Origin of the sequence: Pseudomonas nitroreducens NBRC 12694, assembly GCF_002091755.1 — a bacterium.
Classification (GTDB): domain Bacteria; phylum Pseudomonadota; class Gammaproteobacteria; order Pseudomonadales; family Pseudomonadaceae; genus Pseudomonas; species Pseudomonas nitroreducens.
Genome location: NZ_BDAI01000014.1, coordinates 1 through 55,554, shown reverse-complemented (window position 1 = coordinate 55,554; position 55,554 = coordinate 1). Strand labels below are relative to the sequence as shown.

52 protein-coding genes are annotated in these 55,554 nt (G+C 66.3%); 29 read left to right on the top strand and 23 right to left on the bottom strand.

Translation table 11 applies throughout. From position 1 onward, the window contains the following. The first annotated feature begins 133 nt into the window (after positions 1 to 133). The gene (locus tag PNI01S_RS24670; RefSeq protein ID WP_024766118.1) at positions 134 to 1,069 is read left to right on the top strand and encodes a LysR family transcriptional regulator; all 936 of its coding nucleotides are present in this window, start codon (positions 134 to 136) and stop codon (positions 1,067 to 1,069) included. On the opposite strand, the gene PNI01S_RS24665 is transcribed toward PNI01S_RS24670, so the two are convergent. Together PNI01S_RS24665 and hexR are read right to left on the bottom strand one after the other, a co-directional pair. Then, positions 1,023 to 1,238 (bottom strand): PA3496 family putative envelope integrity protein, encoded by a 216-nt coding sequence (locus tag PNI01S_RS24665; RefSeq protein WP_024766117.1) that lies wholly within the window; start codon positions 1,236 to 1,238, stop codon positions 1,023 to 1,025. The genes PNI01S_RS24670 and PNI01S_RS24665 overlap by 47 nt on opposite strands. 125 nt (positions 1,239 to 1,363) lie before the next feature. After that, positions 1,364 to 2,248 carry a transcriptional regulator HexR gene (gene hexR, locus PNI01S_RS24660; RefSeq protein WP_024766116.1) on the bottom strand — a complete coding sequence of 295 codons (885 nt, stop codon included), beginning with the start codon at positions 2,246 to 2,248 and terminating at the stop codon, positions 1,364 to 1,366. Between the two features lie 97 nt (positions 2,249 to 2,345). Between hexR and zwf the strand changes: the two genes are divergently transcribed. Then, positions 2,346 to 3,815, top strand: a complete 1,470-nt coding sequence (gene zwf, locus PNI01S_RS24655) for a glucose-6-phosphate dehydrogenase (RefSeq protein ID WP_413247438.1) — start codon at positions 2,346 to 2,348, stop codon at positions 3,813 to 3,815. A gap of 295 nt (positions 3,816 to 4,110) precedes the next feature. After that, positions 4,111 to 5,511, top strand: coding sequence for a prephenate-dependent tRNA uridine(34) hydroxylase TrhP (gene trhP, locus PNI01S_RS24650; RefSeq protein WP_084359572.1), 1,401 nt, complete (start codon positions 4,111 to 4,113; stop codon positions 5,509 to 5,511). A gap of 45 nt (positions 5,512 to 5,556) precedes the next feature. Here trhP and PNI01S_RS24645 read toward each other — a convergent pair whose 3' ends face one another. Continuing rightward, positions 5,557 to 6,264, bottom strand: coding sequence for a DUF3142 domain-containing protein (locus tag PNI01S_RS24645; protein ID WP_084359570.1), 708 nt, complete (start codon positions 6,262 to 6,264; stop codon positions 5,557 to 5,559). Positions 6,265 to 6,269: 5 nt separating this feature from the next. Continuing rightward, entirely contained in the window at positions 6,270 to 8,438 is a 2,169-nt protein-coding gene (locus PNI01S_RS24640) for a PA5441 family protein (protein WP_084359568.1), read from the bottom strand. A 243-nt stretch (positions 8,439 to 8,681) separates the two neighbouring features. Here PNI01S_RS24640 and nirK point away from each other — a divergent pair, with 243 nt between their 5' ends. From nirK to PNI01S_RS24610, 6 genes are all read left to right on the top strand, one after another. After that, positions 8,682 to 9,833 (top strand): copper-containing nitrite reductase, encoded by a 1,152-nt coding sequence (gene nirK, locus PNI01S_RS24635; protein WP_084359566.1) that lies wholly within the window; start codon positions 8,682 to 8,684, stop codon positions 9,831 to 9,833. A gap of 65 nt (positions 9,834 to 9,898) precedes the next feature. Next, positions 9,899 to 10,711 carry an SUMF1/EgtB/PvdO family nonheme iron enzyme gene (locus tag PNI01S_RS24630; protein WP_084359564.1) on the top strand — a complete coding sequence of 271 codons (813 nt, stop codon included), beginning with the start codon at positions 9,899 to 9,901 and terminating at the stop codon, positions 10,709 to 10,711. 65 nt (positions 10,712 to 10,776) lie between these two features. After that, positions 10,777 to 11,505 (top strand): Crp/Fnr family transcriptional regulator, encoded by a 729-nt coding sequence (locus tag PNI01S_RS24625; RefSeq protein ID WP_024766110.1) that lies wholly within the window; start codon positions 10,777 to 10,779, stop codon positions 11,503 to 11,505. Between the two features lie 111 nt (positions 11,506 to 11,616). Continuing rightward, a complete protein-coding gene (gene ytfE / locus PNI01S_RS24620; protein WP_084359562.1) occupies positions 11,617 to 12,288 on the top strand; it encodes an iron-sulfur cluster repair protein YtfE in 672 nt (223 codons plus the stop codon). Positions 12,289 to 12,396: 108 nt separating this feature from the next. Further along, positions 12,397 to 13,080, top strand: a complete 684-nt coding sequence (locus PNI01S_RS24615; RefSeq protein WP_024766109.1) for a Crp/Fnr family transcriptional regulator — start codon at positions 12,397 to 12,399, stop codon at positions 13,078 to 13,080. 4 nt (positions 13,081 to 13,084) lie between these two features. Continuing rightward, positions 13,085 to 13,267 carry a protein DnrP gene (locus PNI01S_RS24610; RefSeq protein ID WP_084359560.1) on the top strand — a complete coding sequence of 61 codons (183 nt, stop codon included), beginning with the start codon at positions 13,085 to 13,087 and terminating at the stop codon, positions 13,265 to 13,267. A gap of 76 nt (positions 13,268 to 13,343) precedes the next feature. Here the strand turns inward: PNI01S_RS24610 and PNI01S_RS24605 are convergent, their stop codons facing one another. The 6 genes from PNI01S_RS24605 to PNI01S_RS24580 form a co-directional block, all read right to left on the bottom strand. Beyond that, complete coding sequence (locus PNI01S_RS24605) at positions 13,344 to 15,191, bottom strand: nitric oxide reductase activation protein NorD (protein ID WP_084359558.1); 1,848 nt, start codon at positions 15,189 to 15,191, stop codon at positions 13,344 to 13,346. A gap of 183 nt (positions 15,192 to 15,374) precedes the next feature. Beyond that, complete coding sequence (locus tag PNI01S_RS24600) at positions 15,375 to 16,799, bottom strand: cbb3-type cytochrome c oxidase subunit I (protein ID WP_084359556.1); 1,425 nt, start codon at positions 16,797 to 16,799, stop codon at positions 15,375 to 15,377. Between the two features lie 2 nt (positions 16,800 to 16,801). Then, on the bottom strand, positions 16,802 to 17,242 hold the full coding sequence (locus tag PNI01S_RS24595) for a c-type cytochrome (protein ID WP_024766105.1): 441 nt from the start codon (positions 17,240 to 17,242) through the stop codon (positions 16,802 to 16,804). 113 nt (positions 17,243 to 17,355) lie between these two features. Next, on the bottom strand, positions 17,356 to 17,604 hold the full coding sequence (locus PNI01S_RS24590) for a cytochrome C oxidase subunit IV family protein (protein ID WP_243778767.1): 249 nt from the start codon (positions 17,602 to 17,604) through the stop codon (positions 17,356 to 17,358). After that, positions 17,601 to 18,194 (bottom strand): cytochrome c oxidase subunit 3, encoded by a 594-nt coding sequence (locus PNI01S_RS24585; RefSeq protein WP_065083741.1) that lies wholly within the window; start codon positions 18,192 to 18,194, stop codon positions 17,601 to 17,603. Before PNI01S_RS24585 ends, PNI01S_RS24590 begins: the two co-directional genes overlap by 4 nt. Beyond that, a complete protein-coding gene (locus PNI01S_RS24580) occupies positions 18,178 to 18,975 on the bottom strand; it encodes a CbbQ/NirQ/NorQ/GpvN family protein (RefSeq protein ID WP_024766102.1) in 798 nt (265 codons plus the stop codon). Before PNI01S_RS24580 ends, PNI01S_RS24585 begins: the two co-directional genes overlap by 17 nt. 200 nt (positions 18,976 to 19,175) lie before the next feature. On the opposite strand from PNI01S_RS24580, the gene PNI01S_RS24575 reads away from it, so the two are divergent. From PNI01S_RS24575 to PNI01S_RS24545, 7 genes are all read left to right on the top strand, one after another. Next, a complete protein-coding gene (locus PNI01S_RS24575; protein WP_024766101.1) occupies positions 19,176 to 19,487 on the top strand; it encodes a c-type cytochrome in 312 nt (103 codons plus the stop codon). A 75-nt stretch (positions 19,488 to 19,562) separates the two neighbouring features. After that, entirely contained in the window at positions 19,563 to 21,710 is a 2,148-nt protein-coding gene (gene nosR / locus PNI01S_RS24570) for a transcriptional regulator NosR (RefSeq protein ID WP_024766100.1), read from the top strand. Positions 21,711 to 21,737: 27 nt separating this feature from the next. Further along, complete coding sequence (gene nosZ / locus PNI01S_RS24565) at positions 21,738 to 23,645, top strand: TAT-dependent nitrous-oxide reductase (RefSeq protein WP_037007478.1); 1,908 nt, start codon at positions 21,738 to 21,740, stop codon at positions 23,643 to 23,645. A 59-nt stretch (positions 23,646 to 23,704) separates the two neighbouring features. Next, positions 23,705 to 24,970 (top strand): nitrous oxide reductase family maturation protein NosD, encoded by a 1,266-nt coding sequence (locus PNI01S_RS24560; RefSeq protein WP_024766098.1) that lies wholly within the window; start codon positions 23,705 to 23,707, stop codon positions 24,968 to 24,970. Then, positions 24,967 to 25,875 (top strand): ABC transporter ATP-binding protein, encoded by a 909-nt coding sequence (locus tag PNI01S_RS24555; protein WP_065083745.1) that lies wholly within the window; start codon positions 24,967 to 24,969, stop codon positions 25,873 to 25,875. Before PNI01S_RS24560 ends, PNI01S_RS24555 begins: the two co-directional genes overlap by 4 nt. After that, entirely contained in the window at positions 25,872 to 26,696 is an 825-nt protein-coding gene (locus PNI01S_RS24550; protein WP_024766096.1) for an ABC transporter permease, read from the top strand. The genes PNI01S_RS24555 and PNI01S_RS24550 overlap by 4 nt, the downstream gene beginning before the upstream one ends. 16 nt (positions 26,697 to 26,712) lie before the next feature. Next, positions 26,713 to 27,234, top strand: a complete 522-nt coding sequence (locus PNI01S_RS24545) for a nitrous oxide reductase accessory protein NosL (protein ID WP_065083746.1) — start codon at positions 26,713 to 26,715, stop codon at positions 27,232 to 27,234. Here PNI01S_RS24545 and PNI01S_RS24540 read toward each other — a convergent pair. Further along, entirely contained in the window at positions 27,228 to 30,077 is a 2,850-nt protein-coding gene (locus PNI01S_RS24540) for an EAL domain-containing protein (protein ID WP_084359554.1), read from the bottom strand. The two genes, PNI01S_RS24545 and PNI01S_RS24540, sit on opposite strands and share 7 nt — an antisense overlap. 175 nt (positions 30,078 to 30,252) lie before the next feature. On the opposite strand from PNI01S_RS24540, the gene uvrD reads away from it, so the two are divergent. Then, positions 30,253 to 32,433: a DNA helicase II gene (uvrD, locus tag PNI01S_RS24535; protein WP_065083748.1), complete on the top strand. Its 2,181-nt coding sequence runs from the start codon at positions 30,253 to 30,255 to the stop codon at positions 32,431 to 32,433. On the opposite strand, the gene PNI01S_RS28465 is transcribed toward uvrD, so the two are convergent. Together PNI01S_RS28465 and PNI01S_RS24530 are read right to left on the bottom strand one after the other, a co-directional pair. Then, positions 32,409 to 32,570, bottom strand: a complete 162-nt coding sequence (locus PNI01S_RS28465; protein WP_157837670.1) for a hypothetical protein — start codon at positions 32,568 to 32,570, stop codon at positions 32,409 to 32,411. The two genes, uvrD and PNI01S_RS28465, sit on opposite strands and share 25 nt — an antisense overlap. Before the next feature lie 40 nt (positions 32,571 to 32,610). Further along, a complete protein-coding gene (locus PNI01S_RS24530; protein WP_024766093.1) occupies positions 32,611 to 34,371 on the bottom strand; it encodes a cation:proton antiporter in 1,761 nt (586 codons plus the stop codon). A gap of 256 nt (positions 34,372 to 34,627) precedes the next feature. Between PNI01S_RS24530 and PNI01S_RS24525 the strand changes: the two genes are divergently transcribed. The 3 genes from PNI01S_RS24525 to PNI01S_RS24515 all read left to right on the top strand — a co-directional run bounded on the left by PNI01S_RS24525 (position 34,628) and on the right by PNI01S_RS24515 (position 36,409). Further along, positions 34,628 to 35,512: a Tim44 domain-containing protein gene (locus tag PNI01S_RS24525; RefSeq protein WP_038803436.1), complete on the top strand. Its 885-nt coding sequence runs from the start codon at positions 34,628 to 34,630 to the stop codon at positions 35,510 to 35,512. 179 nt (positions 35,513 to 35,691) lie between these two features. Further along, the gene (locus PNI01S_RS24520) at positions 35,692 to 36,093 is read left to right on the top strand and encodes an SMI1/KNR4 family protein (protein ID WP_024766840.1); all 402 of its coding nucleotides are present in this window, start codon (positions 35,692 to 35,694) and stop codon (positions 36,091 to 36,093) included. Positions 36,094 to 36,196: 103 nt separating this feature from the next. Next, positions 36,197 to 36,409, top strand: a complete 213-nt coding sequence (locus PNI01S_RS24515) for a YgdI/YgdR family lipoprotein (protein WP_017521498.1) — start codon at positions 36,197 to 36,199, stop codon at positions 36,407 to 36,409. Between the two features lie 8 nt (positions 36,410 to 36,417). Here the strand turns inward: PNI01S_RS24515 and PNI01S_RS24510 are convergent, their stop codons facing one another. Both PNI01S_RS24510 and PNI01S_RS24505 read right to left on the bottom strand, forming a co-directional pair. Next, positions 36,418 to 37,083 (bottom strand): GntR family transcriptional regulator, encoded by a 666-nt coding sequence (locus tag PNI01S_RS24510; RefSeq protein ID WP_024766839.1) that lies wholly within the window; start codon positions 37,081 to 37,083, stop codon positions 36,418 to 36,420. A gap of 72 nt (positions 37,084 to 37,155) precedes the next feature. Further along, complete coding sequence (locus PNI01S_RS24505) at positions 37,156 to 37,944, bottom strand: SDR family NAD(P)-dependent oxidoreductase (protein ID WP_065083751.1); 789 nt, start codon at positions 37,942 to 37,944, stop codon at positions 37,156 to 37,158. A 127-nt stretch (positions 37,945 to 38,071) separates the two neighbouring features. Here PNI01S_RS24505 and PNI01S_RS24500 point away from each other — a divergent pair, with 127 nt between their 5' ends. The 6 genes from PNI01S_RS24500 to PNI01S_RS24475 all read left to right on the top strand — a co-directional run bounded on the left by PNI01S_RS24500 (position 38,072) and on the right by PNI01S_RS24475 (position 45,267). Continuing rightward, complete coding sequence (locus tag PNI01S_RS24500) at positions 38,072 to 39,466, top strand: aspartate aminotransferase family protein (protein ID WP_084359552.1); 1,395 nt, start codon at positions 38,072 to 38,074, stop codon at positions 39,464 to 39,466. 195 nt (positions 39,467 to 39,661) lie between these two features. Further along, positions 39,662 to 41,029: a glutamine synthetase family protein gene (locus PNI01S_RS24495; protein WP_084359550.1), complete on the top strand. Its 1,368-nt coding sequence runs from the start codon at positions 39,662 to 39,664 to the stop codon at positions 41,027 to 41,029. Positions 41,030 to 41,325: 296 nt separating this feature from the next. Continuing rightward, the gene (locus tag PNI01S_RS24490) at positions 41,326 to 42,084 is read left to right on the top strand and encodes an SDR family NAD(P)-dependent oxidoreductase (RefSeq protein WP_024766837.1); all 759 of its coding nucleotides are present in this window, start codon (positions 41,326 to 41,328) and stop codon (positions 42,082 to 42,084) included. 201 nt (positions 42,085 to 42,285) lie between these two features. Further along, on the top strand, positions 42,286 to 42,765 hold the full coding sequence (locus PNI01S_RS24485; RefSeq protein WP_024766836.1) for an acyl-CoA thioesterase: 480 nt from the start codon (positions 42,286 to 42,288) through the stop codon (positions 42,763 to 42,765). Positions 42,766 to 42,974: 209 nt separating this feature from the next. Further along, entirely contained in the window at positions 42,975 to 44,678 is a 1,704-nt protein-coding gene (ybaL, locus tag PNI01S_RS24480; protein WP_024766835.1) for a YbaL family putative K(+) efflux transporter, read from the top strand. Between the two features lie 4 nt (positions 44,679 to 44,682). Then, positions 44,683 to 45,267, top strand: coding sequence for a YqaA family protein (locus PNI01S_RS24475; RefSeq protein WP_024766834.1), 585 nt, complete (start codon positions 44,683 to 44,685; stop codon positions 45,265 to 45,267). A gap of 217 nt (positions 45,268 to 45,484) precedes the next feature. On the opposite strand, the gene pdxY is transcribed toward PNI01S_RS24475, so the two are convergent. Continuing rightward, complete coding sequence (gene pdxY, locus PNI01S_RS24470; RefSeq protein WP_045213929.1) at positions 45,485 to 46,354, bottom strand: pyridoxal kinase PdxY; 870 nt, start codon at positions 46,352 to 46,354, stop codon at positions 45,485 to 45,487. A gap of 147 nt (positions 46,355 to 46,501) precedes the next feature. On the opposite strand from pdxY, the gene PNI01S_RS24465 reads away from it, so the two are divergent. Continuing rightward, positions 46,502 to 46,966 (top strand): DUF3301 domain-containing protein, encoded by a 465-nt coding sequence (locus PNI01S_RS24465; protein WP_223186936.1) that lies wholly within the window; start codon positions 46,502 to 46,504, stop codon positions 46,964 to 46,966. On the opposite strand, the gene PNI01S_RS24460 is transcribed toward PNI01S_RS24465, so the two are convergent. Both PNI01S_RS24460 and PNI01S_RS24455 read right to left on the bottom strand, forming a co-directional pair. Beyond that, entirely contained in the window at positions 46,963 to 47,316 is a 354-nt protein-coding gene (locus PNI01S_RS24460; protein WP_037012775.1) for a DUF7079 family protein, read from the bottom strand. The genes PNI01S_RS24465 and PNI01S_RS24460 overlap by 4 nt on opposite strands. Beyond that, the gene (locus tag PNI01S_RS24455; RefSeq protein WP_084359546.1) at positions 47,313 to 48,191 is read right to left on the bottom strand and encodes an alpha/beta fold hydrolase; all 879 of its coding nucleotides are present in this window, start codon (positions 48,189 to 48,191) and stop codon (positions 47,313 to 47,315) included. The genes PNI01S_RS24460 and PNI01S_RS24455 overlap by 4 nt, the downstream gene beginning before the upstream one ends. A gap of 103 nt (positions 48,192 to 48,294) precedes the next feature. Between PNI01S_RS24455 and PNI01S_RS24450 the strand changes: the two genes are divergently transcribed. Continuing rightward, entirely contained in the window at positions 48,295 to 50,058 is a 1,764-nt protein-coding gene (locus tag PNI01S_RS24450; protein WP_037012776.1) for a sensor histidine kinase, read from the top strand. Continuing rightward, positions 50,055 to 51,389 carry a sigma-54-dependent transcriptional regulator gene (mifR, locus tag PNI01S_RS24445; RefSeq protein ID WP_024766829.1) on the top strand — a complete coding sequence of 445 codons (1,335 nt, stop codon included), beginning with the start codon at positions 50,055 to 50,057 and terminating at the stop codon, positions 51,387 to 51,389. Before PNI01S_RS24450 ends, mifR begins: the two co-directional genes overlap by 4 nt. Here the strand turns inward: mifR and PNI01S_RS24440 are convergent. From PNI01S_RS24440 to PNI01S_RS24420, 5 genes are all read right to left on the bottom strand, one after another. After that, positions 51,371 to 52,375 (bottom strand): hypothetical protein, encoded by a 1,005-nt coding sequence (locus PNI01S_RS24440; RefSeq protein WP_084359544.1) that lies wholly within the window; start codon positions 52,373 to 52,375, stop codon positions 51,371 to 51,373. The genes mifR and PNI01S_RS24440 overlap by 19 nt on opposite strands. 388 nt (positions 52,376 to 52,763) lie before the next feature. Continuing rightward, positions 52,764 to 52,958, bottom strand: coding sequence for a hypothetical protein (locus PNI01S_RS24435; RefSeq protein WP_024766827.1), 195 nt, complete (start codon positions 52,956 to 52,958; stop codon positions 52,764 to 52,766). Between the two features lie 193 nt (positions 52,959 to 53,151). Next, positions 53,152 to 54,087 carry a LysR family transcriptional regulator gene (locus PNI01S_RS24430; protein ID WP_037007681.1) on the bottom strand — a complete coding sequence of 312 codons (936 nt, stop codon included), beginning with the start codon at positions 54,085 to 54,087 and terminating at the stop codon, positions 53,152 to 53,154. A 331-nt stretch (positions 54,088 to 54,418) separates the two neighbouring features. Further along, entirely contained in the window at positions 54,419 to 55,123 is a 705-nt protein-coding gene (locus tag PNI01S_RS24425; RefSeq protein WP_038803440.1) for an NAD(P)H-dependent oxidoreductase, read from the bottom strand. A 229-nt stretch (positions 55,124 to 55,352) separates the two neighbouring features. Beyond that, positions 55,353 to 55,554 (bottom strand): aldehyde dehydrogenase family protein (locus tag PNI01S_RS24420; RefSeq protein WP_143514270.1); only part of this gene is annotated, 202 nt, incomplete at its 5' end.

Sequence of the window (55,554 nt, the reverse complement as noted above, 5' to 3'; positions counted from 1 at the left end):
TTCCGGCGTGTTTTTACCCTAGCGCGGGAGGGAGGATTAACCAAAATCAATAATTATTGGGGTAGCCATAAAGAATGCTTTATAGTCGCTGAAAAATGTCGCCATCGAGCAGGCTTCTATGCGTAAGTCATTGATGCGTATGACCCTTCGCCAGCTGCAGGTTTTCCGCGCGGTGTGCGAAAGCCGTTCCTACAGCCGCGCCGCCGAAGAAATGGCCCTGACCCAGCCGGCGGTCAGCCTGCAGATCCGCCAGCTCGAAGAACTGGTCGGCCAGCCGCTGTTCGAGTACATCGGCAAGAAGCTCTACCAGACCGATGCCGCCGACGCCCTGCTGCGCGCCACCAACGACATCTTCCAGCGCCTGGAAGTGCTGGACATGAACCTCTCCGACCTCAAGGGCTCGCTGCAGGGCCAGTTGCGCCTGGCGGTGGAATCCAGCGCCAAATACATCACTCCGCACCTGTTCGCCGCGTTCCACGCCCAGCACCCGGATGTCAGCCTGAACCTCACGGTGGTCAACCGCGCCCAGGTGATCAAGCGCCTCTCGGATAACCGCGACGACCTGGTGATCATGTCCCTGGTGCCGCAGGACATGGCGCTGGAGTTCCTGCCCTTCCTGAACAACCCGATCGTTGCCGTGGCACCGCCGGACCACCCGCTGTGCAACGCCGCGAAGCTTTCGCTGAAGGACCTGGAACCCTATCCGCTGCTGATCCGCGAGCCCGGCTCGGGTACGCGCAAGGCCTGTGAGGAACACTTCCAGCAGAAACGCGCGCACTTCGCGCAGACACTGGAGTTCGCCTCGCTGGAGGGGTCACGGGAAGGGGTATTGGCGGGACTGGGACTGGCGCTGCTGCCACGCCATGCGGTGAGCCGCGAGCTGCAGTCCGGGCTGCTGCACGAACTGCCGGTGGAAGAGCTGCCGCTCTACCGCAGCTGGTGTCTGGTACATGCCCGCGGCAAGCGCCTGAGTCCGGTGGCCCAGGCGTTCGTCGCCTTCATCCGTGAAGAGCGGGCGCTGATCAGCCAGCTTGCCGAACGCTTCGCCGGCCCGCCTTCGCCGAAGTGAGGTAGGCGGCGGCGATCAGGTCAGGGTAATCGGAGGTTTCGAGGGCGAGGCGCTGGGCCTCCATGCGGTCCTCGATGGCGCGACGGAACTGCATGCGCCGCTGGTCTTCGAGCTTGCGGCGGGTCTTGCTGTCCACTTGGAGCTGGGTGTCGTCGATATGGCGGGGCATCTCGCATCTCCCAAGGCCTAAGGGCTGGAGACGCCAGCATGCTGGGGGCGGATGACGGTTTGACGACGCGGCAATGAAAGCGGCGGTGACGCCGACGAGCGGTCGGCGGCACCGTTACGGCCGAATCAGGACGCCTCTTCCGGCCGCTCTTCGTGGTTCTTCACCACCTTGGGCGACAGGCGCAGGCTGCGCAGGCTGCGCTTCACGCTCTTGAGGTGGTTCACCAGGTCCGGGCCGCGGGCCATGGCCACGCCCATCGCCAGCACGTCGATCACCACCAGGTGGGCAATGCGCGAGGTCAGCGGGGTGTAGATGTCGGTGTCTTCATGCACGTCCACCGCGAGGTTCACGGTCGCCAGGTCCGCCAGCGGAGTCTGGCTGGGGCACAGGGTGATCAGCGTCGCGCCGGCTTCGCGCACCAGGTTGGCGGTCACCAGCAGGTCCTTGGAGCGGCCGGACTGGGAGATGCAGATCGCCACGTCCGAAGGTTTCAGGGTCACCGCCGACATGGCCTGCATGTGCGGGTCGGAATACGCCGCCGCCGACAGCAGCAGGCGGAAGAACTTGTGCTGGGCATCCGCCGCCACCGCGCCCGACGCGCCGAAGCCGTAGAACTCGACACGCTGGGCGTGGGCGATGGCCGCGATGGCGCGCTCCAGGGCGTGAGTGTCGAGGTGCTCGCGCACTTCCATCAGCGAGTGCAGGGTGGTGTCGAAGATCTTCAGGCTGAAGTCCGCCACCGAGTCGCTCTCGTTGATCGAGAACTGGCCGAAACTGGCGCCGGCGGCCAGGCTCTGCGCCAGCTTGAGCTTGAGGTCCTGGAAACCGCTGCAGCCGATGGCGCGGCAAAAACGCACGATGGTCGGCTCGCTGACGCCGACACCATGGGCGAGGTCCGCCATGGAGCTGTGCATGACCGATGCAGGGTCCTGCATCACGTGATCGGCAACCTTGAGCTCCGACTTGCGGAGCAGATGACGCGACTGGGCAATGTGCTGCAAAAGGTTCACAGGGATGGGCTCGGTGATAGTTGTCTGAAATTTATGTAGTCTTGTTGTAGTTATACTACAAAACTACTCGCCAAGCCCAGGGAATAAGTCGTTGAATATGCCCGCCAGCCTTAGTCTTCCCAGTTCCTGCGACATCCTGGTATTCGGCGGCAGTGGTGACCTGGCCCTGCACAAGCTGCTTCCGGCGCTCTATCACCTGCACCGGGAGAATCGCCTGCCGGCCGACACGCGGATCTTCGCCCTCGCCCGCAGCAACCGCGACAATGCCTCCTACCTTGCCCTTGCCGAGCGCAACTGCCGGGTGCAGGTGGCGCGCAGCGACTTCTCCGCCGAAGCCTGGCGCAGCTTCGCCCAGCGCCTGCAATACGTCGCCATGGACGCCTCGCAGAGCGCCGACTTCGGTCGCCTGGCCAAGGCCCTCAAGCGCAGCGAAGGTCGCGTGCTGGTGCACTATCTGGCCACCACACCGAGCCTGTTCGCGCCCATTGCACAGAACCTGAAGATCGCCGGCCTGGCCGGGCCGCTGGCGCGCATCGTGCTGGAGAAGCCGCTGGGCCATTCGCTGGAATCGGCGGTGGCGATCAACCAGGCCATCGGCGAGGTGTTCGACGAATCCCGCGTGTTCCGCATTGACCACTACCTGGGCAAGGAAACTGTGCAGAACCTGATGGCCCTGCGCTTCGCCAACACCCTGTTCGAGCCGGTATGGCGCAACGGTTTCATCGATCACGTGCAGATCACCGTCAGCGAAACCCTGGGCGTGGAAAACCGCGGCGGCTATTACGACCATGCCGGGGCCATGCGCGACATGGTGCAGAACCACCTGTTGCAGTTGCTCTGCCTGGTGACCATGGAAGCGCCGGTGCGCTTCGATGCCGAGGCGGTACGCAACGAGAAGGTAAAGATCCTCCAGGCGCTCAAGCCGATCACCGGGCAGGACGTGCAGGACAAGACCGTGCGCGGCCAGTACACCGCCGGACACATTGGCGGACAGGATGTTCCGGCCTACTGGTTCGAGAAGAACGTCGACAACGACAGCGATACGGAGACCTTCGTCGCCGTTCAGGCGGAGATCGATAACTGGCGCTGGTCTGGCGTGCCGTTCTACCTGCGCACCGGCAAGCGCATGGCGAAGAAGTGCTCGGAGATCGTCATTCAGTTCAGGCCGGTCCCCAACAGCCTGATCGGCAACGGTGCCGGCGCGGCCAACCGTCTGTGGATAAGACTGCAGCCCGAAGAACGCATCAGCGTGCAACTGATGGCCAAGGCCCCCGGCAAGGGCATGCAGCTGGAACCAGTGGAGCTGGACCTCAACCTCGCCCAGGCTTTCAGCATCAACAAACGCCGCTGGGACGCCTACGAACGCCTGCTGCTGGACGTGATCGAGGGCGACTCGACGTTGTTCATGCGCCGCGACGAGGTGGAAGCGGCCTGGAGCTGGGTCGACCCGATCATCAAGGGCTGGCACGAGCACTACCAGAGCCCGCGCCCCTATCCGGCCGGCAGCAACGGGCCGGAGCAGGCGCAGACGCTGCTGGAGCTGCAGGGACGGCGCTGGCTGGAGTGATAGGGCTCCTACAGGATCAAAGGCCCCCTCACCCTAACCCTCTCCCGCAAGCGGGAGAGGGGACCGTTCGGTGGAGGATGAAGCCTTGGCGTCAGCCGGTACGGACGGCTCCCTCTCCTTGGGGAGAGGGCTGGAGCGAGGGGATGCGCTGGCACCGCGTGGCCGACAGAAGACCGTTACTCTTGCATACATCGGACGTACCGAATTCTGGCGCGATCCGTTGACCTCGCTCAGCACGCGCAGCCCGCGGACTTTCTAGAGTGGCAGCCTTTTTCCCACTACCCGCTGCATTGCCATGTCCCGCACTCCGTTTGCCCCCGAACTGCTCTGCCCCGCCGGCTCGCTGAAAAGCCTGCGCCACGCCTTCGCTTACGGCGCCGACGCCGTCTACGCCGGCCAACCGCGCTACAGCCTGCGGGTGCGCAACAACGAGTTCGACCACGCCAATCTCGCCACCGGCATCAACGAAGCCCATGCCCTGGGCAAGCGTTTGTACGTGGTGGTCAACATTGCCCCCCACAACGCCAAGCTGAAAACCTTCCTGCAGGACGTCGAGTCGGTGATCGCCCTGGGGCCGGATGCGCTGATCATGTCCGATCCCGGCCTGATCATGCTGGTTCGCCAGCATTTCCCCGAGGTTGATATACATCTCTCAGTGCAGGCCAACGCGGTGAACTGGGCCAGCGTGGAGTTCTGGCGCCAGCAGGGGCTCAAGCGGGTGATCCTCTCCCGCGAGCTGTCGCTCGAAGAGATCGGCGAGATTCGTGAGCGCGTGCCGGGCATGGAGCTGGAAGTCTTCGTCCATGGCGCGCTGTGCATGGCCTACTCCGGGCGCTGCCTGCTGTCGGGCTACATCAACCGCCGCGACCCCAACCAGGGCACCTGCACCAACGCCTGCCGCTGGGAATACCAGACCCACGCCGCCCACGAAGACGAACTGGGCCACGCCGTGCGCAACGTCGAACCGACCCTGGGCATCGGCGCACCGACCAAGGAGATCGTCCTGCTCGAAGAGGCCAACCGCCCCGGCGAGCTGATGGAAGCCTTTGAGGACGAGCACGGCACCTACATCATGAACTCCAAGGACCTGCGCGCCATCCAGCATGTGCAACGTTTGACGCAGATGGGCGTGCATTCGCTGAAAATCGAGGGCCGCACCAAGTCCCACTACTACGTCTCGCGCACGGCCCAGGCCTACCGCAAGGCCATCGACGACGCCGTCGCCGGGCGCGCCTTCGACCTCGGCCTGATGGACACCCTCGAATCCCTGGCCCATCGCGGCTATACCGAGGGCTTCCTGCGCCGCCACGTGCATGACGAGTACCAGAACTACCAGTACGGCCACTCCCTGTCCGAGCGCCAGCAGTTCGTCGGCGAGTTCACCGGCGAGCGCCGTCACGGGCTGGCCGAGGTGCGGGTGAAGAACCGCTTCGAAGTCGGCGACAGCGTCGAGCTGATGACCCCGGCCGGCAACCGCACCTTCCGCCTGAATGCCATGGAGAACGCCCGTGGCGAGTCAATCGGCGTCGCGCCGGGTGATGGCCATCTGGTGCATATCCCGGTGCCCGGGGAACTGGACCTGCAGTACGCCTTGCTGATGCGTAACCTGAATGGCGGAACCACACGGGATGCTCGCGAAGCGACGGCCGACGGATGCGCGAACGAGTGCGGCAAGTGTGGGTGTGGTGGCGGTTGATTTAGCTGCAGGAACCGCGAGCTTGGTTAGTCACCTGCACCACTCTCACGGGTTCTGCAGGAACACCACATACCCCCTGAACCACCGGCTCTGCGCCAGGTAATCCGGCGCCTGCCATTCCCCGTACTGCGCCAGCCCGATGCGGAAGGGCAGTTGCAGGCGCGCCACGCGCGGCAGGTAGGCCTGGTAGTTGGGAATGGTCGTGCGTCCCTGGTAGGTCTGCACCACCACCTCGTCCACTACGCCGGCCAGGCGATTGATGGTCTCCGGTGCGCCATTGCTGCCCCAGTCCATCAGCCCGGTGATGCTCAGCTTGCAGTCTTCCGGCAGACGTTTGCGCAGGTCCTGGAGGAAGTCGACGTACTCGTCCAGGTGACGCGTGCGGGCATCGAAATCGATCTGCACGCCCACCACCGGGTTGCCCGCCGCGCGCCAGCGGCGCAGCTGGGACAGCAGGGTGCGGTAGATGTCCTCGCTCCAGCGCAGGGTGTGGGCGCGGTAGACCACCCAGACCTCGCCCTGCTTCAGGCGCGGAATGGCGATGCCCTGGGCGATCAGGCGGGCCTGGCCTTCGCGCTGGCGCGGCGCGCTGACCTGCCCCTGCAGGACGTAGAGCGTGCGAGCCTGGGCCAGCACTGGCTGGGGCGCGACGCCGCTCCAGAGCCAGAAGGCATCGTGGTCCGCGGCGTCCACGCCGGCCGCCGAGGCGTTGCCAACGAGCAGCGCCAGCGCCAGCACCACGGCCCGGCGCACCAGGATTACCAGTAGTACTTCAGAGACTTCGCCCAGGGCGTGGCGGAGTACTGGCCCTTGAGCGTGCGGAACCACTGCTTGCGCTGCACCGGGGCAATGTCCTGGCTGCCGCAGCCATTGAAGCCGCTGGGCGCGAAGCAGTTGATGGCGCGGAACAGCGCGTACGCGCGGTCCTCTTCCACCGCCTGCTTGTCGGCGATGACCTTGAGGTAGCCGTCCATGCGCGAGTAGGGCGTGCCGGGGAACAGCGACTCGCCCCCGCCCAGTTCGCGCTCGCTGGGCTGGGTGTCGAGGGGGAAGCCGTCCAGGCCGTTGCGCAGGATGAATTCGCCCAGGCAGTTCAGCGCCTTGGGCGGCTGCGGAGATTGCAGCAGGTCGCGGGCGACGTCGACGATCGCCGGGCACTCGTAGCCGCTGTCGTTCTTGCCGCCGGGCCACTGGAACAGCGACAGCGGCATGCTGCCGTAGAGGTAGCCGATGCTGGCGCCCAGGGGCTTGCCACTGCCATCGGTGGGCAGCAGGGAGAGGTCGTCGATGTAGGCCTGGTACTGGCCATGCAGCAGGTCCTTGTAGAGCAGAGCGAACAGCGCGGTATCGCGCTCTTCCACGGAGACGCTGGTGGATTTCGCCTGCTGGCGCAGCAGTTCGGGCCCCGCGATGTGGCGCAGGAGGATTTCGCGGATGATCGGCGTGTGCACCGGCGAGCCTTCGGCGAACACCTTCACCAGGCGGTCGCTGCGCTCATAGTTGAAGGCCAGGGCCAGCTCCAGCTGGTCGCGCTGCAGCGGCTGTACCGCCAGCGGCAACAGGCGCAGCCAGAGTTTCTCGGCGGCGATCCAGTCGTTGCCGGCCTCGAGGGCGAAACCGCGCAGGACCTGCTGGCTGAAGGCAAGGTAGTCGAGCTTGGCGGGCGGATCTTCGGGCAGCGACTTCAGCGCCTCGACGGGCTTTTCCTCGACATAGAGCTGGTAGGCCGCCATCAAATAGTCATGCAGGCCGGGGGTCTTCGCGAAAAGGTCCTTCTGCGCGGCCAGTCCCGCAGCGTCCAGGGCGCGGGGCTCGCTGGGCTCGTGGTGGCGCATCTGCATCAGATCGAGCACCGCCAGCAGACGCGCATCGCGCACATCGGCCGGGTGCGCGGTGACCAGCAGCTTGTTGTCGACTTCCTGCACCAGTTGGGCGAGATCGTCGGCATCCTGGCGGGCGAACAGCTCGGCGTACTCGCCGGCCAGCCGGCCTTCATCGCTCATCAGCCAGTAGACACGCCGCGTCAGGCCCTTGGCCGAGGCGCCGTAGCGGCCTTGTGGATAAGCCTTGAGGTAGTCGCCCAGCGCGGATTCGGCCTGGACGAGGATCTTCTTGTCGACCTTGCGCAGATCCGGGTAGCCCATCTCGTCGAAGGCGTTCTGCTGCGCCTGGTTGAGCAGCGCACGGGCGACCATGTAGCGCGAGGTTTCCTTCAGCCAGGCCTGGTCGCTGTCCTGCAGGCTACGGAAGGATTTAAGCGCGTCAGCGAAGCGCCCGCTGTAGAAGTCCGCCGCACCCTTGAGGTAAGTACGGTAGGCCTTGGCCGGGGCGCTCTGCAGGTCGCCCGGCAGCAGCACGCTGAGCTGGGTTTCGTCCCACTGGCAGGCACCCAGCAGGGTCAGACGCGCCCGGGCCAGGCCCTGGCGCTCGCCAGCGGTGAGGCTGTCGGCCAGCAGCAGCTGGCTGAGGAAGTCCTGGGCGGTGAGCGGATTGTTGCTGCGGCAGCGGCTGCCTTCGCCGCTGGCGAAGCTGTCGGCGGAGGACTGCACGGTATCCGCCGGCAGGCCGATGCGCGCGGCAAGATCGGCCAGGGACGCGGTGCTGGTGCTGTCGGGCGCGTCTTCCGGGGCCGCGCCGTCGAGCCAGCGGGCCAGCGGGAAAGGCACCTGGCCGTAACCCAGCTGCTGCTCGTCGTCGGTCAGCGCGCGGTTGGGGATGCTGGCCTGGCCGGCATCGGCCAGCAGCAGTTGCAGATTGACCCGGCTGTCGTTGCCCGGACTCAGGAAAGGCAGGCTGTTGCACACGTCCAGCGTGTCGCGCTTGAGGTTCCAGCTCGGATAACAGGAGTCGTCGCTGCTCGCGCGCGCCTCCTGCACGCCGAGGCAGCCGGTGATCAGGGCCAGCAGGGTCAGTCCGTACAGACGCATGAATGATCCTTGTCCGTTGGAGCCCGCACGCCGGGCCGGAATTCAGAGCAGGAAGAATCTTACCTCGCCGCGCCTGGTCTTGCCCGCCTGCATGGGGGCAAGACTGTAAAAGCGATCTACCGCACAGCAGGGCCTGCGACACGTTGTCCAGCTGATTCCTTCTTTGTTCCGGCTCAAAGAAGGAATTTGCCGACCGGGTATTTCTTCTCCCAACGACAGATCGTCGAATACGGAGAGTTACCCATGCTTGATCAGGAAGAGATTTCGCTTTCCCGCCGCACGCTGCTGGCCGGCGCCGTGGTTCTGGGCGTCACCGGCAGCATGCTTGGCAGCGGCACGGCAATGGCCGACGGGGAGGCAGCGCCGAAGAACATGGGGCCGGCCGTGGACCTCTCGAAGCTGGAGCACGTCCAGGTCGAGCTGGTTGCGCCACCCTTCGTCCATGCCCACGAGCAGCGCGCCAAGGGCAAGCCCAAGGTCGTGCAGTTCCGCATGGTGATCGAGGAGAAGAAGCAGGTCATCGACGACGACGGCACCGAGATCCACGCCATGACCTTCAATGGCTCGGTGCCCGGGCCGATGATGGTGGTGCACCAGGACGACTACCTGGAACTCACCCTGGTCAACCCGGCGAGCAACACCCTGACCCACAACATCGACTTCCATGCCTCCACCGGCGCCCTGGGCGGCGGCGCGCTGACCATCATCCAGCCCGGCGAGGAAGTGAAACTGCGCTTTCGCGCCACCCGCCCCGGCGTGTTCGTCTACCACTGCGCACCGGGCGGCGCGATGATCCCCTGGCACGTGGTCTCGGGCATGAACGGGGCGATCATGGTGCTACCGCGCGACGGCCTGAAAGACCGCGACGGCAAGGCGCTGAAGTACGACAAGGTGGTCTATATCGGCGAGCAGGACTTCTACGTCCCGCGCGACAAGGACGGCAACTTCAAGCGCTATGGCACGCCCATGGAAAGCTACAACGATATGCAGCAGGTCATGAAGGGGCTGATTCCCAGCCACGTCGTGTTCAACGGCAAGGTCGGCGCCCTGACCGGCAAGAATGCGCTCAAGGCCAATGTCGGCGAGACCCTGCTGATCGTCCACTCCCAGGCCAACCGCGATACCCGCCCGCACCTGATCGGCGGCCATGGCGATCACGTCTGGGCCACCGGCAAGTTCAACAATCCGCCGGAAGAGGACCTGGAAACCTGGTTCATCCCCGGCGGTGCGGCCGGCGCGGCGCTGTACACCTTCCTCCAGCCGGGCCTGTACACCTACCTCAACCACAACCTCATCGAAGCGGTGCTGCTGGGCGCCGCAGCGCATATCCAGGTCGAAGGCCAATGGAACAACGACCTGATGAGCCAGATCCAGCCGCCCACTGCGATCAAGTAGGCCCCGAGGCCGGCCCATCCGGGCCGGCCCCTTCCCAGCAAACGATAACGACGACCGGGCAGACCATGCGCAAGACCATCCTGATCGGCGTACCCGTCGCGCTGCTGCTGGGCGGGGCTTTCCTCCTGCTGCGGCCACAGCACGCAGCGGAACTCGCACCGCAAACCGTGAGACTCGAACCCCGCGACTTCGACTTCCGTCCGGCGGGCGACTACTGGCTGGAGAAACAGGCAGTGGACGCGCCTTCGCGGCGAGAACACCTCGCCCCGCGCTTCGAAGTCATGAAATTCCAGGTCAGCCAGGGCGAATACGCCCGCTGCGTGGCCGAAGGCGATTGCCTGCCGCTGGGCAACAGCGCCCCCCGCGACGACCTGCCGTTGACCGGCGCCAGCCTGCTGGATGCGCAGTTCTACGCCGACTGGCTGTCCAAGCGCACCGGCCAGCAGTGGCGGCTGCCGACCGATCGCGAGTGGGCCTTCTTCGCCGGCTCGCGCTGGGCCGACGATGCCCTGCGCATCGACGACGACGATGGCAGCAACCCGGCCCGGCGCTGGCTGGCGCGCTACCGCCTGGAAGCACAGACCCGCACGAGTGCCTCGGCGCTGCCCCAGGTGCGCGGCAATCACGGGCTCAATGAATACGGCGTGGCCGACCTGGGCGGCAATGTCTGGGAATGGACCCAGAGCTGCCATCAGCGGGTCAACCTCGACGCCCGCGGCGCACAGACCGAACGCGCCGAATACTGCTCGATCCGCATCGCCGAAGGTCGCCACCGGGCGGCGATCAACGATTTCGTCCGCGATGCCCGCGGTGGCGGCTGCAGCGCCGGGCAACCACCGGACAACCTCGGCTTCCGCCTGGTCAGGGACATCCCTTGATTCCCCTCAAGTTCCGCCACGGCCCTTAGCCGGTATGCTGCGGCGAACTGACGGGAATCATCGCCGTGACCGCCAATCTCTCGCTCCACCGCGCCTGGCTGGGCAGTTTGCCGCCCTTCGCCAACAGCAGCCGCGAGGAACAGGACGACATCCTCCGCCAGGCCAGCATCCTGCGCCTGGTCAGCGGCGCGGCCGTGTTCGAGCAGGGCGCGCCGGCGAGCAACTTCTACCTGCTGGTGCACGGCCGCCTGAAGGCCACCCAGCTCACCGGCGATGGCCAGCGGGTGCTGGTGCGGGTGGTCAATCCGGGCGACCTGTTCGGCTTCGTGCGCGCCCTGGGCCTTAGCAGTTACCCCGCGACCGCCACCGCCAACCGGGACAGCCTCGTGCTGGCCTGGCCCACCAGCCAGTGGGAACCGCTGCTGGCCCGCCACCCCGGTTTCGCCCTGAACACCGTCCAGGCCATCGGCGAGCGCCTGCAGGAAGCCCACGTACGTTTCTGCGAGCTGGCCACCGAAGAGGTCGAACGGCGCGTCGCGCATACCGTGCTGCGCCTGGTGCAGCAGTCCGGCCGAGCGGAAGCCGACGGTATCCGCATCGATTTCCCGGTGACCCGCCAGGACATCGCCGAAATGACCGGCACCACCCTGCACACCGTCTCGCGCATTCTCAGCGCCTGGGAAGAGCGTGGTCTGGTGCGCGGTGGCCGGCAGAAGCTGCTGGTGTGCAACCCGCAGCAGCTGATGCGAGTGGCCGGTGGCGACGAGCGGGAAGTGCTGGTCGAGGACGCTTGACTGCAATCAAGGAGCGTGGTGCGCGCCCTTCCCTAGACTGACCGCCTCCCTGCCAAGATTGACGGCCACCACGACTGCGGCCGCCGTACCCCACTCCGCCCGAGGCCAGCCATGACCGATACCCTCATCGAACGCACCCTGAGCGACCTGGCCTTCAGCCTGCCGGGCAGCTGTGCGCTGTTCCACGACTACAAGCTCGACTTCTGCTGTGCCGGCCAACGCAGCCTGGGCGAGGCCGCCAGCGAGCAGGGCCTGGACGCCCGGCGCATCGCCGAAGAACTGCAGGCGCTGCCACCGGCCAATGAGCAGACCGACTGGCGTCTGACCAGCAACGACCAGCTCATCGACCACATCCTCGAGCGTTACCACAAGGTCCACCGCGAGCAATTGCCGGCGCTGATCCCGCTGGCCGAACGGGTGGAGAAGACCCACGCCGCGCACCCGCAGTGCCCCGCCGGCCTGACGGCGCACCTGAAGACCATTCAGGAAGAGCTGGAATGGCACATGTGCAAGGAGGAGAGCGTGCTCTTCCCCTGGCTGCGCCAGGGCATCCCGCTGTCCCACGTGCAGGGCCCGATCGGCGTGATGCGCCATGAGCACGACGAGCACTCGCAATCCCTCGCCGTGCTGGCCGACCTGACCGACGACCTTACCGTGCCAGCGGACGGCTGCAACAGCTGGCGGCGACTCTACAGCGGCCTGGAAGAACTGCGTCGCGACCTGATGCAGCACATCCACCTGGAGAACAACCTGCTGTTCCTCGGCGCCAACCACCCGGCCTGAGCGCCGGACCGGGAGCCAGGAGGGCGACCAGTGACAGCTTGCCTCACCACACTGTCCGGCGGCATCGCACATACTGGCGGGATTGTCCCCGCCCAGGAGCGCCCCGCCATGCAAGCGCATCGCGTCCACCACCAGATTCTGTGCGGCCACCACCTGTTCAACGTGCTCAACGAGGAACAGCTGGAGCAGTTGCTCGCCACCAGCACGCTGCTCAACCTGGAGAAGGGCGACAAGCTGTTCCTCCAGGGCGAGCCGGCCCATGCCTTCTACTTCGTTATTTCCGGGGCGGTAAAAATCTACCGCCTGACGCCGGAGGGACAGGAGAAGGTGCTGGAGGTGGTCGGCAGCCGGCAGACCTTCGCCGAAGCCATGATGCTGATGGACACCCCCGACTACGTGGCCTCGGCCCAGGCGCTGGAGCCCACGCAGGTCTACCGCTTCGCCAACCGCACCTACATGGAGCTGCTGCACAGCAACCCGCAACTGCCCTTCTCCCTGCTCGCCACCCTCTGCGTACGCCTGCACCGGCGGATCAACGAGATCGAAACGCTGTCGCTGAAGAACTCCACCCACCGCGTGGTGCGCTACCTGATCACCCAGCTCAATCGCCAGGGCAGCGAAATCAACCGCTTCGAGTTGCCGATGGCCAAGCAACTGGTGGCCGGGCACCTGTCGATCCAGCCGGAGACCTTTTCCCGCGTGCTACGGCGGCTGATCGACGAAAAGATCATCGACCTCGACGGACGCAACGTGCAGGTACTCGACGTCGCGCGGCTGGAACAGTTCGAGTAGGTCCATGCGCCAGTGCCTGTATTGCCAGCACGAGAGCCCCGAGGACGCTGCCGATTGCCCGCAGTGCGGGATGCATCTGCCGCTTGATCAGGAACTGGCAAAGCAGCGCCGGCTGAAGCGCTTCGCCTGGTACTGCGCGATGCTCGCGGTGTTCTGCGCGGCGATGATGGTCTGGCTGCCGCGCTGAGGCCCGCTCGCCTTTGCTTTTCGTAGGACCGAGGGGGCGCCTAGCCCTTGCTCCTTCAGGAATGCGTCGTCCGCCGTCAGCCTTGGCGACGGGTGAGCTGCCGATACAGCTGCGGCAGTTGCACCGGCAGCTGCGCCGGGTCGTTGAGCAGCAGGTAGCCCTGGCTGCCGAACAGGTGCGGCAGGTAGTCCGCGGCCTCGCGGTCGATGGTGATGCAGAACGGCACCAGCCCGGCGCGACGGGCTTCCAGCACCGCCTGGCGGGTGTCCTCGACGCCATAGCGTCCCTCATACAAATCCAGGTCGTTGGGTTTGCCATCGGTGAGGATCAGCAGCACGCGCTGGCGTTCCTTGCGCTCCAGCAATAACTGCGTGGCCCGGCGGATCGCCGCGCCCATGCGTGTGTAATAGCCAGGACGCAGCGCGCGGATGCGCCCGCGCACGGTGTCGTTGTGGCGCTCGTCGAAGGTCTTCAGCTGGGTCAGGCGCACCTGCTGCCGGCGCAGTGAGGAGAACCCGTACAGGGCGAAACGATCGCCAACTGCCTGCAGCGCCTCGCCGAAGAGCAACAGGCTGTCGCTGATCAGGTCGATGACGCGGTGGTCGTTGTCGATATGCGCGTCGGTGGACATCGACAGGTCCGCCAGCAGCAGGCACGCCAGGTCGCGGCGGGTTTGCCGTCGCTCAAGAAACAACCCCGGCTCGCTGCAGGCGCCCAGGCGTCGTTCGACGCTGAAATCCAGCCAGGCCTCAAGGTCCAGTTCGGCGCCCTGGGGTTGCCGGCGCAGCCACTGCGGCTGCTGGCGCAGGCTTTCAAACTGCCGGCGCAGCCGCCGCGCGATGGGCGCCAGAGCGTCCGGCAGCGGCGCCGGCACGGCATCGCGAGGCAGCATCGGCTGCAGGCAGACGTGGTCTTCGATCAGTTGCTGGCGGCGGTAATCCCATTCCGGCAGGCGGATACCCTCGCCCAGCGGCACGTCGTCGAAGTCGGCGGCGGGCAAATCGAGATCGAGCTTCAACCCGCCGCCCTTCTTCTGCCGTTGCCGGGACAGGCTCAGGTGATCGAGGTCGTCGGCAACCTTCGCTGCATCGAGGTCTTCGCTGTCATCGCCGGCGCGATCCAGTTCGATGTGCTCGGACCAGCTGAACAGATTCTCCAGACGGAACAGCAGCAGCCCGCCACGGCCGGGGTCCTGTTCGACACGCTCGGCACGCTTGCGCGCCAGGCCCTTGGCTTCGCTGTGGGCGGAGCGGCCTTGCTCGGCGCCATCGATCAGGTCGGTGTGCTGCGGCGCGGCCAGGCGCTGCGGCGGGTAGAGCCACAGCGGCACCGGCCAGGGCGCCTTTTCACTTCGGGGCAGACGTTCGATGCTGCCCGGATCGCGCAGCGCCTGTTGCAGCGCCAGCTCCAGCTCGGCTTCGGCAGGCGGCAGCGTGCCCGGGTCAGGCCTCAGGCTGAGCAGGGCGTTCACCATTCGGTGATAGCGCGGGCGCAGCAGTGGGTAACGCTCCAGCACCGTTCGCGTCCAGGCCTGGTTATCACGGGCCCAGTGGCGCAGCGGCTGGCTGTGGGCGGCGAGCAGCGCCAGCCAGCGGTAGAGCTCGCGGTTCAGCTCGGCGTCGGGGAATACCGCCAGCTGTGCCGGCAGGCGCAGGGAGTCGGCATCGAACCAGGCTACCGGCAGTTGCTGGCAGGTACCGGCAACCTGTTGCAGCAGGCTGCGGCGTACCAGCAGCTCACGGGCACTGGCCGCCTCCACGCCGACCCCGGCTTCGCCGCCGGTGCCACGGAACAGCAGCAGCAGGCTGCGCCGCACCTCCTCCAGGGCCACTGCCGCCTCTTCGAACTCCGGGCTGGCGCGGCGGGTGATGAAACGGTGCCAGGCACGGCCGAAGCCTTCTTCGATTTCGAGGTGGATGGTCATGGCGACTCCGGGAGAAAGAAGGCACAGGGAGGCGCGGCACCGGATGCCGCGCCGAACCAGTCCCCTCTCCCCTCAGGGAGGGGGCGCTAGAAGCGCTGACGGTCATCTCGCAGTCATCCGACAGGCGCTGTAAACGTCGAAAGGCCCGCCGCAAAGCGGACGGGCCCGGGTTGACGAGATCGATCAGCCCACCTGTGCCACGCCGGAAGCGACAGCCATACGACCGCGCTGACGGAAGCTCAGCAGGTAGCAGATCAGCCCGATGAAGAAGCCCACACCGGAGTACAGGCGCAGCCAGAAGAAGATCTTCAGTTGCTCGACCGTGGCCATGAATGGCATGGCAGCGCCATCGGCCGGCATGCGCTGCAGCCAGACCTGGACGATGCCGGCGGCGGTGAGCATCAGGGTGATCAGCAGCATGGCGATGGTCATCAGCCAGAAGCCCCAGATCTCCAGGCTCTGCGCACGGGCGTCAGGCGCTTCGCCGATGCCCCGCAGGCGCGGCATGGCGTAGCTGATCATCGTCATCACGATCATCGCGTAGGCGCCGTAGAAGGCCAGGTGCCCGTGGGCGGCGGTGAGCTGCGAGCCGTGGGTGTAGAAGTTCACCGGGGCCAGGGTGTGCAGGAAGCCCCACACGCCGGCGCCGAGGAAGGCGGTCACGGTGGTGCCCAGCGCCCACAGTGCGGCGGCCTTGTTCGGGTGCTCGCGGCGGCGGCGGTTCACCATGTTGAAGGCGAACAGCACCATGGCGAAGAACGGCAGCGGCTCCAGCGCCGAGAAGATCGAGCCCAGCCACAGCCAGACCTGCGGCGCGCCGATCCAGAAGAAGTGGTGGCCGGTGCCGATGATGCCGGTGATCAAGGCCATGGCGATGATCACGTAGAGCCATTTCTCCACGACTTCGCGGTCGACGCCGGTGATCTTGATCAGCACGAAGGCCAGCATCGCGCCCATGATCAGTTCCCACACGCCTTCCACCCACAGGTGCACGACCCACCACCAGTAGTACTTGTCGCGCGACAGGTTCTCCGGGTTGTAGAAGGAGAACAGGAAGAACACCGCCAGGCCCACCAGGCCGGTCATCATCACCACGCTGACGGCGGTCTTGCGGCCTTTGAGCATGGTCATGCCGATGTTGAAGAGGAAGCCCAGCGCCACGACCACGATGCCCATCTTGGTGATGGTCGGCTGTTCGAGGAACTCCCGGCCCATGGTCGGCAGCAACTCGTTGTGGGTCAGCCTGGCGAGACCCGCGTACGGCACGAACAGATAGCCGAGGACGGTCAGCACCCCGGCGATGGCGAAGACCCAGAACAGCACGATGGCCAGTTTCGGGCTGTACAGCTCGCGGTCGGCCTCTTCGGGGATCAGGTAGTAGGCCGCACCCATGAAGGCGAACAGCAGCCAGACGATCAGCAGGTTGGTGTGCACCATCCGTGCGACGTTGAACGGGATGGCGGGGAACAGGAAGTCGCCGACCACGTACTGCATGCCCATGATCAGGCCGAAGACGATCTGCCCGACAAAGAGCATCAGGGCGAACACGAAGTACGGCTTGGCCACCGACTGCGAGGCGAATTTCAGATAGGGATTGCCCGGGGTCATGCTCAACCCTCCTTGTTCGGCGGCCATTTGTTGGTGTCGATCTTCGAGGTCCACAGCAGGAACGCCGCGAGATCGGTGACCTCCTGGTCGCTCAGGTGGAACTGCGGCATCTGCCGGCGGCCGGGGACGCCCAGCGGCTGCATCTTCATCCAGGCCGCGAGGAAGGAGCCGAAGGCGGCGTCGCCACCGCGGCGGATCGCGACGTTGCCCAGTTCCGGCGCAAAGTAGGCGCCTTCACCGAGGATGGAGTGGCACCCCACGCAGTTGTTCTGTTCCCACACCAGCTTGCCGCGCACCACCGACTCGGTGAGCTCACTCTCGTTGGTGCGCTTGGGGAAGGTGGTTTCGGTGTGATAGGTCAGCGCGAGGAACACCAGGAAGAAGAAAACGCCTCCTCCCAGGTAGATGTTCCTCGCCATCCCTTTGGTAAATGTCTCTGACATGGGGCCCTCCTAGGTCACGGTCGGGGCCATTGTAGAAACCGTCCCTGGCCGCCTCGCTTGATGGCAATCAAGAAAGACCAATGCTTCTAGTCGGGTATTTTTCCTACATGAAATCAGTGAGTTGCATGTAGGACGAGGATCGCCCCGGTAACCACCAGCGGCCAGCCAAGGAGCAGCGATTGCCACAGCCGCGGGCCATGGCCGAGTTCCATGAAGCGCAGCACGATGAGCCATGCCTTGCCCAGGCCCAGCAGCAGGATCACCGCCACCGGCAACAGGGCATCGGGCGCGTGGTGACCGAGCCAGACGGCGGCAGCGGACATCGGCAGCATCAGCAGCCAGGCAAGCAGCAGCGTGTTCACGAGCCAGGCGCCAGCACGTAGACCAGCGGGAACAGCACCACCCAGACCAGGTCGACCATGTGCCAATAGAGCGCGCCGGACTCCAGCCCACCCAGGGCATCGCCGCGGTAGGCGCCGCGCAGGCAGCGCAACGTCATCCAGCCGAGGATCACCAGCCCCAGCAACACGTGCAGAAAGTGGAAGCCGGTGATCAGCCAGAACAGGGTGAAGAAGGTGCTGTATTCCAGGTCCAGCCCCTGCGCGGCGAGGTGATGGTATTCGCCGGACTTGAGCACTACGTGGACCAGCCCCAGCAACACGGCAACCCCCAGCAGTGCAGCCGCACGCCGCTGCCGGCCGTGGCGCACCTGCTCCACCGCCAGCGCTGCGCAGAACCCGGCGGTAAGCAGTGTCAGGGTCAGCGCCAGGGCGGTGGACAGGTCCAGTTGCGCGCGGCCGGCACGGAAACCTTCGACGTCCAGGTACTGGGCCACGGCGAAGACGATGATGAGGATGGCGAAGACGGTCAGCTCGGCGAGGATGAACAACCACATCGCCAGGTCGCCCGGCAGGTGCCGGGCATCGAGTGTCGCGTCAGGCGAAGTGGACATCGACCAGGTCCATCAGCGCGGCGACCGTGGCCTCGTCGTCCGACAACGGCTCGGCGAGCCCGGCGCGGCAGGCATCGCGGGGTGCCACGCCGGCGTTGAACAGCCGCGCGGTAAGCACCAGCAAGCGTGTCGAGCAGACTTCCTCCAGCTCCTGCCGGCCCAGCCGGCGCAGGGCCACGCCCAGCTGCGTCAGGCGTTGCGCCAGTTCCGGCGCGACCCCGGCCTCGCGGACGATGATCGCAGCCTCCGCTTCCGGCGCCGGATAGTCGAAGCGCAGGGCGACGAAGCGCTGGCGGGTGCTGGGTTTCATGCCCTTGAGCAGGTTCTGGTAGCCGGGGTTGTAGGACACCACCAGCATGAAGCCGGGGGGCGCCACCAGGGATTCACCGGTGCGCTCGATGAACAGTTCGCGGCGATCGTCCGCCAGCGGGTGCAGCACGACCACGGTGTCCTGCCGCGCCTCCACCACTTCGTCGAGGTAGCAGATGCCGCCTTCGCGCACCGCGCGGGTCAGCGGGCCGTCCTGCCACCAGGTGCCGTCGCTACCGATCAGGTGGCGGCCGACCAGGTCCGCTGCCGACAGGTCGTCATGGCAGGCCACGGTGTACAGCGGCAGGTTCAGGCGCTGCGCCATGTGCTGGACGAAGCGGGTCTTGCCGCAGCCGGTCGGGCCCTTGATCAGTACCGGCACGCCCTGCGCGGACGCCTGCGTGAACAGCGCCACCTCGTTGCCGGTCGGCTGATAGAAGAGCGGCGGATCGTTCTGCGCGGGGGCGTTCATGGCGGGCGACTCTCGGTTGGCAGTTGTCGGCTCGCACGCTAGCCAGCGCGGCGCAATGCCTCAAGCACGGCGCGGGAACTTCTTGATTGGCATCAAGCGGAAGCCGCAGGGGCCGCTCCTAGAATCGCCACAGACGCCGGGCGGGAAGCCGGCGAAAACGATCGGCGCCTCGAAGCGCCAGCCTGTGAGGAGAAGCGTTCATGAACAAAGCCCTGGTAGCCCTGCTGTTCGGCGGCCTGCTGGTCCAGACAACCGCAATGGCCAGCACCGGCGAGGAGCTGTTCAAGGCGAAGGCTTGCGTGGCCTGCCATTCGGTCGACAAGAAGCTCGTCGGCCCCGCTTTCCATGACGTTGCCGCCAAGTACGGCCCACAGGCCGACGGCGTTGCCTACATCACCAACAGCATCAAGACCGGCAGCAAAGGCAACTGGGGCCCGATCCCGATGCCCGCCAACGCCGTGAGCCCGGAAGAAGCCAAGACCCTGGCCGAGTGGATCGTCACCCTCAAGTGACCCGTTGCGTGAGATCGGCGCCCACCGCCTTCTGACGCAGTTCCGCCCGACCGGGCGATGGAGGAAGGAGGCCCCATGGCGGGCGTTCGCGATCTGTACAGGGCGCTGCTCGGCTGCCTGTTACTGATGCTTGGCCTGGCGGCGCACAGCGCCGACCTCAGCGATCTGGAGCGAACGCGCATCCAGCAGGTGTTCCCCCAGGCCGACCACATTGGCGAGCCCGAGGGCGAGTACGACGTGCGGCGTCTGTCCCACGGCGACAAACTCTTGGGCTACGCCTTCCAGAGCATTCGTGTCACCCGCATTCCCGCGTATTCCGGCAAGCCGATCAACGTCCAGGTGATCCTCGATCCGGAGGCAGTGATCCGCGACAGCTACGTCCTCGAGCACCACGAGCCGATCCTGCTGATCGGCATTCCCGAAGAAAAACTCCACGCCTTCACCGCCGGCTACAGCGGCCTGCGCGCCGACCAGCGCGTGGCCGTGGGGCGCTCCGGCGATCCGCAGACAGTGACCGTGGATGCTGTCGCCGGCGCCACCGTGACGGTCATGGTGGTCAACGAGATCATCATGCGTGCTGCCCGTACCGTGGCGGTGTCGCTCAAGCTGATCAAGGACGACGGCCAGGTGCGACCCAAGCCCGCTCTCGTCCGCACCGACGTTTATCAACCGGCGAGCTGGCGCGAGCTGCTGGGCAATGGCGCGATCCGCCAACTGAAACTGACCCGCGGGCAGATCGACGACGCCTTCAAGGGCACCGCCGCCGAAAAGGTCAACCAGGCCCGCGATGCGCAACAGCGCGAAGACACCTTCATCGATCTCTACACCGCCCTGCTCAACCCGCCCAACGTCGGCCGCAACCTGCTCGGCGACAAGCAATACCGCGAGCTGATGGAGTCCTTGAAGCCCAATGAATATGCAGTCGTGGTACTGGGCAGCGGCGAGTACTCCTTCAAGGGCTCGGGTTATGTGCGCGGCGGCATTTTCGACCGGGTGCAGATTCGCCAGTTCGGCGACATCCTCAGTTTCCGCGACCTCGATTACCAGCGCCTGTCGGATACCTACGCAGAGGGCATGCCGCATTTCGCCGAGATGGCGATCTTCATCGTCCGCGCCGCACAACGCTTCGACCCCGGCACACCCTTCGACCTGGAACTGCTGGTGCGGCGCCAGACCGGCCCGGTGGACAGCCTGTTCACCACCTTCGACCTCGGCTACCAGACGCCGGAGGGCTACCTCGACCGGCCGCAGCCCAGCGCGGCGGAACTGGAGGCCCTGGAGGATGCGAAGCGGCCAATGTGGCTGCGCGTCTGGTACCAGAAAAGCTTCCAGATCGGCGTGCTGCTCGGCGCCCTGGGGCTACTGGCGGGGATACTCTTCCTGCAGGACAACCTGGCCCGTCGGCCGCAGTTGCTGCACTGGCTGCGCCGCGGCTATCTGCTGTTCACCCTGACCTACATCGGCTGGTACTGCCTGGGCCAGCTCTCGGTGGTGAACGTGCTGACCTTCGTCCACTCGCTGTTCGAAGGCTTCCGCTGGGAACTGTTCCTCATCGACCCGGTACTGTTCATCCTCTGGACCTTCACCGCCGCCAGCATCCTGCTCTGGGGACGTGGCGTGTTCTGCGGCTGGCTGTGCCCGTTCGGCGCCCTGCAGGAGCTGCTCAACGAGGCGGCACGCAAGCTCAGGGTGCCGCAGTTCGAGCTGCCCTTTGCCGTCCATGAGCGGCTCTGGGCGATCAAGTACATCGTCCTGCTGGTGCTGTTCGGCCTCTCCCTGGAATCACTGTCCACCGCCGAGCGCTTCGCCGAGGTCGAGCCGTTCAAGACCGCCATCACCCTGCACTTCGATCGCCAATGGTGGTTCGTCGCCTACGTGGTGGTGGTGCTGGTCATCAACCTGTTCACCCGCAAGGTCTATTGCCGCTACGTCTGCCCGCTCGGGGCAGCGTTGGCGATCCCCGGCAAGGCCCGCCTGTTCGACTGGCTCAAGCGGCGCAAGGAATGCGGCCAGCCGTGCCAGCTCTGCGCCAAGGAATGCGAGATCCAGGCCATCCACCCCGATGGAAGGATCAACGCCAACGAGTGCCACTACTGCCTCGACTGCCAGATGACCTACCACAACGAGCACAAGTGCCCGCCGCTGGTGAACAAGCGCAAGAAGCGCGGCAGGCGCACGGCCACCAGTGACGACGACCAGCTGATCGCGGTGCAACAGATTTGACCATTTGCCTTAAGGAAGGAGCAGGACATGACTGACAAGAAGCAGCAACAGGACGAGATTGCCGGGCTCAGCCGGCGGGGATTCCTCGGCGCCTCCGCGGTAACCGGTGCCGCAGCGCTGGTAACGGCGGGCTCGATGGGTGCTTTCACATCGCGCGAGGCCTGGGCGGACGCGGTGAAGTCGGCGCAGGACAAGATCAATGTCGCCCCCGGCGAGCTGGATGAGTACTACGGCTTCTGGAGCGGCGGCCACCAGGGCGAGGTGCGGGTACTGGGCATTCCCTCGATGCGCGAGCTGATGCGCATCCCGGTGTTCAACGTCGACTCGGCCACTGGCTGGGGGCTGACCAACGAGAGCAAGCGCGTCCTCGGCGACAGCGCACGGTTCCACAACGGCGACTGCCACCATCCGCACATCTCGATGACCGACGGCAAATACGACGGCAAGTACCTGTTCATCAACGACAAGGCCAACAGCCGCGTCGCACGCGTCCGCCTGGACATCATGAAGTGCGACAGGATCACCACCATTCCCAACGTCCAGGCCATCCACGGCCTGCGCCTGCAGAAGGTGCCGCACACCCAATACGTGTTCTGCAACGCCGAGTTCATCATCCCGCACCCCAATGACGGCTCGACCTTCGACATCACCGGCGACAACGCTTTCACCATGTACAACGCGCTCGATGCCGAAACCATGGAAGTGGCGTGGCAGGTCATTGTCGACGGCAACCTCGACAACAGCGACATGGACTACACCGGCCGCTTCGCCGCCTCCACCTGCTACAACTCGGAAAAAGCCAACGATCTTGCCGGCATGATGCGCAACGAGCGCGACTGGGTGGTCGTGTTCGACGTCCCCGCCATCGAGAAGGAGATCAAGGCCAAGCGCTTCATCACCCTGGGCGACAGCAAGGTACCGGTGGTCGATGGCCGCAAGAAGGATGGCAAGGACAGCGCAGTCACCCGCTACATTCCGGTGCCGAAGAATCCCCACGGCCTCAACACCTCGCCGGACGGCAAGTACTTCATCGCCAACGGCAAGCTCTCGCCCACCTGCAGCATCATCGCCATCGACAAGCTGCCCGACCTGTTCGCCGGCAAGCTCAAGGACCCGCGCGACGTCATCGTCGGCGAGCCGGAACTGGGCCTGGGCCCGCTGCACACCACCTTCGACGGTCGCGGCAACGCCTACACCACGCTGTTCATCGACAGCCAACTGGTGAAGTGGAACATCGATGACGCGATTCGCGCCTACCAGGGCGAGAAGGTCGACTACATCCGCCAGAAGCTCGACGTGCATTACCAGCCTGGCCACAACCACGCGACACTGACCGAGACCAAGGAAGCCGACGGCAAGTGGATCGTCGTGCTCAGCAAGTTCTCCAAGGACCGCTTCCTGCCCACCGGCCCGCTGCACCCGGAGAACGACCAGCTGATCGACATCTCCGGCGACGAGATGAAACTGGTGCACGACGGCCCCACCTTCGCCGAGCCGCATGACTGCATCTTGGCCCGCCGCGACCAGATCAAGACCCGCAAGATCTGGGCGCGCGACGATCCCTTCTTCGCCGAGACCGTGGCGATCGCCAAGCGCGACGGTATCGACCTGATGCAGGACAACAAGGTCATTCGCGACGGCAAGAAGGTTCGCGTGTACATGACCTCGTCCGCTCCCGCCTATGGCCTCACCGAGTTCACCGTGAAGCAGGGCGACGAAGTGACCGTCACCATCACCAACCTGGACGAGATCGAGGACGTCTCCCACGGCTTCGTCGTGGTCAACCACGGCGTCAGCATGGAGATCAGCCCGCAGCAGACCTCCTCCATCACCTTCACCGCCGACAAGCCCGGCCTGCACTGGTACTACTGCAGCTGGTTCTGCCATGCGCTGCACATGGAAATGGTCGGCCGCATGCTGGTGGAAAAGGCCTGATATCCGCGCCCCTGGCCCCGCCGGCAGCCGCTGGCGGGGCATCGACGAGAAGGTGTTGCATGGGACTCACCAGGCCTGGCCTCGCCCTGTCGCTGTTGCTCGCGGCAAGCGCCCAGGCGCAACCACAAGCCATCGACCAGTTGCCGCTGCAGGGCGATGGCGACATCCGCACCCTGCCGGCCGGCACCTACACCGGCAACTTCACCATCGACCAGCCACTGCATCTGCGCTGTGCGCCCGGCGCCGTGATCGACGGCCAGGGTGCCGGCAGCACGCTGCATGTGCGCGTGCCCGGCGTGACCATCGAGAACTGCACCCTGCGTAACTGGGGGCGTGACCTGACGGCCCTGGACGCGGCGATCTTCGTCGACAAGGCCGCGCGCGGCACCGTGGTGCGTAGCAATGACCTGCAAGGCGCCGGCTTCGGCATCTGGCTGGATGCAACGGCCGACGTGCAGGTGCTCGACAACCGCATCCAGGGCGAACCGGCCGTGCGCTCCCAGGACCGCGGCAACGGCGTCCACCTCTACGCGGTGAAGAATGCCCTGGTGCGCGGCAACCAGGTCCGCCAGACCCGCGACGGCGTGTACATCGACACCTCCAACGACAGCACCATCGAAGGCAACCTCTTCGAAGACCTGCGCTACGGCGTGCACTACATGTTCACCCATAACAGCCGCGTCATCGGCAACACCACCCGGCACACCCGCACAGGCTACGCGCTGATGCAGAGCCGCAAGCTCACCGTGATCGGCAACCGTTCGGTGGATGACCAGAACTACGGCATCCTGATGAACTACATCACCTATTCCACCCTCACCGGCAATCGTGTCGAAGCCGTGCGCAGCGGCGATGGCGGCGGCGACGCAATGATCGCCGGGGCCGAGGGCAAGGCCCTGTTCATCTACAACTCGCTGTTCAACCGCATCGAGGACAACCGCTTCGAAAGCAGCGCGCTGGGTATCCACCTGACTGCCGGCTCCGAGGACAACCGCATCAGCGGCAATGCCTTCATCGGCAACCGCCAGCAGGTCAAGTACGTCGCCAGCCGCAACCAGGAATGGTCCGCCGACGGGCGCGGCAACTACTGGAGCGACTACCTGGGCTGGGACCGCAATGCCGACGGCGTCGGCGACGTCGCCTACGAACCCAACGACAAGGTCGATCAACTGCTGTGGATGTACCCACAAGTGCAGTTGCTGATGACCAGCCCCGCCATCGAACTGCTGCGCTGGGTCCAGCGCGCGTTTCCCGTCACCCGTCCACCCGGCGTGCGCGACAGCTTCCCGCTGATGCGCGCCCCTGACCTGGAGGCGCAACCATGAACCCCGTCGAGATCCAAGACGCAACCCTGGACTACGGCGGCTTCACAGCGCTGCATGGCCTCGACCTGCAACTGGGCGCCGGCGAAGTCCTCGGCCTGCTGGGGCATAACGGCGCCGGCAAGACCACCACGATCAAGCTGATCCTCGGCCTGTTGCGTCCGACACGGGGCAGCGTGCGCGTCTTCGGCCAGTCGCCGGGAGACCCGGCGGTGCGCCGGCGCATCGGCTTCCTGCCGGAGAACGTGACCTTCTACCCTCAGCTCAGCGGCCGCGAGACGCTGCAGCACTTCGCCCGGCTCAAGGGCGCACGGCCCGCCGAGGTGGACGAACTGCTCGAGCAGGTCGGCCTCGGCCACGCCGCGCAGCGCCGGGTGAAAACCTACTCCAAGGGCATGCGCCAGCGCCTTGGCCTGGCCCAGGCGCTGCTCGGCCAGCCGCAACTGCTGCTGCTCGACGAACCCACCGTCGGCCTCGACCCGCTGGCCACCATCGAGCTTTACCAGTGGCTGGACCGCCTGCGCGCACAGGGCACCGGGATCATCCTCTGTTCCCATGTGCTGCCCGGAGTGGAGTCGCACATCGACCGCGCCGCGATCCTTGCCAAGGGCCGGCTGCTCACCGCCGGCAGCCTCGCTGACCTGCGCCGCGATGCCAGGCTGCCAGTGCGCATCCGCTACGCCGGCAGGCTCGACGGCGACTGGCCGCAACACTGGCGCGAGGCAGGTCATGGCGTTACCGCCCTGGATGGCCGGCGCGTGGAGGTGCGGGTCGGCGAAGCGCACCAGCACGAAGTGCTCAGCGTGCTGCTCGCCGAGCAAGCACAGGAGCTCGAGGTGTTGCCGCCGTCGCTGGCAGACCTCTATCGGCACCACATGCAAAGCGCGCACGCGGGAGTCCCGACATGACCATGATCTGGAACATCGCCCGCAAGGAGCTCGCCGACGGCCTGCGCAATCGCTGGCTGCTCGCCATCAGCCTGCTGTTCGCGCTGCTCGCAGTCGGTATCGCCTGGCTGGGTGCGGCCGCCAGCGGACAGGTGGGCTTCACTTCGCTACCGGCAACGCTGGCCAGCCTGACCAGCCTGGCGACCTTCCTGATGCCGCTGATCGCCCTGCTGCTGGCCTACGACGCCATCGTCGGCGAGGAGGAAGGCGGCACCCTGTTGCTACTGCTGACCTACCCGCTGGGCCGCGGGCAGCTTCTGGTCGGCAAGTTCCTCGGCCATGGCCTGATTCTCGGTCTCGCCACGTTGCTGGGCTTCTCCGCCGCCGCGTTGGCCATTGCCGTACTGGTGCCGGGCATCCCGCTGGGGCAACTGCTGGGCTCCTTCGCCCGCTTCATCCTCTCGTCCTGCCTGCTCGGCTGGACTTTCCTGGCCATGGCCTATGCGCTGAGCAGCCGGGTCAGCGAGAAGTCCACCGCCGCCGGGCTGGCGCTGGGCGTGTGGTTCTTCTTCGTGCTGCTGTTCGACCTCGCGCTGCTCGCCCTGCTGGTGATCGGCAAGGGCCAGCTCAGCGCCAACCTGCTGCCCTGGCTACTGCTGCTCAACCCGACCGACCTTTACCGGCTGATCAACCTGCCCGATTTCGGTGCCGAACTGGGCGGCGTGCTGACCCTCGGCCGGGATCTGGCCGTTCCCGTCGCGGCACTCTGGCTGGCGCTGTGCGCCTGGACCCTGGCCGCGCTGGCGCTGGCCTACGCGCTGTTCCGCCGGCGCCCGATCTGACTTGAGGAGTTTCACCATGCTGCTGTCCCGCTCCCTTCGCCTGGGTTTCACCGCCGGCATCCTCGCCCTGCTGCTCGGCGGCTGCGACGATGCCGCCCGGCAAAACGCCAATCTCGCTCCGGTGCCTTTCCAGAACGGCGAGGAATGCCACGTGTGCGGCATGAACATCGGCGACTTCGCCGGGCCGAAAGGCGAAGCCGTGGCCCCCGGCGCAGTGCGCAAGTTCTGCTCCACCGCCGAGCTGCTGGGCTGGTGGCTGCAGCCGGAAAACCAGCACAGCGGCGCGCGCCTGTACGTGCACGACATGGCCCGCAGCGACTGGAACCACCCCGATGACCGCCACCTGATCGACGCCACCAGCGCGTTCTACGTGGTCGGGGTGAAGCGCCCCGGCGCCATGGGCGCCACGCTGGCATCATTCGCCGACCGCGCGGACGCCGACCGCATGGCCACCGCCGAAGGCGGGCGAGTACTGCGCTTCAGCGAAATCGACCAGAGCGTGCTACAGGGCGTGTCCGGCGACCACCAGCATCACTGAACCAGCCGGTCGCTTCTCTCCAGCAACGCCAGGCAGGCATCGGCCGGCACGGGCTGGCTGATCAGGTAACCCTGGATTTCGTCGCAGCCGTGGGCGCGCAGGAAGCGCAGCTGTTCGGCGTGCTCGACGCCCTCCGCCACCACTTTCAGCTCCAGGCTGTGCGCCATGGCGATGATCGCGCGGGTGATGGCCGCGTCCTCGCCGCGCTCCGACAGGTCGCGGATGAAGGTCTGGTCGATCTTCACGTAGTCCACCGGGAAGCGCTTCAGGTAGCTGAGCGAGGAATAGCCGGTGCCGAAGTCGTCGATGGCCAGCTTCACGCCCATCTCGCGCAGCTGGCGGAAGGTCGCGGTGACGCTCTCGACGTTGTCCAGCAGTTGGCTTTCGGTCAATTCCAGCTCCAGCAGGTACGACGGCAGGCCGGTTTCCTCCAGCACGGTCCGCACCAGGTCGACCAGATTGCCGGTGCGCAACTGGTGCACCGACAGGTTGACCGACACCCGCAGCTCGCGCCCCTGGCGCTGCCACGCGCGGGCCTGCTGGCAGGCGCGGCGCAGGACGTACTCGCCGATGGCGCCGATCAGCCCGGTCTCCTCGGCCAAGCCGATGAAATCGCCCGGCGGCACCATGCCCATCTCCGGATGGCGCCAGCGCACCAGTGCCTCGGCGCTGTCCAGGCGCTCGTTGGCGAGGTTCAGCTTGGGCTGGTAGTGCACGTCCAGCTGCCCCTCGTCGATCGCCTTGCGCAACCGCGTCTCCAGCTGCAGGCGCTCCAGGGTGCAGGCCTGCAGGTTGTCGGTGAAGAACTGGAAGGTATTCCCGCCCAGGTGCTTGGCATGCTGCATGGCCATGTTCGCCTGGCTCATCAGCGCAGAAATTTCCCAGGCGTTGTCCGGCAGCAGGCTGATGCCCACCGAGGCACTGACCACCAGTTCGTGGCCGCCCACGGTCATCGGCGTGCGCAGCTTCGCCAGCAGCCGGCTGGACAGCCGCGCCAGCGCGGCAAGGCTGGCGTAGGAGTCGATCAGCACGGCGAACTCGTCGCCGGACAAGCGGGCGATGGTGTCGGCCTCGGGCACCGTCTGGGTCATGCGCCGCGACATCTGCCGCAGCAACTGGTCGGCGACCTCGTGGCCGAGGCTGTCGTTGAGCAGCTTGAAGCGGTCCAGGTCGATCAGCAGCAGCGCCGCCGTGCGGCCTTCCTGGCGCGCGCGCTGGCTGGCCTCGTGCAGGCGCTCCTTGAACAGCGTGCGGTTGGCCAGCCCGGTGAGTTCGTCGTAGTGCGACAGGTAGCGCAGGCGCTCCTCGGCATCGCGGCGGGCGGTGAGGTCGGCGAAGAAGCCGACCACATGGGCCACCGCTCCCCGGCTGTCACGCACCACGTTGAGCTGCAGCCACTGGGGGTACAACTCGCCGTTCTTGCGCGTCTCGATCAGCTCGCCCTGCCAGGTGCCCTGGCGCTCCAGCTCGGTGCGGATCGACTGGTAGCGCCGCAGGCTCTCCGCCGAGCCCATCAGCCGCGCGACGTTGTGCCCCAGCAACTCCTCGCGGCGGTAGCCGGTGAGTGAGGTGAAGGCCTCGTTGATGGCGATCAGGCGGTAATCGGGGTCGAGGATGATGATGCCTTCGCTGGCGGCCTCGAACACCGTGGCGGCCAGGCGCTGTTCCTCCTCGCGCAGCTTGCGCGGGGAGATGTCGGCGCGGGTGCCGACCATCCGCGTGACCTGCCCGCGACCATCGCGCTCCATCACCCGGCCACGGTCTTCCACCCAGACCCAGTGGCCGGCGGCGTGGCGCACGCGGTATTCGATGCGGTAGCCGTCGGTGCGGCCCTTGAGGTGCTCGACCAGCGCGCGGCGCAGCAGCGGTACGTCGTCGGGGTGCAGGCGCGGGCGCAGGTCGTTGCGCACGCTCTTCACCGATTCCTGGGTGATGCCGAAGATCTCCTCCAGGTGCGAGTGATGCACTTCGTCGGTCAGCAGGTTCCAGTCCCACAGGCCCAGCTCGCTGGCCTCCAGCGCCAGGGCCAGGCGCGCCTCGGTGTGGCTGAGCTTGGCGCTGCCCGCCTCCACTCGCTCCTGCAGCGCGTCGCGGGCGCGGCACAGTTCGCGCTCGGCGCGGCGGCGCTGCTCGACTTCACGCTCCAGGTCCTGGTTCAGCGCCTCGGTCTGTGCGTTGGCGCGCTCCAGGTGCGCCACCAGCGCCTGGGCCTGGAAACGCCGCAGGAGGCCGACGTGGACGACCCGATGAATCTGCCAGGCCACCACCAGCAGCGCGGCCAGCAGGATCACCCCGAGCACGCCCCAGCCCTGCTGCAACGGGTTATCGCTGATCAATAAATAGGCAATGGACGGAAACAGGCAGGGCAAGGCGAAGGTGAGAAAGGCCGGCAGGCTGACCGCGTAGGCGACACTGGCGGACAGGATGGCCGCGGCGATCAGGCCGAACACCAGGGATTGCTGGAGGAAGGCATCCGGCGGGACCAGGGCGATCGCGGCAAAGGCCAGGGTCAGGCCCGAAGCCCCGGCGCCGAACAGGAAGGTGCGCTGCCAGTGCGGGCTGGCCTGGCGCTCGGCGCAAGCGGCATTGAAGGCGGAGACCTGGATCAGCCGCAGCACGGCCAGCAGCACCAGCCAGACCAGCCAGCCGGCCAGCAGCCCCGGCTGCACGTAGTCCCACAGCAGCCCGGCGCAGGCCAGGCCATTGAGCAGCATGAGCAGGGTCGGCACCCGCGAGCCCTGGTAGAGCAGGCGCGTGCGTTCGACGGCAATTTCGTGAGCGTACTGCTGGCGGATCTCGGCATGGCTCACCGGGATCGCCGAAGGCTCTACATAAGCGGTCATAGGCGTTTTTCTTGTAGGTTCTGGCCTAGGCGTCGGCGGAGCATACCCGAGGAGCTAGCCCCACCCAAGCAGGATGATGGCAATTGGCTGTAAGCCCTCCCAACTTTCGTCGGGAAGACGCCGGACGGCGGCCCGGTTTGCCGGGGAAAACCGCCCGTCGGTAGAATGCCTCCCCATGAACGATGACATCTCCTACCTGCTCAACTCCCTCAATGACCCGCAGCGCCAGGCCGTAGCCGCGCCGCTGGGGCGCCAGCGCGTACTCGCCGGCGCCGGGTCCGGCAAGACCCGCGTGCTGGTGCACCGCATCGCCTGGCTGATCCAGGTCGAGAACGCCTCGCCGCACAGCATCCTGGCCGTGACCTTCACCAACAAGGCAGCCGCCGAAATGCGCGCGCGGATCGAGCAGTTGCTGGGGATCAACCCGGCGGGCATGTGGGTCGGCACCTTCCACGGCCTGGCGCATCGCCTGTTGCGCGCGCACTGGCAGGAAGCCGGGTTGCCGGAGAACTTCCAGATCCTCGACAGCGACGACCAACTGCGCCTGGTCAAGCGCGTGGTGCGCGAGATGGGGCTGGACGAGCAGCGCTGGCCGCCGCGCCAGGCGCAGTGGTTCATCAACGGGCAGAAGGACGAGGGCAACCGCCCGCAGAACATCCAGGCCGGCGGCGACCTCTACCTGTCGACCATGGTCAGCGTCTACCAGGCCTACGAAGACGCCTGCGCCCGTGCCGGCGTCGTCGACTTCGCCGAACTGCTGTTGCGCTCGCTGGACCTCTGGCGCGACCGACCGAGCCTGCTGGAGCACTATCAGCGGCGCTTCCGCCACATCCTGGTGGACGAGTTCCAGGACACCAACGCCGTGCAGTACGCCTGGCTGCGCTTCCTCGGCAAGGGCGGCGAGAGCCTGATGGTGGTGGGCGACGACGACCAGTCGATCTACGGCTGGCGCGGCGCGAAGATCGAGAACATCCAGCAGTTCGGTGACGATTTCGCCGGCACCGAGGACATCCGCCTGGAGCAGAACTACCGCTCCACCGGCACCATCCTGAAGGCCGCCAACGCGCTGATCGCCAACAACAGCGGGCGCCTGGGCAAGGAGCTGTGGACCGACGGCGTCGACGGCGAGCCGATCACCCTGTATTCGGGGTTCAACGAGCACGACGAGGCGCGCTACATCGTCGAGACCATCGAGGACGCCCTGCGCAAGGATGGTCTGAAGCGCAGCGAGATCGCCATCCTCTACCGCTCCAACGCCCAGTCCCGCGTCCTGGAAGAGGCGCTGCTGCGCGAGAAGATCCCCTACCGCATCTACGGCGGCCAGCGCTTCTTCGAACGCGCCGAGATCAAGAACGCCCTGGCCTACCTGCGGCTGATCCGCCTGCGCGATGACGACGCCGCGCTGGAGCGGGTGATCAACGTGCCGCCGCGCGGCATCGGCGAGAAGACCGTCGAGGCGATCCGCAACGCCGCGCGCCTGAACGGCACCTCCATGTGGCGCGCGATCAACGACGTGATCGCCGCCAAGGCCGTGGCCGGCCGCGCCGCCAGCGCGTTGAACGGCTTCCTGGAGACCGTCGACCTGCTCGCGGTGAAGGTCGAGGGCCTGCCGCTGCACCAGATGACCCAGATCGTCATCGAGCAGTCCGGCCTGGTCACCTACCACAAGGAAGAGAAGGGCGAGAAAGGCCAGGCCCGGGTGGAAAACCTGGAAGAACTGGTCAGCGCCGCCCGCGCCTTCGAGACCCCGGACGACGAGGACACCCCGCCGCTGGTGGCCTTCCTCGACCACACCGCGCTGGAATCCGGCGACACCCAGGCCGACGCCTTCGAGGACAGCGTGCAACTCATGACGCTGCACAGCGCCAAGGGCCTGGAGTTCCCGCTGGTGTTCCTCGCCGGCATGGAAGAAGGCCTGTTCCCGCACAAGATGAGCCTGGAAGAGCCCGGCCGCCTCGAAGAAGAACGCCGCCTGGCCTACGTGGGTATCACCCGTGCCATGCAGCGCCTGGTCATGACCTATGCGGAAACCCGCCGCCTGTACGGCAGCGAGACCTACAACAAGGTCTCGCGCTTCGTCCGCGAGATCCCGCCGAGCCTGATCCAGGAAGTGCGCCTGTCCAACTCGGTGAGCCGCCCGCTCTCGGGCAACCAGCGCAGCGGCAACCTGTTCAGCGGCGCCAGCGTGCCGGACACCCCGTTCAGCCTCGGTCAGTCCGTGCGCCACCCGCTGTTCGGCGACGGCGTGATCCTCAACTTCGAAGGCTCCGGCGCCCAGGCACGGGTGCAGGTGAACTTCGACAGCGAGGGCAGCAAGTGGCTGATGATGGGTTACGCGAAGCTGGAAGCGATCTGAGCCGTCTGCTTCAGGGCCGTAGGGCGGATAACCTGGAACAGGTTATCCGCCGGCACCTCGGAGCCGCTTTTTGTAGGAGCGAGCTTGCTCGCGAACGGATTCACCGGAAGCTGCAGTGCCGTGAGGTTCGCGAGCAAGCTCGCTCCTACAGGTCACTCCCCCGCTCGACCGGCGGGCTCAGTGATGCCCGCCGCCGTTCTGCTCGAAGGTCTCGATCAGTGCCACCTGCATCCGCGAATGCACGCGGATGAACCAGCGCCAGAACACCGCGATCACCAGCGCGGCGATCAGTGCCACCACGACCAGCAACTCACCCGGCGGCAGGATGCTCGAACTGAGCGCCGCCAGCAGCAGCATCATGCCGCCCAGCGACAGCAGCGGGATCAGCTCGGAAATCACCCGGCGCACGCGGGCCGTGTGGCGGCCGGCGCTTTCCGCCTTCACGCCCATTTCCGCCAGCAGCATCGCCAGCGCCTTGAGCTTGCGGTAGGCGGCGATCAGGAACGGCAGCGACAGCAACAGCGCGGCGCCCCAGATCAACGCCTTGTGCAGCGCCTCGGGCTCGACGAACTGCGCCAGCCACTGGCCGATCTGCCCGGCGAAGAACGCCAGGCCGAAGAAGATGCCGATCACCAGGGTCAGGTTGACCCCGACCTGCAGCAGGATGCGCCGGATCATTCCGGCGAGGATCGCCTTGTCGCCCCGCGGCTTGATGCTGCGCAGCCACTCGCCGTACAGGCTGAACACCCGCACCATGGGTGATGGCAGGCTGCGGCCCAGGTACAGCGCCAGCGGGTCGGCGGAGCGGATCAGGTAGGGCGTCAGCAGCGTGGTGATGGCCGACACGCCGACCACCACCGGGTAGAGGAAGTCACTGGTCACGCCCAGGCTCATGCCCAGCGCGGCGATGATGAAGGAGAACTCGCCGATCTGCGAAAGGCCCATGCCCACGCGCATCGAGGTGCGCCCGTCGTTGCCGGCAATGAAGGCGCCGGCACCGCAGGAGATCAGTTTGCCGGCGACCACCACCAGGGTGATCACCAGGATCGGCGCGGCATAGTCCACCAGCACCTTGGGGTCGATGGTCAGGCCGATGGCGACGAAGAAGATCGCGCTGAACATGTCGCGCACCGGCTCCATCAGGCGCTCGATCTGGATCAGCTGGCGCGACTCGGCCATGATCGCGCCGATCAGGAAGGCACCCAGGATCATGCTGTATTCCAGCTTCACCACCAGCAGGCAGAAGCCGAAGCACAGGCCGAGCACCGTCACCAGCAGCATCTCGTTGCTTTCGAATTTCGCCACGTAGGCCAACAGGCGCGGTACCAGCAGGATGCCGACGACCAGCGCGACGACCATGAACAGGCTCAGCTTGCCGACCGTGGAGAACACCTGGTCGGCCTCCACCGTGCCGCTCACGGCAATGCCGGAGAACAGGGCGATGATGCCGATGCCGAGGATGTCCTCGATGATCAGCACACCGAAGATCAGTTGGGCGAAGCGCTCGTTCTTCATCTTCAGGTCGCCCAGGACCTTGATGATGATGGTGGTGGAAGACATCGCCAGGATCGCGCCGAGGAACAGCGAATCCATGGTGCTCCAGTCGAACAGGCGGCCGATCTCGAAGCCGGCCCAGATCATCAGGGTGATTTCCAGGAACGCGGCGATGAAGGCCGTGGCGCCGACCTGGAACAGCTTGCGCAGGCTGAATTCCAGCCCCAGGCAGAACATCAGGAAGATCACCCCCAGTTCGGCGAGGGTCTTGATCGTGTCCTCGTCGTGCACCAGCGCGAAGGGCGGGGTGTGCGGGCCGATGATCACCCCGGCGATGATGTAGCCCAGCACCACCGGCTGCTTGAAGCGGTGGCAGAGGATGGTGACGAAACCGGCGATCAGCATGATCACCGCGAGGTCCTGGATGAAGTCGATGGCATGCATGGTCGGCGGTCCTCGCGGCGTGGGGTCAGGGATCGCGCGGCTGACGGCCTCGCTCAGCGAAGCCTACCATCCGAGCCTTCCGACAGGCGGCTCTGAAAGAATCAGTAACAGACTGATTTGGAAAGGGATTCAACCGCCCCCATATCAGGGGTCGGGCCCGAACAGGGCAACAGCACGAAACAAAATCCGGCTGGCCCTCACCGGCCCCGGCCTGCAACATGACGTGCGTCGTATACCAACCAAGAGAATGACAACGATGAAGCGCTTTCTCAGCCTTGCCATGGCCTTCTGTGTCGCCGTGACGCTCAGCCTCGACGTCAACGCCGCCAAACGTTTCGGTGGCGGCAAGAGCATGGGCTCTGCGCCGAGCCACCAGACCCGCCAGGCGCAACCCAACGCCGCGCCGAATTCCCCGACTGCCGCCGGCCCGGCCGCGACCGGTGCCGCCGCAGGCGCTGCCGGCGCCGCTGCCAAGAGCGGCGCTTCGCGCTGGCTCGGCCCGCTGGCCGGCCTCGCCGCCGGTGGCCTGCTCGCCTCCATGTTCATGGGCGACGGCTTCCAGGGCATGCAGTTCCTCGACATCCTGATCATCGCGCTGATCGCCTTCATCGCGTTCCGCTTCATCGCTTCGCGTCGCCGCCAGCAGCAGGGCCAGCAGCCCGCCATGGCCGGCGGCCATGCGCCGATGCAGCGTGAAATGCCGACTGCTCCGCCGTCGATCTTCGGTGGCGCGTCCCGCCCGGTGATGGACAGCCGTCCGGTGATCAACGCCCCGAGCTGGTTCGATGAGACCCGTTTCATCGGCGCCGCCCGCGAGCACTTCATGTCCCTGCAGCAGCACTGGGACGCCAACGAGATGGACAAGATCGCCGAATTCGTCACCCCGCAGATGCTGCAGTTCCTCAAGCAGGAGCGCGCGGACCTGGGCGACAGCTACCAGTCCACCTACATCGACAACCTCGACGTGCAGCTCGAGGGCGTGGATGACCAGGCCGACAAGACCATCGCCACCCTGACTTTCAGCGGCGTGTCGAAGTCCTCGCGCTTCGACCAGGGCGAACCCTTCAGCGAAAGCTGGCGCATGGAGCGCGCCCAGGGCGACAACCAGCCCTGGCTGGTGGCTGGCATCCGCCAGAACTGACCCTAGCGCGTGAAGAAGAAGCCCGGCGATTACCGGGCTTTTTCGTTTTTGCACATCGGCCACAGGCTTGCCCTGCCCCCGCCGCTCGTCCGGACGGCGCCCGCGCAGTGGTCTTGCGCGGAGGGCCGGCTACTACTGTATAAAGCGCGCCATTCGTCGAATATAGAGAGGCCCCGTCTGTGGAAGATGTGATCGAGAAACTGCGTGAAGCGAACGAGCCGGTTCCGGTACCGCTGGAACTGCCCGACGAAGAACTGCTGGTGGAGATCGAGGAAGCGCTGCTGATCGGCATTCCGTCGGAATTCCGCGAGTTCCTCCTGCTGGTCAGCGACGTCGTCTATGGCCGCCTGGAACCCGTCACGGCGACCGATCCACAGTCCCACACCTACCTGCCGGAAGTCGCGGCCGTGGCCTGGGCCAATGGCCTGCCGCGCGAGCTGATCCCGCTCTGCGCCGACGGTGACGACTACTACGCGGTCGCCGAGGACGGCGAGGTGATTCTCTGGGCCGACGGCGAGCTCACCGAGGAAACCTGGGACTCCGTCTGGACCTGGGCACGCGACGTATGGCTCGATACTTGAAGCCCCATGTCGGAATTTCCTGAAACTTCCATGGTCACACAGGCAACCCAGCGTACCTCCAGCCCTTGCTGCCCGGGCGGGTACGATGCCCCGTGGAGAAACTATGAAGTTGAAAGCCTTGTTCACCTGCCTGTTGCTGCTCGGCCTCGCCGGATGCGCCGACAAGGCCGTGGTGACGCTGCAGGACGGCAGCGAAATCCTGGTGAAGGATCACTCCGACTACGACAAATACAATGACTACTACGAATTCGAGCAGTTGAACGGCGAGACGATCCTGATCAAGAAGGACAACGTCCGCTTCATCAAGACCCCCTGAAGGGCGCCCTAGCGCGCCCCCAGCCTTCCCCCGCTTTCCAGCTCCAGCAGATTGAGCAGGTACTGGCCGCAGTAGCCCAGGTCCTGTTCGATGGCTTTGCGTGCGCCTGCGCCATCGCCACGCTCCAGCGCCTGCAGGGTGTCTTCGTGGAAGTCGTTGAGGCGCAGCGACAGGTCGGCCTCGGTGAACAGCCGGTTGAAGAACGGCCCCACCTGCAGCCACAGCGCCTCGATCATGCGCAGCAGCGTGGGGTTGCCACAGGCGCGGTAGAGCGTCAGGTGGAACAGGCTGTTGGCTTCCAGGTAGCCATGGACGTCACGGGCGTTCAGCGCGTTTTCCATGCGCTCGGTGCAATCACGCAGCACGGCCATGTCGGCGGGCCGCAGGTGCCGCGCCGCATCCTCCACCGCCAGCCCCTCCAGGGATTGCCGCACCTGCAGGATCTGCAGGTAGCGCTCGCGGGTCATCACCGGCACCCGTAGCGAGCGCTGCGGCTCACCTTCCAGCGCGCCCTCTGCCACCAGGCGTTGCAGGGCGGCGCGGACCGGCATCGGGCTGGTGCCCCATTCGTCAGCCAGGTCGCGGATCTTGAGCCGCTCGCCAGGCTGGAAGCGCCCGCTCAAAAGGGCCTGGCGCAGGTTCTGGTAGAGCTGTTCCTGAAGGTTGTCGGCCATGGTTTCACTCCCGCCCGGCCGGCGGCGCCGGCAGTTGGGCGAAGGTCAGGCTGCAGTCGTGCTTCATCTCGCTTATCCCTTGTTTTCGATCAGACAGTTGCCGCCATCCACCACCAGCACTTCGCCGGTGATGTAGCTGGCTTCGGGCGAGGCCAGGAAGGCAATGGCGGCGGCCACCTCCTCCGGTCGCCCGGAACGACCCAGCGGCGTGCGCCGCCCGGCCTGGATTTCTTCTTCGCTGCTGGAGCCGGTGGCAATCCAGCCCGGCGCCACGCTGTTCACCGTCACCCCGCGCTGCGCCACTTCCAGCGCCAGCCCCATGCTCATGCCGAGCATTCCGGCCTTGGCCGCGCTGTAGGCCGACTCGCCCGGATTGCTGGCCCGCGTGCCGGTGGTGGAGCTGACGTTGACGATGCGCCCGTAGCCGCGCTCCAGCATGCCCGGCAGCAGCGCACGAGTGAGCAGGAAGGCGCTGGTCAGGTTGCGCGCCAGCGACAGGTTCCAGGTTGCCAGGTCCATCGCCGCGAGTTCGGCGAAGGGTTCGGGGCTACCCTGCATGGCCATGCCGGCGTTGTTCACCAGCACGTCTACCCTTCCCCATTGCGCCTGCGCCCACTCGGCCAGGGCAAGGACGTCGCCTTCATCGGTCAGGTCGGCGGGCAGAGCGCGGGCCTCGAAGCCCTCGGCGCAAAGCTCCTGCGCCCGCTGCAGGACCCGCTCGCTGCTGGCGGTGAGCAGCAACTTCACACCGTTGCGCGCCAGCCGGCGGGCACTGGCGAAGCCGATGCCGGACTCGCTGCCGGCGCCGCTGACCAGAGCTACCTGGCCGGCCCAGGCGGACTCATTCGTGACATCTTTCATGGGCATCTTCTTGTTCTGTGATCACAAAATTCGTTACAGGGCAGATTATCAGGCAGTCGCTTCGCTGTATTGACATTTTTGTGATCACAAATGGAAGATGTGCGAAATAACAAACGAGGTGTGCAACATGACTGCCAGCGGAATCGCCCAACAGGCCGTGGATCTCTTCACCGCCCGCGAGCGCCAGCGCTTCCTGGAACAGAATCCCAAGTCCGTCGCCCTCGCCGAGCGTGCGCACCAGTCGCTGTACGCCGGCGTGCCGATGCACTGGATGGCCGACTGGTCCACGCCCTGCCCGCTGTTCGTCGAACGCGCCCAGGGCGCCCGCTTCTACGACGTGGACGGCCATGACTACGTGGACTTCTGCCTCGGCGATACCGGCAGCATGTTCGGCCACTCGCCGGCGCCGATCGCCCGCGCCCTTGCCGAACAGGGCGCGCGCGGCCTGACCACCATGCTCCCCGGCGAAGACGCGGTGGTCTGCGGCGAGCTGCTCGCCGCGCGCTTCGGCCTGCCCTACTGGCAGGTAACCGCTACCGCCACCGACTCCAACCGCTACGTGCTGCGCTGGGCCCGCGCGGTGACCAAGCGCAAGACCCTGCTGGTGTTCGACGGCTGCTACCACGGCACCGTCGACGACGTGATGGTGCGCTACCGCGACGGCGAAACCGTGCACCGCTCCGGCCTGGTCGGCCAGGCCTACGACCTGACCCAGCACAGCCGCTCCATCCCCTTCAACGACGTCGAGGCGCTGGAAGCCGCGCTGGCCCAGGGCGACGTCTGCGCCCTGCTGTGCGAGCCGGCGATGACCAACATCGGCATGGTCCTGCCCGATCCGGGCTTCATGCAGAAGTGCCGCGAACTGACGCGCAAGTACGGTTCGCTGCTGATCATCGACGAAACCCACACTATCTCCACCAATATCGGCGGCTGCACCCAGCTGTGGAACCTCGACCCGGACTTCTTCGTGGTCGGCAAGCCGATCGCCGGCGGCGTGCCCTGCGGCATCTTCGGCTGCAGCGCGGAGATGGCCGAACGCATGGCCGCCTCGCGCCAGAGCGCCCAGGAAGACAGCCACGGGCACGGCCACAGCGGCATGGGCACCACGCTCTCGGCCAACGCCCTGGCCATGCACTGCATGCGCGCCAACCTGGAACAGGTGATGACCCAGGCGGCCTACGACCACATGCTGCCGCTGGCCAAGCGCCTGGCTGATGGCTTCCGCACGCTGATCACCAAGCACGACCTGAAGTGGTCGGTGACCGAGCTGGGCGCGCGCAGCGAGTTCCAGTTCTGCCCCGTCTCCCCGCGTACGGGCGCCGAGGCCGAAGCGGCCTTCCACGACGAGCTGCAGATGGCGCTGCACCTGTACCTGATCAACCGCGGCATCCTGATCACGCCCTTCCACAACATGACCCTGTGCTGCCCGGACACTACTGCCGCGGACGTGGATCGCCTGATCGAGACCCTCGATGCCGGCATCACCGAGCTGCTGGCGATTCCCGGCGCGCGCGAGGCCTGACCTTTAGAGCCCCTCTCCCTAACCCTCTCCCTGAAGGGAGAGGGGACCGTTCGGCGCAGGATGAAACCTCAACGTCAGCCGGCACGGACAGCTCCCTCTCCCTTCAGGGAGAGGGCGGGGGAGAGGGAAGCCCGACATAACGCCAGTCGCCCCAACCCAGAACACCCCGGCGCCCCGCGCCCACCGAGGACCACCATGCAATTCGCCGATCGAAAGGAAGCCGAAGCCTTCCTCGCCGCCCACCCGGACGTGCGCAGCATCGAACTCTTCATCATCGACGCCAACGGCATCCCGCGCGGCAAGCTGCTGCACCGCGACGAGCTGCTGGCGATCTACGACAACGGCCGCCCGCTGCCCAGCTCGATCCTCGCGCTGACCGTGCAGGGCGAGGACGTCGAAGGCACCGGGCTGGTCTGGGAAGTGGCCGACGCCGACTGCTGGACCTACCCGCTGCCCGGCAGCCTGACCCTGCAACCCTGGCGCGCCAGCCCCACCGGCCAGCTGCAGGTGAGCATGCACCCGACCCAGGGCCTGCCCGCCACGCCCGCCGACCCGCGCCAGGCGCTGTCCCGCGTGGTCGACCGGCTGAAGTCCGACGGCTTCCACCCGGTGATGGCGGTGGAGCTGGAGTTCTACCTGCTGGACAAGCAGCGCGACGCCAACGGCCGCCCGCAGCCGGCGCTGCAGATGAACGGCATCCGTCCGGAAGCGCCGCAGGTCTACGGCGTCTACGAGCTCGAACAACTGCAGCCGTTCCTCGACGACCTCTACGCCGCCTGCGAAGTGCAGGGCCTGCCGGTACGCACGGCGATCTCCGAGTACGCGCCAGGCCAGGTCGAGCTGACCCTGGAGCACCGCTTCGACGTCATGCAGGCCATCGACGAAGGCGTGCGCTACAAGCGCCTGGTCAAGGGCGTGGCGAACAAGCACGGCCTGCAGGCCTGCTTCATGGCCAAGCCGTTCGGCGACCGCGCCGGTTCCGGCATGCACCTGCACGTCAGCCTGGCCGACGAACAGGGCAACAACCTCTACGCCAGCGAAGACATTCACGGCACTCCACTGCTGCGCCACTCCATCGGCGGCATGATGGCGCGCCTGCTGGATTCGCTGGCGATCTTCTGCCCCAACGCCAACTCCTTCCGCCGCTTCCAGGCCAACAGCTATGCGCCGCTGGCCAAGAGCTGGGGCGTGAACAACCGCACCGTGTCGTTCCGCGTGCCTGGCGGCCCGGCGAAGAGCCGGCACATCGAGCATCGCATCTGCGGCGCCGACGCCAACCCGTACCTCGCGGCGGCGGCGATCCTTGCGGCGATCCATGAAGGCATCCGCGAGCAGATCGACCCAGGCGCGCCCATCGTCGGCAACGGCTACGAGCAGGCCACCGAATTCCTCCCCACCGACTGGCTCACCGCGCTGCGCGCGCTGGAAGCCTCCACCTGGGCGCGCGAAGCGCTGGGCGAGGAATTCCTCAAGGTGTTCCTGGCGATCAAGTGGGAAGAGTTCCGCCAGTTCATGGGCGAAGTCGGCGAGCAGGATTGGCGCTGGTATCTGCATCACGCCTGAACGACTGACCGAAAGGCGGATAACCGTGAACGGCTATTCGCCCTACGTAAGATGTCCCCTGGGCTCCCGTAGGGCGCATAACGCGAAGCGTTATCCGCCATTTTGCGCCCAGCAATCAGCTCACCCGCCGACACGCAAAAGACTTACGAAAAATTTACCCTGCCAGAGTGAAGATTCTGGTCTTTTCTTGGTCAGTAGTTCCACGGGGCGCGGCTGAGCGCTTCCGTGGTCAACGCGGCGCCGCCGGTCTGCCTGCCGGCCGCCGTCCTCTCTCAGGCAGGGAGAACCCGTAGACAATGAGCACTCCCGTCGTACTGATCACCGGCGCTGCCGGTGGCCTCGGAAAAGCCATCGCCAAACGTTTCGCCCAAAGCCACTGGCGCATCGCCGCCACCGATGTGGATAAAGCCGGCCTGCATGCGCTGAACGCGCAAGTACCGCTGGACGCCACCGCCGTCGGCGACCTGCGACGAGCGGACAACTGCCACAGCCTGATGTCCGACATCCTCGCCCGCACCGGCCGCCTCGATGCCCTGGTGAACGCCGCCGGCGTCTGGCGCGAAGGCCCGGTGGAAGACTTCAACGAGGACGACTTCGACCTGGTCCTGGGGGTCAACCTCAAGGCGGCGTTCTACATGTGCCAGGCCGCGACGCCCTACCTCAAGGAAAACCACGGCAGCATCGTCAATATCTCCAGCGACTCCGGCCGCCAGGCCTATCGCGGCTCCGCGGCCTACTGTGCGAGCAAGGCGGCGCTGACCATGCTCACCCGCACGCTGGCCCTGGAACTCGCCGAATCCGGCGTGCGGGTCAACGCCATCTCGCCGGCCGACATCGCCACGCCGATGCTCGACTACCAGGCCGAGCGCTACGGCCAGGGCAACCCGGCGGCCTACAAGCGCGAACTGCTGAAGGATTATCCACAGGGCAAGGTGGCGCGCTTCATCCGCCCGGAGGAAGTCGCCGAGCTGGTCTGGTACCTCTGCAAGCCGGAATCCGAAGCCATCACCGGTGCGGACCTGGCCATCGACTTCGGCCTCTCGGCCGGGCGCTGAAGCGCAGCGACGTGAACGGGCGGCCAGGGGTCGCCCGTTTTCGTTCAGGGCGTTGTTCGAACGGCAGATACACCGCTGGCGAAGGGTCCACTGGCGCCGCTGCTCAATCAGGGATATAGAAAAAACTGTGTCGCCAGCCGCGCTCGGGTTGTCCAGAGTGAGGCCCCTTTCCTTTTCCCCAGACAATTGCCCGAGAATTCCATGGAACCTGGCAACCACCAGCTCAGCATGACCGTCCTGATGACCCCCGACATGGCCAACTTCTCCGGCAATGTCCACGGTGGCACCCTGCTCAAGTACCTCGACGAGGTCGCCTACGCCTGCGCCAGCCGTTACGCCGGCTACTACGTGGTGACCCTGTCGGTGGACCAGGTGATCTTCCGTCAGCCGATCCACGTCGGCGAACTGGTCACCTTCCTTGCCTCGGTGAACTACACCGGCCGCACCTCCATGGAGATCGGCGTGAAAGTAGTGACCGAGAACATCCGCGAGAAGTCCGTGCGCCACACCAACAGCTGCTTCTTCACCATGGTGGCGCTGGACGACGAGCGCAAGCCGATCGTCGTGCCGCAACTCGATCCGCAGACCAAGGACGAGAAACGTCGCTTCGCCCAGGCCCAACAGCGTCGGCAAATTCGCCAGGAGCTGGAACAGCGCTACAAGGAGCTTCGCGACGAATGACGGACGTTCGCGACATTTCCTGAAAAGAAATCCCGCGTGTCGCGGAAATTTCCCAATGCGTCAACAGGTTACCCTTGCGTGAAAGCAAGGTAGGAATTGATTACTACGCCTAAACTTTTCACACGCGGGTTTGCCCCCGTGACCCACCGTCGAGCGACCCGGTGCTGATGCGCAGTCCGGTCGCTCCCTGAGTGCCCGGAGCCCAGACCATGCATCACACCCCGTTACTGACCACCCTCGCCGTCGGCTTCGTGCTGGCCTTCGTCCTCGGCGCCCTGGCCAACCGCCTGCGTATCTCGCCGCTGGTGGGCTACCTGCTCGCCGGTGTGCTGGCCGGGCCGTTCACCCCCGGCTACGTCGCCGACCAGGCGCTGTCCGTGGAGATCGCCGAACTGGGCGTGATCCTGCTGATGTTCGGCGTCGGCCTGCACTTCTCGCTCAAGGACCTGTTGTCGGTGAAAGCCATCGCCATCCCCGGTGCGGTGGTGCAGATCGGCGTCGCCACCCTGCTCGGCCTGGGCCTTGCGTGGATGATGGGCTGGAACTTCGGCGGCGGGCTGGTCTTCGGCCTGGCGCTGTCGGTGGCCAGTACCGTGGTTCTGCTGCGCGCGCTGGAGCAGCGCCAGCTGATCGATACCAAGCGCGGGCGCATTGCCATCGGCTGGCTGATCGTCGAGGACCTGGCGATGGTCCTCACCCTGGTCCTGTTGCCGGCCCTGGCCGGCTCCCTGGGCGGCACCTCCGACGGTGGCGACGGCGGACTGCTGATGCCGATCCTGCTGACCCTGGGCAAGGTCGCGGCCTTCGTCGCAGTGATGATCGTCGGCGGTCGCCGCTTCGTGCCCTGGGTGCTGGAGCGCGTCGCCAAGACCGGCTCGCGCGAGCTGTTCACCCTCGCCGTGCTGGCCATCGCCCTGGGCATCGCCTACGGCTCGGCGGTGATCTTCGGCGTGTCCTTCGCCCTCGGCGCGTTCTTCGCCGGGATGATCCTCAACGAGTCCGAGCTGAGCCACGAGGCCGCCGAGAACTCGCTGCCGCTGCGTGACGCCTTCGCCGTGCTGTTCTTCGTCTCGGTGGGCATGCTGTTCAACCCGGCGATCCTGATCCAGGAGCCGCTGCCGGTGCTGGCGACCTTCCTGGTGATCGTCTTCGGCAAGTCGGTGGCGGCCTACGTCATCGTGCGCATGTTCGGCCACCCCAACAGCACCGCGCTGACCATCGCCGCCAGCCTGGCGCAGATCGGCGAGTTCTCCTTCATCCTGGTCGGCCTGGGCGTCACCCTGAACCTGCTGCCCGAAGCCGGTCGCGATCTGGTGCTGGCCGGCGCGATCCTGTCGATCCTGGTCAACCCGCTGCTGTTCATCGCCATCGACCGCCTGCAGGCGCGCCAGGAGCAGAAGGCCGAGAGCGAGCCCGGCGTGGTCCAGGTGGAGCCCCAGGACCTGCCGCCGCCGGTGCTGGAGCACAACCACGCGATCCTCATCGGCCACGGCCGCGTGGGCGCGCTGGTGAGCGAGCGGCTGCGCAAGGACAAGGTGCCGGTGGTGGTCATCGAGGACAAGCGCGAGAAGGCCGCCGAACTGCGCGAGCACGGCCTCTGCGTGGTGGTGGGCAATGCCGCCAATCCCGATGTGCTGACCCAGGCCAACATCACTTCGGCGCGCTGGCTGCTGATCGCCATTCCCAACGGTTTCGAGGCCGGGACCATCGCCAGCCACGCGCGGGCAATCAACCCGAACCTTGACATCATCGCCCGCGCCCACTTCGACGCCGAAGTGGATTACCTGGAGCAGAACGGCGCCAGCCTGGTGATCATGGGCGAGCGCGAAATCGCCCGCGGCATGGTCGAGCGAGTCGAACGCGAGGACGCCGCCGCGGCACCGGGCGACGACCACCTGCCGCAGTCGGCCTGACGCCATGCTGCGCCGGCTCTACGACTGGACCATGCGCCTGGCGGGCCATCCGCGGGCGGAGCTGGCGCTGGGCGGAGTGACCTTCGCCGAGAGTTCGTTCTTCCCCATCCCGCCGGATGCACTGCTGGTGCCGATGGTGCTGGCCAACCGCGCCAAGGCCTGGCGCTATGCGGCGATCTGCATCGTCAGCTCGGTGCTGGGCGGCATCGCCGGCTACTTCATCGGCCTGCTGCTGTTCGAGACGGTGGGCCAGGCGATCCTGGCCTTCTACGGGCTGCAGGAGAACTTCGCCGAGGTCGCCGAGCGCTACAACGAGCTCGGCTGGCTGATGGTGCTGTTGGGCGGCGGCTTCACCCCGCTGCCCTACAAGCTGATCACCCTCACCAGCGGGGTGACCCAGCTCGATCTGGTGCTGTTCATCGCCCTGAGCGTGGTGGCGCGTACCCTGCGTTTCGCGGCGACCTGCGCCCTGCTGTTCTGGGCCGGCCCGGCACTGCGCGAGGCCATCGAGAAACGCCTGGGGCTGGCGTTCGGCCTGCTCACCGCGATGGTGGTGGGCGGGTTGCTGCTGGGCAAGTACATGCTCTGAGGCGGCAGGCGGGATGGTGTAGGAGCGAGCTGGACATGCCCTCACCCCAACCCTCTCCCGGAGGGAGAGGGGGCCGATCAGCATTCTGTGGATAACTCGGCGTCAGCCGGAGAGCTTCACTCTGCCCACCCGCTCAGGACAGTCCCCTCTCCCCCGGGAGAGGGTTAGGGTGAGGGGCGCACCCAGCGCAGGATTCCCCCCTAAAACCCCGTTCAGATCACCCCAACTTCACCGCCTCGAACTTCACCCGCGGATGGGCGATGCGGTCCTGGGCGCGCACCAGCTCCAGCTCGTAGCTGCCGCAGGCCTGGGTCTCCAGCAGCACTTCGTGCACGGCGGCGGCGCAGAATTCGAAGGCTGTGCGCAGGTCGTCGCCCAGCAGCAGACGGGCGAGGAACAGGCCCGAGGTCAGATCGCCCACGCCTACCGGCTGGCGCGGGAAGGCCAGCAGCGGGCGGCGCAGGTGCCAGGTCTCGTCGAGGGTCACCAGCAGCATCTCGAAGGCATCCGCCGGCTTGCCGGGGTAGTTCAGGTGCTTCACCAGGATCGCCTTCGGGCCGCGCACGAGGAGGCCACGGGCCATTGCCGCGCAGTCTTCCAGGGAGGTCGGCTGGCGGTCGCAGAAGCTGTCCAGCTCCAGCTGGTTCGGGCACAGGTAGTCGGCCACCGCGGCGGCCTCGTGGAGCAGGAACTCACCGACTTCCGGGGCGACGATGCAGCCCTTCTCCGGATGGCCCATCACCGGGTCGCACAGGTAGACCGCACGCGGGTTCACCTCGCGGATGCGGCGCACCACTTCGAGGATCGAACGGCCCTGCGCCGCACTGCCCAGGTAGCCCGACAGCACCGCGTCGCAATTGCCCAGCTCGCCAATGGCAGCGATGCCGTCCACCAGCGCCGGAATCTGCTCCGGCGGCAGCACCTGGCCCGTCCAGTGGCCATACTGGGTATGGTTGGAGAACTGCACGGTGTTCAGCGGCCAGACGTTCACCCCGACGCGTCGCATGGGGAACTCCGCGGCGCTGTTGCCGGCGTGGCCGAAGACGACGTGGGACTGGATGGCGAGAACGTGGGGAGTGCGCGGCATAACGGTGTCCTGCTACAGAATGGGGCAGTATGGGGCGCAATTCACACGCTGTGAACATCCCCCTCTCGCCGCCCGGCGGCGGAGTGAGTAAGCTGATGCGCCGATTCCGAGGAAGCCGAAGTGGACCTGGGCAATCTTTTCATTTTCATGCTGGTTGTCGCGGGCGCCGCCTGGTGGTGGCGCGCCCATGGCATCCGCGAGCGTGCACTGGTCCTGGCCAAGCAGCACTGCGCGCGCGAGGGCGTGGAACTGCTGGATGACGCCATGGCCCTGCAGCGCTTCCGCTTCCAGCGCGACGGCCGCGGCAACCTGCGCCTGGCCCGCGAATACGCCTTCGAGTTCACCGCCACCGGCCAGGAACGCTACGCCGGTAGCATCGCCATGTTCGGCCAGCACCTGGGCCGGGTCGAGCTGGCGCCGTTCCGCATGGAGCCGGAGCCGCGCATGCCGCTCTCGCCGGTCGCTACCTTCCATCCCACCGCCCAGCCGGTGGACGAAGAGATTATCGACGCGGTCTTCGACGACACCCCTGCAGCGCCGCGCGCCAAGGCAGAAGTCGTGCGCCTGGACGAATGGCGCCGCACGCACCAGGGCAAGAAAGTCGGCGACTAGAGCTGCGCGCGGATCTTCCGCCAGTCCTCTTCCACCGCCGCCGTCATGGCCTTGCGTAGCAGCCGGCAGCGTCCGCGATGCCAGAGTGAATAGCGCCGCTTCTGGTTGCGCCGGCAGCCCTCGAACAGCCAGTCGGGATCGAAGCCGTCCCACACCCCCGCCGTTACCCAGCTATTGCTCCAGACCACCGGCGCCACTTCCAGGCGGTAGATCGCCTCCAGTTCATCCGGCGAGTAGCCGCTGATCGCCAGGGTGCTCGCGATGGTAGCGAGATCGGCCTCGTCCAGCTCGGTATCCAGCCACAGCTCGGACAGGGCCAGCCAGACGGACTCGCGGGCCGGGTCGTTCATTCGTGGCCCAGCAGGAAGCGCGACACGCGCTCGGCGCTGTCTTCGGGAAACTCCTGCATGAAGCAGTGGCCACCGTCGACGCACTGGCCACTCACCACCGTGTTCGAAGCGCACCAGCGTGCCACCGACTTGGGCACGAACGGGTAGGTGCGCTCACCGAACAGCACCTGGGTCGGCGTCACCACCTTGCCCAGCGACGGCCACAGGCGCTTGGGAAAGGAACTGAAGATTTCCGCCTCGCGGCTGGGCCGGCATTTCAGTTCGACACCTGCTTCGGTGCGCTTCATCGCGTTCTCCACGTAGGCCCGGAGCGCGGCGTCGGTCCAGCCCTTGAAGATACCGCGGCCGTGCAGGCCGGCGTAGGCCGCCTCGCGGTCCGGCCACTGGCTGCGCCGCGAGCGCGCCTTCTGCACCATGGTGCGGCGCTTGTGCAGGCCGAGTACTTCGGAAAGCGCCATCACGCCGATCATCGCCGGGGTAAAGAGCACCGGGTCGAGCAGCACCGCGCGGCGGAACAGCTCGGGATGCCGGCCGAGGATCAGGCTGGTGAGCACGCCGCCAAAGCTGTGCCCGGCGGCGTAGTGCGGCACGTCGCCAAAGGCTTTGTTGCCGGCCTGGAAGGCCTCCACCGCCATCTCGGCATTGCGGTTCCAGCCATGGAAGCGCCCGCCGTGGTCACTGTCGCCGTGGCCCTGGACGTCGCACAGCCAGAGTTCGAAATCCTCCGCCAGGACTTTCAGCATCGGCTCGTAGGCACGCCCACAGAAGCCATTGCCATGCAGGAAGTGCAGCAGCGGCTTGCCACTGGGCTCGCTGCGCCAGCCGCGCAGGGTGAAACCGGCGGACCCTTCGTGGGTCCAGGACGACAACTGCATCGAAGCTCTCCATCGGGATGCGGCAGTTTAGCGAGGCAGCGGGGCGCCGGACCAGCGCGCGGTCATGCTATTGTCGCCGACCCTTGGTCGAACACCGTCGAACATGTCGCCTACCCGCCCCCTTCGCCTGCTGCTGATCTGCCTGCTCCTGCTGGCCGGGCTGGTGCTGTCGGTGTTCTGGGCAGGCGAGAAGGCGCGGCACCGCGCGCTGCTGGCCGAGGCGGAAACCGCCCATGAGCAGTTGGGCCTCTACGCCAGTTCCCTGCATACCCTGATCGAGCGTTTCCGCAGCATTCCCTCCGTGCTGGCGCTGGACCCGGAACTGCGCGCGGCCATGCGCGGCCCGCTGACGGACGAAGTGCAGCACCGGCTTAACCTCAAGCTGCAGGAAATCAACGGCGCGGCACGCTCGTCGACGCTGGAGCTGCTGGACCGCAGCGGCCTCGCCGTGGCCGCCAGCAACTGGAACCTGCCGACCAGCTACGTCGGCCACAACTACAGCTTTCGGCCCTACTTTCGCCAGACCATCGCCCAGGGCGCCGGGCGCTTCTACGCAGTCGGCGTGACCACCGGTATTCCCGGTTACTTCCTGTCCAACGCACTGCGTGACGACGCGGGCACCTTCCTCGGCGCCATCGTGGTCAAGCTGGAGTTTCCCGACCTCGAACGGCAGTGGAGCCAGACCCCGGACGTGGTGCTGGTGAGCGACAGCAAGGGCGTGGTGTTCCTCGCCAACCACCCGCGCTGGCGCTACCGCGAGCTGATGCCGCTGGACGCGGTGGCCCGCGCGGAACTGGCCGATACCCGCCAGTACCACCGGCAGCCGCTCAGCGCGTTGCCGCACCGGACGCTGGAAAGCCTCGGCGAGCATGCGCGCATGGTGCGTGTCGACGGCCAGGAAATCAGCGGCGACTACCTCTGGCAATCGGTCGGCCTGCCGGAAGAAGACTGGACCCTGCACCTGCTGCGCGACACCCGCGGCGTGCAGTCGGACGTCACCAGCGCCCGCCTGGCCGCCGCCGGCGCATGGATGGCACTGGTATTCCTCGTCCTCTGGCTGCAGCAGCGACGGCGCCTGGCCCGCCTGCGCCAGCGCAACCAGGAAGAACTGGAGCGCCTGGTCGAGCAGCGCACCGCCGCCCTGCGCACTGCCCAGGACGGCCTGGTGCAAGCTGCCAAGCTGGCGGCGCTGGGGCAGATGTCCGCCGCGCTGGCCCACGAAATCAACCAGCCGCTCACCGCCCAGCGCATGCAGCTGGCCAGCGTGCGCCTGCTGCTCGATGCCGGCCGCCAGGACGACGCCCGCGCCGCGCTGGTGCGCGTGGACGAGCTGCTCGAACGCATGGCCGCGCTGACCGGCCACCTGAAGACCTTCGCCCGCAAGACCCCCGGCGGCCTGCGCGAGCGCATCGAACTGGGCCACGTGGTCGAGCAGGCGCTGCAACTGCTGGCCGTGCGCATCCGTACCGAAGGCGTGGACATCCGCCAGGCGCTGGAATCACCGGCCTGGGTGCTGGGCGACGCGATCCGCCTGGAGCAGGTGCTGGTCAACCTGATCCGCAACGCACTGGACGCAGTGGCCAACAGCGCCCAGCCACGCATCGAGCTGACCCTGCGCCGCGACGGCGAGCACTGGTGCCTGGAAGTCGCCGACAACGGACCGGGCATCGATGAGGCGCACCTGGCCAGCGTCTTCGACCCCTTCTTCACCACCAAGCCGGTGGGCGAAGGACTGGGCCTGGGGCTGGCGGTATCCTACGGCATCGTCCACGAACTCGGCGGGCGCCTCGGCGCCGCCAACCAGCCCTCCGGCGGCGCCGTATTCCGGCTCAGCCTGCCGGCCGCCAGCGAAGAATCCAGACCATGAGCGAGACCATTCTCTTCGTCGACGACGAAGCCGCCATCCGCGACGCCGTGCAGCAATGGCTGCAACTCTCCGGTTTCGAAGTGCGCCTGTGCAGCAGCGCCGACGAGTGCCTGAAAGGCGTCGCCCGCGAGCTGCCCGGCGTGGTCATCAGCGATGTACGCATGCCCGGCACCGACGGCCTGGCCCTGCTCGACCGCCTGCAGCAGCTCGACCGCGACCTGCCGGTGATCATGGTCACCGGCCACGGCGACGTGCCCATGGCGGTGCAGGCGATGCGCCAGGGCGCCTACGACTTCATCGAGAAACCCTTCACCCCCGAACGCCTGCTCGACAGCCTGCGCCGCGCCCTGGAGAAACGCCGGCTGGTGCAGGAGAACCGCCAGCTGCGCGAGCAGGCGGCGCTCAAGGACCAGATCGAATCCCGCCTGCTGGGCGTCTCGCGGCCGATGGAAACCCTGCGCCGGCAGATCATGGCGCTGGCCGGTACGCCGGTGAACGTGCTGATCCGTGGCGACACCGGTAGCGGCAAGGAGCTGGTCGCGCGCTGCCTGCACGACTTCGGCCCGCGCGCCGGCAAGCCCTTCGTCGCGCTGAACTGCGCGGCGATTCCCGAGCAGTTGTTCGAGACCGAACTGTTCGGCCACGAAAGCGGCGCCTTCACCGGCGCCCAGGGCAAGCGCATCGGCAAGCTGGAGCATTCCAACGGCGGCAGCCTGTTCCTCGACGAGATCGAAAGCATGCCGCTGGCCCAGCAGGTGAAGCTGCTGCGCGTGCTGCAGGAACAGCAGCTGGAGCGCCTGGGTTCGAACCAGAGCATCAAGGTCGACCTGCGGGTGATCGCCGCCACCAAGCCGGACCTGCTGGAAGAGGCCCGCGCCGGGCGCTTCCGCGAGGACCTGGTGTATCGCCTGAATGTCGCCGAGCTGCGCCTGCCGCCCCTGCGCGAACGCCGCGAGGACATCCCGCTGCTGTTCGAGCACTACGCGCTGCTGGCCAGCGAGAAGTTCGGTCGCGAGGCCGTGCCGCTGTCGGCAACCCAACTGGCCCGCCTGCTCGCCCACGACTGGCCGGGCAACGTCCGCGAACTGGCCAACGCCGCCGAGCGCCACGTGCTCGGCCTGGACCGCGCCGAGCTACCGGAAGCGCCGGCCGGCAACGGCCTGTTCGAACGCATGGAAGCCTACGAGGCGCAGTGCATCCGCCAGGCGCTGGGCCAGTGCAAGGGCGACATCAAGGCGGTGATGGAGCTGCTCGGCCTGCCGCGCCGCACCCTCAACGAGAAGATGCAGCGCCACGGGCTGAGCCGTGGGGATTACCTGGGCGAGGACTGAGCCATCTGCTCGGCGAAGAACCAGCCGGTACACCAGCGCGCCAGCGGCCAGAGCAGCGCCAGCAGCAGGATCGCCGGCGGAAGCAGGTAGAGCGGCAGACTGCTGGAGTTCAGCGAGCTGTAGGCGGCGAAGGCCACCAGGACCGACGCCAGCACGATAGCGACCATCCACAGCGCCAGCAGCACCAGCGCGCAGGCCAGCACGCGGCCGGCGGCGAAGCGCGAGAGCCGGGCGGGCAGGCGAGTCCGCACGGCCGTCATGACGATGGCGAAAGGCAGTACGCAGCTCGACAGCATGAATACCGACTGCCAGCCGTCAGCGCCGCTGTACAGGTAGAGCACTCCGTAGCCGAGTGCCGTGACCAGCTTGTAGATCACCGCGGTGAAGCACAGCGCAACCGCCAGCGCCACATGCCAGGAAGGCAGCGTGGCGGCCTGGCCCGGCGCCATCGGTTCACACCGTGAGCGCGCCAGGTGCAGGACCAGCCAGAGCGGCAGGAGGCAGCCCAGGGCCAGGTTGATCAGCGAATTGACCTGGCCATACAGGGCTATCCAGAGGGTCCGGGAGCCCTGCTCGAACGCCCACTGGTAGAAGGACACGCTCAGGTAGGACACGGCGGTGCTGACGACAATGGTGGCGATCAGATAGGCCACGCCGAAGCCTACCAACAGTCCGGCCAGCGGCTGGAAGCGTGCGATACCGTGGCGCTCGCGCTGGTAATGCACCAGCAGCAGGACTGCCGCGGCATAGAAAGCCAGCCCACCCAGCCAGTTCGCCAGCATGGTCGGCAAGTACTGAGGCAGGCGCTCGCGGTAGTTGCCCAGGTCGAAGATCCACTGCACGGCATTGCTGCCGAAGAACACCACGGCCGCGGCCACGATCATGGCGGCGACGAACTGCAGGGGCTCGCGGCCGACCGATGCCAAAGCGGCTTTCGATGCGGTGAGCGGTGCCTGGGGTGTCGCAAAGGGATTGTCACTGGTCATCTCGGCATCCTTGTCGAATCCGGCCTGCGGCGCGGAGTGAGCCCAGCCTACCAGCCCGCCGGCTCTTTTCCACCGCGCATAAAAAAAGGCCGCTGATAGCAGCGGCCTTGAGACGGACGTCGATCTGGAGCAATCAAGAATCGGCGTCGGGAAGCTTGCCGGCGGTGAGGCCGGTAACGGCGTTGCTCGAAAGCCGCGCTGTTGGGTCAAGTATATTGACCGATCAGACAGGAATACAGATCACGGACGGGGAAAGACTGTTACAGCATCTGTAACAGTCATCTGGCAACCACCTGAAACGCGGGCAAAAAAACGCCGCATATCGTATGCGGCGCAAGGTGTTGAGAAGCCCGGCTCACGCTCCGGACTTCCCGGGGGAAGCGGCCGATCAGGAATCGGCGTTGCTGCTGGCAGCGGCCTTGGCAGTCTGCTCAGCGGACTGGGCCTGCTGCTGGGCGATCACTGCTTCGTTGGCCTTGACCATCTTGTCGGTCATCAGGCGCGATTCTTCGGCGAAGCTCAGCTGAGTGAAGGACAGCGAGCAGACGGACAGCAGGGCAGCAACATAAAGCGAACGGGACATGACGTTGATCCTTTCTGAACACCCGATTGGTCGGGGTTGGAGAAAGGTTACGGCGCAACAGTGGGTAGAAAAATAGCTAGCTAACCAACAAAGCATTGCCTAAAAAGCAACAATCCGCGCCGATCATCCGAGAACACCGATATAGAGCGGCTGCGACGATCTGCCGCGCCAGCGCCCAAGGTCCGAGATGGCCTTATGCCCAGTTGACGGGATCGTTGAGCGCTGCTTCGTCCTCTTCGAACATCTTCGGCAATTCCATCTTGAGGAACTCGACCCAGGTGCGGATCTTCGCGTCGAGGAAGCGTCGCGACGGGTACAGCGCGTAGATGTGCCTCACGTGCAAGCTGTGCCGGGGCAGTACGCGCACCAGCGAGCGACGCCGCAGGGCGGGCGCGGCGACATAGCTGGGCAGCAGGCAGATGCCCATGCCGGCGGCAGCTGCGCCGGTCAGCGCCTCGGCAACGTTGACCATGAAGGTGTCGCGCGGGCGGATCACGCTCTCTTCATTGCCCTCCTCGAAGGCCCAGCCCTCGGGGAAGGTCGGGTCCTGCAGGCGCAGGCACTGGTGCTGATGCAGGTCGGCGACGCTGGTCGGGGTGCCGCGCCGTTTGAGGTATTCGGGGCTGGCACAGAGCACGCTGTAGATAGTGCCCAGGGTCTGGGCGACGAACTCGGAGTCGGGCAGTTCGCGGTCGCGGGTGATCACCACGTCCTGGCCTTCCTCGAGGATGTCCGGCTGGCGCTGGGCCAGGGTCAGCTCGATGTAGACCTCGGGAAAGGATTCGCAGTAGCGCGAGATCAGCGGGATCAGGTGCTGCTGGCCAAGGCCGGTGAGCGAGTGCACGCGCAGCCGGCCGCGCGGCTTGAGGTGCGCGCCGCTGGCCTCGGCTTCCGCCTCTTCGACGTCGGCGAGGATTTCCCGGCAGCGCAGCAGGTAGCGCTCGCCGGTTTCGGTCAGCGCCAGGCGCCGTGTCGTGCGGTGCAGGAGGCGGGCTTCAAGTTGCGCTTCAAGGTCGGAAACCACGCGCGAGACCTGGGCGGTGGACAACCCCAGGGCGTTGGCGGCGGCGGTGAAACTGCCAGCATCCACCACCCGGACGAAAGCCCGCATCGCGTGAAGTACGTCCATCCTTCCCCCTGCTTATCCGTCTTGTAGGAGACGACGACAATTATTGTCCGCGCCGCAAAACTGAATCGCAGTATAGGGTCGTTTTTTAGTGATTGTTACCACGTATAGTGCCGGACAAGTCGCTGCAGCAACGTTGGGCATACCAGGCTCATCGTACGGCCGCCGATACACCAATCGACGGCCCTCTCCCCCGCGCATACCTGGCTGCAGCGACTGACTCTTTCTCCAGGGGCGGCCTTCTTCGGATGGCCGCCCTTTTTCGTTTCTGGTCAGCTGATTGGCAGGCGCAAGCCATTACACCGGGCAGAAGGCAGAACCTGTAGAAAAGCGTCTAGCGCGGCAGCGGGTAGAGGCGCTCGTCGAACTGCTCCAGGCGCACGAACTCCAGCGGTTGGTCGTTCTCCAGATTCTGCAGACGGTCCTGATACTGACGCAGGAAGTCCTGGCGCGCGTCGTTGCTGATGTAGGGCACATGCCAGGCCACGAACGGCGGCAGCACGCTCATGCCGGTGTAGGCCAGGGTGCCACGCAGGATCGGCCGCAGCATGTCTTCCAGCGGACCGTGGATGGCGCCGTCGCCGAACATGTGGTCGCGCCCGCCGAGGGTCACGGTCACCAGCGCCTTCTTGCCGGCCAGGCCGCCCTGGTCGTAGAAGCGCTTGCCGCCGTAGCAGATGCCCGAGACCAGCACGCGGTCGAACCAGCCCTTGAGGATGGCCGGCGCGGAGAACCAGTAGATCGGGAAGTTGAAGATCACCAGGTCGGCCCAGAGCAGCTTGTCCAGTTCGGCCTGGATGTCGGCGGCGATGGTTTTCGCCTTGGCGCCTTCGCGCTGTTCCAGGGCGTAGACCAGGTACTCGGGGTTGGCGCGGGCGCCGAAGTCGGCGGCGCTGGCCACCGGGTTCCAGTTCATCGCGTAGAGGTCGGAGACCTGCACTTCGTGGCCCTGGCCGCGGAGGGTTTCCTCGGCGAGCTGGTACAGCGCGGTGCTGAAGGATTGCGGTTCGTTGTGGGCGTGGACGATCAGTACGTTCATGTGGATTCCTGGCCGGAAAGGCAATTCTTGGCGGATCGGTGTGTTGGCTCGGCACCCTCTCCCCAGCCCTCTCCCTGAAGGGCGAGGGAGTATTCGTATTCATGCACCGTCTCCCGCCGGTCGCGCCGAAGCGCTTTTGCGCCCCTCTCCCGCTTGCGGGAGACGACTGCATGGCTGCAGGAGGTAGAGCGCAAAGCCGAGGGCTGGGGAGAGGGCGCTGTTCAGGCGCTCAGAGTTGAATGGCCTTGAGCTCGACGAACTCGTGCAAGCCCTGCTCACCCCATTCGCGGCCGTTGCCGGACTGCTTGTAGCCGCCGAAAGGCGCACGGTAGTTGAAGGCACCGCCGTTGACGAAGCATTGGCCGGCGCGCATCTGCCGTGCCAGGCGCAGGCCATCTTCGCGATCGCCCGCCCAGACGGCGCTGGACAGA

What these genes read in the sequence shown, in the direction of transcription:
- PNI01S_RS24615 (WP_024766109.1), top strand. Translation starts at nt 12,397, where the DNA reads ATGCAAGCGCATCGCGTCCACCACCAGATTCTGTGCGGCCACCACCTG.
- PNI01S_RS24605 (WP_084359558.1), bottom strand. Translation starts at nt 15,191, where the DNA reads ATGACCATCCACCTCGAAATCGAAGAAGGCTTCGGCCGTGCCTGGCAC.
- zwf (WP_413247438.1), top strand. Translation starts at nt 2,346, where the DNA reads ATGCCCGCCAGCCTTAGTCTTCCCAGTTCCTGCGACATCCTGGTATTC.
- PNI01S_RS24600 (WP_084359556.1), bottom strand. Translation starts at nt 16,799, where the DNA reads ATGACCCCGGGCAATCCCTATCTGAAATTCGCCTCGCAGTCGGTGGCC.
- PNI01S_RS24455 (WP_084359546.1), bottom strand. Translation starts at nt 48,191, where the DNA reads ATGCAGTTGTCGTCCTGGACCCACGAAGGGTCCGCCGGTTTCACCCTG.
- uvrD (WP_065083748.1), top strand. Translation starts at nt 30,253, where the DNA reads ATGAACGATGACATCTCCTACCTGCTCAACTCCCTCAATGACCCGCAG.
- PNI01S_RS24460 (WP_037012775.1), bottom strand. Translation starts at nt 47,316, where the DNA reads ATGAACGACCCGGCCCGCGAGTCCGTCTGGCTGGCCCTGTCCGAGCTG.
- PNI01S_RS24485 (WP_024766836.1), top strand. Translation starts at nt 42,286, where the DNA reads ATGGAACCTGGCAACCACCAGCTCAGCATGACCGTCCTGATGACCCCC.
- PNI01S_RS24510 (WP_024766839.1), bottom strand. Translation starts at nt 37,083, where the DNA reads ATGGCCGACAACCTTCAGGAACAGCTCTACCAGAACCTGCGCCAGGCC.
- ybaL (WP_024766835.1), top strand. Translation starts at nt 42,975, where the DNA reads ATGCATCACACCCCGTTACTGACCACCCTCGCCGTCGGCTTCGTGCTG.
- PNI01S_RS24580 (WP_024766102.1), bottom strand. Translation starts at nt 18,975, where the DNA reads ATGAACGCCCCCGCGCAGAACGATCCGCCGCTCTTCTATCAGCCGACC.
- PNI01S_RS24475 (WP_024766834.1), top strand. Translation starts at nt 44,683, where the DNA reads ATGCTGCGCCGGCTCTACGACTGGACCATGCGCCTGGCGGGCCATCCG.
- PNI01S_RS24630 (WP_084359564.1), top strand. Translation starts at nt 9,899, where the DNA reads ATGCGCAAGACCATCCTGATCGGCGTACCCGTCGCGCTGCTGCTGGGC.
- PNI01S_RS24515 (WP_017521498.1), top strand. Translation starts at nt 36,197, where the DNA reads ATGAAGTTGAAAGCCTTGTTCACCTGCCTGTTGCTGCTCGGCCTCGCC.
- PNI01S_RS24450 (WP_037012776.1), top strand. Translation starts at nt 48,295, where the DNA reads ATGTCGCCTACCCGCCCCCTTCGCCTGCTGCTGATCTGCCTGCTCCTG.
- PNI01S_RS24440 (WP_084359544.1), bottom strand. Translation starts at nt 52,375, where the DNA reads ATGACCAGTGACAATCCCTTTGCGACACCCCAGGCACCGCTCACCGCA.
- PNI01S_RS24555 (WP_065083745.1), top strand. Translation starts at nt 24,967, where the DNA reads ATGAACCCCGTCGAGATCCAAGACGCAACCCTGGACTACGGCGGCTTC.
- PNI01S_RS24505 (WP_065083751.1), bottom strand. Translation starts at nt 37,944, where the DNA reads ATGAAAGATGTCACGAATGAGTCCGCCTGGGCCGGCCAGGTAGCTCTG.
- trhP (WP_084359572.1), top strand. Translation starts at nt 4,111, where the DNA reads ATGTCCCGCACTCCGTTTGCCCCCGAACTGCTCTGCCCCGCCGGCTCG.
- PNI01S_RS24665 (WP_024766117.1), bottom strand. Translation starts at nt 1,238, where the DNA reads ATGCCCCGCCATATCGACGACACCCAGCTCCAAGTGGACAGCAAGACC.
- ytfE (WP_084359562.1), top strand. Translation starts at nt 11,617, where the DNA reads ATGACCGATACCCTCATCGAACGCACCCTGAGCGACCTGGCCTTCAGC.
- PNI01S_RS24465 (WP_223186936.1), top strand. Translation starts at nt 46,502, where the DNA reads ATGCTGGTTGTCGCGGGCGCCGCCTGGTGGTGGCGCGCCCATGGCATC.
- PNI01S_RS24575 (WP_024766101.1), top strand. Translation starts at nt 19,176, where the DNA reads ATGAACAAAGCCCTGGTAGCCCTGCTGTTCGGCGGCCTGCTGGTCCAG.
- PNI01S_RS24490 (WP_024766837.1), top strand. Translation starts at nt 41,326, where the DNA reads ATGAGCACTCCCGTCGTACTGATCACCGGCGCTGCCGGTGGCCTCGGA.
- PNI01S_RS24560 (WP_024766098.1), top strand. Translation starts at nt 23,705, where the DNA reads ATGGGACTCACCAGGCCTGGCCTCGCCCTGTCGCTGTTGCTCGCGGCA.
- PNI01S_RS24585 (WP_065083741.1), bottom strand. Translation starts at nt 18,194, where the DNA reads ATGTCCACTTCGCCTGACGCGACACTCGATGCCCGGCACCTGCCGGGC.
- PNI01S_RS24610 (WP_084359560.1), top strand. Translation starts at nt 13,085, where the DNA reads ATGCGCCAGTGCCTGTATTGCCAGCACGAGAGCCCCGAGGACGCTGCC.
- PNI01S_RS24540 (WP_084359554.1), bottom strand. Translation starts at nt 30,077, where the DNA reads ATGACCGCTTATGTAGAGCCTTCGGCGATCCCGGTGAGCCATGCCGAG.
- nosZ (WP_037007478.1), top strand. Translation starts at nt 21,738, where the DNA reads ATGACTGACAAGAAGCAGCAACAGGACGAGATTGCCGGGCTCAGCCGG.
- PNI01S_RS24530 (WP_024766093.1), bottom strand. Translation starts at nt 34,371, where the DNA reads ATGCATGCCATCGACTTCATCCAGGACCTCGCGGTGATCATGCTGATC.
- PNI01S_RS24495 (WP_084359550.1), top strand. Translation starts at nt 39,662, where the DNA reads ATGCAATTCGCCGATCGAAAGGAAGCCGAAGCCTTCCTCGCCGCCCAC.
- PNI01S_RS24425 (WP_038803440.1), bottom strand. Translation starts at nt 55,123, where the DNA reads ATGAACGTACTGATCGTCCACGCCCACAACGAACCGCAATCCTTCAGC.
- PNI01S_RS24595 (WP_024766105.1), bottom strand. Translation starts at nt 17,242, where the DNA reads ATGTCAGAGACATTTACCAAAGGGATGGCGAGGAACATCTACCTGGGA.
- PNI01S_RS24670 (WP_024766118.1), top strand. Translation starts at nt 134, where the DNA reads ATGCGTATGACCCTTCGCCAGCTGCAGGTTTTCCGCGCGGTGTGCGAA.
- PNI01S_RS24435 (WP_024766827.1), bottom strand. Translation starts at nt 52,958, where the DNA reads ATGTCCCGTTCGCTTTATGTTGCTGCCCTGCTGTCCGTCTGCTCGCTG.
- mifR (WP_024766829.1), top strand. Translation starts at nt 50,055, where the DNA reads ATGAGCGAGACCATTCTCTTCGTCGACGACGAAGCCGCCATCCGCGAC.
- PNI01S_RS24640 (WP_084359568.1), bottom strand. Translation starts at nt 8,438, where the DNA reads ATGCGTCTGTACGGACTGACCCTGCTGGCCCTGATCACCGGCTGCCTC.
- nirK (WP_084359566.1), top strand. Translation starts at nt 8,682, where the DNA reads ATGCTTGATCAGGAAGAGATTTCGCTTTCCCGCCGCACGCTGCTGGCC.
- PNI01S_RS24430 (WP_037007681.1), bottom strand. Translation starts at nt 54,087, where the DNA reads ATGGACGTACTTCACGCGATGCGGGCTTTCGTCCGGGTGGTGGATGCT.
- nosR (WP_024766100.1), top strand. Translation starts at nt 19,563, where the DNA reads ATGGCGGGCGTTCGCGATCTGTACAGGGCGCTGCTCGGCTGCCTGTTA.
- PNI01S_RS24525 (WP_038803436.1), top strand. Translation starts at nt 34,628, where the DNA reads ATGAAGCGCTTTCTCAGCCTTGCCATGGCCTTCTGTGTCGCCGTGACG.
- PNI01S_RS24500 (WP_084359552.1), top strand. Translation starts at nt 38,072, where the DNA reads ATGACTGCCAGCGGAATCGCCCAACAGGCCGTGGATCTCTTCACCGCC.
- PNI01S_RS24550 (WP_024766096.1), top strand. Translation starts at nt 25,872, where the DNA reads ATGACCATGATCTGGAACATCGCCCGCAAGGAGCTCGCCGACGGCCTG.
- PNI01S_RS24545 (WP_065083746.1), top strand. Translation starts at nt 26,713, where the DNA reads ATGCTGCTGTCCCGCTCCCTTCGCCTGGGTTTCACCGCCGGCATCCTC.
- pdxY (WP_045213929.1), bottom strand. Translation starts at nt 46,354, where the DNA reads ATGCCGCGCACTCCCCACGTTCTCGCCATCCAGTCCCACGTCGTCTTC.